Source organism: Leptotrichia sp. OH3620_COT-345, assembly GCF_003932895.1.
Taxonomy (GTDB): domain Bacteria; phylum Fusobacteriota; class Fusobacteriia; order Fusobacteriales; family Leptotrichiaceae; genus Pseudoleptotrichia.
This window is the reverse complement of record NZ_RQYW01000002.1, coordinates 173,015-230,685: the sequence shown is the minus strand read 5'-3', so window position 1 is coordinate 230,685 and position 57,671 is coordinate 173,015. Positions and strand designations below refer to the sequence as shown.

General features: G+C 25.8%; 54 protein-coding genes (2 of these 54 running past the window's edge). 8 read left to right on the top strand and 46 right to left on the bottom strand.

All coding sequences use genetic code 11. The features are described from left to right. The 8 genes from EII29_RS02265 to EII29_RS02230 all read right to left on the bottom strand — a co-directional run. Nucleotides 1-1,313, bottom strand: the 5' portion of a protein-coding gene (locus tag EII29_RS02265) for an ABC transporter ATP-binding protein (RefSeq protein ID WP_125235917.1). The gene continues 442 nt to the left of window position 1, outside the view; 1,313 of the gene's 1,755 nt are visible here — the first part of the coding sequence; it begins with the start codon at nt 1,311-1,313; its stop codon lies beyond the left edge, outside the window. 60 nt (nt 1,314-1,373) lie between these two features. Further along, nucleotides 1,374-2,333, bottom strand: a complete 960-nt coding sequence (locus EII29_RS02260) for a polysaccharide deacetylase family protein (protein ID WP_233573226.1) — start codon at nt 2,331-2,333, stop codon at nt 1,374-1,376. 201 nt (nt 2,334-2,534) lie between these two features. Further along, on the bottom strand, nt 2,535-3,278 hold the full coding sequence (locus EII29_RS02255; protein WP_125235915.1) for a glycosyltransferase: 744 nt from the start codon (nt 3,276-3,278) through the stop codon (nt 2,535-2,537). Nucleotides 3,279-3,330: 52 nt separating this feature from the next. Continuing rightward, complete coding sequence (locus EII29_RS02250; RefSeq protein WP_125235914.1) at nt 3,331-4,062, bottom strand: glycosyltransferase; 732 nt, start codon at nt 4,060-4,062, stop codon at nt 3,331-3,333. Then, nucleotides 4,049-5,611: a glycosyltransferase gene (locus EII29_RS02245; protein WP_125235913.1), complete on the bottom strand. Its 1,563-nt coding sequence runs from the start codon at nt 5,609-5,611 to the stop codon at nt 4,049-4,051. The genes EII29_RS02250 and EII29_RS02245 overlap by 14 nt, the downstream gene beginning before the upstream one ends. An 11-nt stretch (nt 5,612-5,622) precedes the next feature. Further along, nucleotides 5,623-6,402 carry a glycosyltransferase gene (locus EII29_RS02240; RefSeq protein WP_125235912.1) on the bottom strand — a complete coding sequence of 260 codons (780 nt, stop codon included), beginning with the start codon at nt 6,400-6,402 and terminating at the stop codon, nt 5,623-5,625. A gap of 16 nt (nt 6,403-6,418) precedes the next feature. Next, entirely contained in the window at nt 6,419-7,426 is a 1,008-nt protein-coding gene (locus EII29_RS02235; protein WP_125235911.1) for a glycosyltransferase, read from the bottom strand. A 22-nt stretch (nt 7,427-7,448) separates the two neighbouring features. Then, the gene (locus EII29_RS02230) at nt 7,449-8,408 is read right to left on the bottom strand and encodes a glycosyltransferase (protein ID WP_125235910.1); all 960 of its coding nucleotides are present in this window, start codon (nt 8,406-8,408) and stop codon (nt 7,449-7,451) included. Nucleotides 8,409-8,543: 135 nt separating this feature from the next. Between EII29_RS02230 and EII29_RS02225 the strand changes: the two genes are divergently transcribed. Further along, nucleotides 8,544-9,797 carry an O-antigen ligase gene (locus EII29_RS02225; RefSeq protein WP_125235909.1) on the top strand — a complete coding sequence of 418 codons (1,254 nt, stop codon included), beginning with the start codon at nt 8,544-8,546 and terminating at the stop codon, nt 9,795-9,797. A gap of 75 nt (nt 9,798-9,872) precedes the next feature. On the opposite strand, the gene EII29_RS02220 is transcribed toward EII29_RS02225, so the two are convergent. Genes EII29_RS02220 through EII29_RS02205 form a run of 4 tightly spaced genes read right to left on the bottom strand, consistent with a single transcriptional unit; the run spans nt 9,873 to nt 13,705 of the window. Then, nucleotides 9,873-10,724, bottom strand: a complete 852-nt coding sequence (locus EII29_RS02220; RefSeq protein WP_125235908.1) for a WlaTC/HtrL family glycosyltransferase — start codon at nt 10,722-10,724, stop codon at nt 9,873-9,875. 26 nt (nt 10,725-10,750) lie between these two features. Beyond that, nucleotides 10,751-11,758, bottom strand: coding sequence for a capsular polysaccharide synthesis protein (locus EII29_RS02215; protein WP_125235907.1), 1,008 nt, complete (start codon nt 11,756-11,758; stop codon nt 10,751-10,753). Nucleotides 11,759-11,788: 30 nt separating this feature from the next. Next, nucleotides 11,789-12,793, bottom strand: coding sequence for a glycosyltransferase family 9 protein (locus tag EII29_RS02210; RefSeq protein ID WP_125235906.1), 1,005 nt, complete (start codon nt 12,791-12,793; stop codon nt 11,789-11,791). Nucleotides 12,794-12,826: 33 nt separating this feature from the next. Beyond that, nucleotides 12,827-13,705, bottom strand: coding sequence for a glycosyltransferase family 2 protein (locus EII29_RS02205; protein WP_125235905.1), 879 nt, complete (start codon nt 13,703-13,705; stop codon nt 12,827-12,829). A 220-nt stretch (nt 13,706-13,925) separates the two neighbouring features. Between EII29_RS02205 and EII29_RS02200 the strand changes: the two genes are divergently transcribed. Continuing rightward, a complete protein-coding gene (locus tag EII29_RS02200) occupies nt 13,926-15,410 on the top strand; it encodes a YfcC family protein (RefSeq protein ID WP_125235904.1) in 1,485 nt (494 codons plus the stop codon). Nucleotides 15,411-15,881: 471 nt separating this feature from the next. On the opposite strand, the gene EII29_RS02195 is transcribed toward EII29_RS02200, so the two are convergent. The 25 genes from EII29_RS02195 to EII29_RS02075 form a co-directional block, all read right to left on the bottom strand. Further along, nucleotides 15,882-16,097 carry a hypothetical protein gene (locus EII29_RS02195; RefSeq protein WP_125235903.1) on the bottom strand — a complete coding sequence of 72 codons (216 nt, stop codon included), beginning with the start codon at nt 16,095-16,097 and terminating at the stop codon, nt 15,882-15,884. Between the two features lie 144 nt (nt 16,098-16,241). After that, on the bottom strand, nt 16,242-16,814 hold the full coding sequence (rfbC, locus tag EII29_RS02190) for a dTDP-4-dehydrorhamnose 3,5-epimerase (protein ID WP_125235902.1): 573 nt from the start codon (nt 16,812-16,814) through the stop codon (nt 16,242-16,244). A gap of 112 nt (nt 16,815-16,926) precedes the next feature. Further along, on the bottom strand, nt 16,927-18,126 hold the full coding sequence (locus tag EII29_RS02185) for a dTDP-glucose 4,6-dehydratase (protein WP_125235901.1): 1,200 nt from the start codon (nt 18,124-18,126) through the stop codon (nt 16,927-16,929). A gap of 95 nt (nt 18,127-18,221) precedes the next feature. Continuing rightward, nucleotides 18,222-19,235 (bottom strand): family 16 glycosylhydrolase, encoded by a 1,014-nt coding sequence (locus EII29_RS02180; RefSeq protein ID WP_233573225.1) that lies wholly within the window; start codon nt 19,233-19,235, stop codon nt 18,222-18,224. 297 nt (nt 19,236-19,532) lie between these two features. Next, the gene (rfbD, locus tag EII29_RS02175; protein ID WP_125235900.1) at nt 19,533-20,384 is read right to left on the bottom strand and encodes a dTDP-4-dehydrorhamnose reductase; all 852 of its coding nucleotides are present in this window, start codon (nt 20,382-20,384) and stop codon (nt 19,533-19,535) included. Nucleotides 20,385-20,432: 48 nt separating this feature from the next. Continuing rightward, entirely contained in the window at nt 20,433-21,032 is a 600-nt protein-coding gene (locus tag EII29_RS02170) for a hypothetical protein (RefSeq protein WP_125235899.1), read from the bottom strand. Further along, nucleotides 21,032-21,736, bottom strand: a complete 705-nt coding sequence (locus EII29_RS02165) for a glycosyltransferase family 2 protein (RefSeq protein ID WP_125235898.1) — start codon at nt 21,734-21,736, stop codon at nt 21,032-21,034. The genes EII29_RS02170 and EII29_RS02165 overlap by 1 nt, the downstream gene beginning before the upstream one ends. After that, nucleotides 21,733-22,143, bottom strand: coding sequence for a GtrA family protein (locus tag EII29_RS02160; protein WP_125235897.1), 411 nt, complete (start codon nt 22,141-22,143; stop codon nt 21,733-21,735). Before EII29_RS02160 ends, EII29_RS02165 begins: the two co-directional genes overlap by 4 nt. Continuing rightward, entirely contained in the window at nt 22,121-22,816 is a 696-nt protein-coding gene (locus EII29_RS02155; protein ID WP_125235896.1) for an HAD family hydrolase, read from the bottom strand. The genes EII29_RS02160 and EII29_RS02155 overlap by 23 nt, the downstream gene beginning before the upstream one ends. Further along, entirely contained in the window at nt 22,813-24,882 is a 2,070-nt protein-coding gene (locus tag EII29_RS02150; protein WP_233573224.1) for a uridine kinase, read from the bottom strand. Before EII29_RS02150 ends, EII29_RS02155 begins: the two co-directional genes overlap by 4 nt. A gap of 12 nt (nt 24,883-24,894) precedes the next feature. Then, nucleotides 24,895-25,941 carry a class II aldolase/adducin family protein gene (locus tag EII29_RS02145; protein WP_125235894.1) on the bottom strand — a complete coding sequence of 349 codons (1,047 nt, stop codon included), beginning with the start codon at nt 25,939-25,941 and terminating at the stop codon, nt 24,895-24,897. A 12-nt stretch (nt 25,942-25,953) separates the two neighbouring features. Next, on the bottom strand, nt 25,954-28,260 hold the full coding sequence (locus EII29_RS02140; RefSeq protein ID WP_125235893.1) for a hypothetical protein: 2,307 nt from the start codon (nt 28,258-28,260) through the stop codon (nt 25,954-25,956). Beyond that, on the bottom strand, nt 28,257-30,590 hold the full coding sequence (locus EII29_RS02135) for a hypothetical protein (RefSeq protein WP_125235892.1): 2,334 nt from the start codon (nt 30,588-30,590) through the stop codon (nt 28,257-28,259). Before EII29_RS02135 ends, EII29_RS02140 begins: the two co-directional genes overlap by 4 nt. Before the next feature lie 6 nt (nt 30,591-30,596). Next, nucleotides 30,597-31,400, bottom strand: a complete 804-nt coding sequence (locus EII29_RS02130) for a nucleotidyltransferase (protein WP_125235891.1) — start codon at nt 31,398-31,400, stop codon at nt 30,597-30,599. After that, nucleotides 31,400-32,179 carry a capsular biosynthesis protein gene (locus EII29_RS02125; RefSeq protein WP_125235890.1) on the bottom strand — a complete coding sequence of 260 codons (780 nt, stop codon included), beginning with the start codon at nt 32,177-32,179 and terminating at the stop codon, nt 31,400-31,402. The genes EII29_RS02130 and EII29_RS02125 overlap by 1 nt, the downstream gene beginning before the upstream one ends. Nucleotides 32,180-32,206: 27 nt before the next feature. Continuing rightward, nucleotides 32,207-34,201: a hypothetical protein gene (locus tag EII29_RS02120; protein ID WP_125235889.1), complete on the bottom strand. Its 1,995-nt coding sequence runs from the start codon at nt 34,199-34,201 to the stop codon at nt 32,207-32,209. Nucleotides 34,202-34,220: 19 nt separating this feature from the next. Beyond that, nucleotides 34,221-35,357 carry a DegT/DnrJ/EryC1/StrS aminotransferase family protein gene (locus EII29_RS02115; protein ID WP_125235888.1) on the bottom strand — a complete coding sequence of 379 codons (1,137 nt, stop codon included), beginning with the start codon at nt 35,355-35,357 and terminating at the stop codon, nt 34,221-34,223. A gap of 39 nt (nt 35,358-35,396) precedes the next feature. Then, a complete protein-coding gene (locus tag EII29_RS02110; RefSeq protein ID WP_125235887.1) occupies nt 35,397-35,909 on the bottom strand; it encodes a GNAT family N-acetyltransferase in 513 nt (170 codons plus the stop codon). Between the two features lie 19 nt (nt 35,910-35,928). Further along, nucleotides 35,929-38,418 carry a glycosyltransferase gene (locus tag EII29_RS02105; protein ID WP_125235886.1) on the bottom strand — a complete coding sequence of 830 codons (2,490 nt, stop codon included), beginning with the start codon at nt 38,416-38,418 and terminating at the stop codon, nt 35,929-35,931. A 7-nt stretch (nt 38,419-38,425) separates the two neighbouring features. Then, nucleotides 38,426-39,163 carry an ABC transporter ATP-binding protein gene (locus EII29_RS02100; RefSeq protein ID WP_125235885.1) on the bottom strand — a complete coding sequence of 246 codons (738 nt, stop codon included), beginning with the start codon at nt 39,161-39,163 and terminating at the stop codon, nt 38,426-38,428. Nucleotides 39,164-39,183: 20 nt separating this feature from the next. Further along, nucleotides 39,184-39,966: an ABC transporter permease gene (locus tag EII29_RS02095; RefSeq protein WP_199726006.1), complete on the bottom strand. Its 783-nt coding sequence runs from the start codon at nt 39,964-39,966 to the stop codon at nt 39,184-39,186. A 6-nt stretch (nt 39,967-39,972) separates the two neighbouring features. Continuing rightward, nucleotides 39,973-41,115: a glycosyltransferase gene (locus EII29_RS02090; protein WP_125235883.1), complete on the bottom strand. Its 1,143-nt coding sequence runs from the start codon at nt 41,113-41,115 to the stop codon at nt 39,973-39,975. Nucleotides 41,116-41,144: 29 nt separating this feature from the next. Further along, nucleotides 41,145-42,068, bottom strand: coding sequence for a glycosyltransferase (locus EII29_RS02085; protein ID WP_125235882.1), 924 nt, complete (start codon nt 42,066-42,068; stop codon nt 41,145-41,147). A 29-nt stretch (nt 42,069-42,097) separates the two neighbouring features. Further along, a complete protein-coding gene (gene rfbA / locus EII29_RS02080) occupies nt 42,098-42,955 on the bottom strand; it encodes a glucose-1-phosphate thymidylyltransferase RfbA (protein WP_125235881.1) in 858 nt (285 codons plus the stop codon). A 28-nt stretch (nt 42,956-42,983) separates the two neighbouring features. After that, nucleotides 42,984-44,279 (bottom strand): exopolysaccharide biosynthesis polyprenyl glycosylphosphotransferase, encoded by a 1,296-nt coding sequence (locus tag EII29_RS02075; RefSeq protein ID WP_125235880.1) that lies wholly within the window; start codon nt 44,277-44,279, stop codon nt 42,984-42,986. Nucleotides 44,280-44,854: 575 nt separating this feature from the next. Here EII29_RS02075 and EII29_RS02070 point away from each other — a divergent pair. Together EII29_RS02070 and EII29_RS02065 are read left to right on the top strand one after the other, a co-directional pair. Continuing rightward, a complete protein-coding gene (locus tag EII29_RS02070; protein ID WP_125235879.1) occupies nt 44,855-45,544 on the top strand; it encodes an outer membrane beta-barrel protein in 690 nt (229 codons plus the stop codon). Nucleotides 45,545-45,681: 137 nt separating this feature from the next. Beyond that, entirely contained in the window at nt 45,682-46,380 is a 699-nt protein-coding gene (locus EII29_RS02065; protein WP_125235878.1) for a TIGR02206 family membrane protein, read from the top strand. A 237-nt stretch (nt 46,381-46,617) separates the two neighbouring features. On the opposite strand, the gene mnmG is transcribed toward EII29_RS02065, so the two are convergent. The 9 genes from mnmG to rpmH all read right to left on the bottom strand — a co-directional run bounded on the left by mnmG (nt 46,618) and on the right by rpmH (nt 54,030). Continuing rightward, nucleotides 46,618-48,507: a tRNA uridine-5-carboxymethylaminomethyl(34) synthesis enzyme MnmG gene (gene mnmG, locus EII29_RS02060; RefSeq protein WP_125235934.1), complete on the bottom strand. Its 1,890-nt coding sequence runs from the start codon at nt 48,505-48,507 to the stop codon at nt 46,618-46,620. Between the two features lie 139 nt (nt 48,508-48,646). Beyond that, complete coding sequence (locus EII29_RS02055) at nt 48,647-49,561, bottom strand: ParB/RepB/Spo0J family partition protein (protein WP_125235877.1); 915 nt, start codon at nt 49,559-49,561, stop codon at nt 48,647-48,649. Further along, nucleotides 49,555-50,325: a ParA family protein gene (locus EII29_RS02050; RefSeq protein ID WP_125235876.1), complete on the bottom strand. Its 771-nt coding sequence runs from the start codon at nt 50,323-50,325 to the stop codon at nt 49,555-49,557. Before EII29_RS02050 ends, EII29_RS02055 begins: the two co-directional genes overlap by 7 nt. A gap of 14 nt (nt 50,326-50,339) precedes the next feature. Continuing rightward, nucleotides 50,340-51,707: a tRNA uridine-5-carboxymethylaminomethyl(34) synthesis GTPase MnmE gene (gene mnmE, locus EII29_RS02045; RefSeq protein ID WP_125235875.1), complete on the bottom strand. Its 1,368-nt coding sequence runs from the start codon at nt 51,705-51,707 to the stop codon at nt 50,340-50,342. A gap of 15 nt (nt 51,708-51,722) precedes the next feature. Then, the gene (locus EII29_RS02040; RefSeq protein WP_125235874.1) at nt 51,723-52,592 is read right to left on the bottom strand and encodes a R3H domain-containing nucleic acid-binding protein; all 870 of its coding nucleotides are present in this window, start codon (nt 52,590-52,592) and stop codon (nt 51,723-51,725) included. A 5-nt stretch (nt 52,593-52,597) separates the two neighbouring features. Next, a complete protein-coding gene (locus EII29_RS02035; protein ID WP_125235873.1) occupies nt 52,598-53,272 on the bottom strand; it encodes a YidC/Oxa1 family membrane protein insertase in 675 nt (224 codons plus the stop codon). Between the two features lie 24 nt (nt 53,273-53,296). Continuing rightward, nucleotides 53,297-53,506, bottom strand: a complete 210-nt coding sequence (yidD, locus tag EII29_RS02030; RefSeq protein WP_125235872.1) for a membrane protein insertion efficiency factor YidD — start codon at nt 53,504-53,506, stop codon at nt 53,297-53,299. After that, nucleotides 53,503-53,832: a ribonuclease P protein component gene (rnpA, locus tag EII29_RS02025; RefSeq protein WP_125235871.1), complete on the bottom strand. Its 330-nt coding sequence runs from the start codon at nt 53,830-53,832 to the stop codon at nt 53,503-53,505. Before rnpA ends, yidD begins: the two co-directional genes overlap by 4 nt. A 60-nt stretch (nt 53,833-53,892) precedes the next feature. Further along, nucleotides 53,893-54,030 carry a 50S ribosomal protein L34 gene (rpmH, locus tag EII29_RS02020; protein ID WP_125235870.1) on the bottom strand — a complete coding sequence of 46 codons (138 nt, stop codon included), beginning with the start codon at nt 54,028-54,030 and terminating at the stop codon, nt 53,893-53,895. Between the two features lie 555 nt (nt 54,031-54,585). On the opposite strand from rpmH, the gene dnaA reads away from it, so the two are divergent. The 4 genes in view from dnaA to EII29_RS02000 are tightly spaced (at most 54 nt apart) and all read left to right on the top strand, a layout consistent with a single transcriptional unit that may run on beyond the window. Further along, entirely contained in the window at nt 54,586-55,944 is a 1,359-nt protein-coding gene (dnaA, locus tag EII29_RS02015; RefSeq protein ID WP_125235869.1) for a chromosomal replication initiator protein DnaA, read from the top strand. A gap of 54 nt (nt 55,945-55,998) precedes the next feature. Further along, nucleotides 55,999-56,229 carry a S4 domain-containing protein YaaA gene (gene yaaA / locus EII29_RS02010; RefSeq protein WP_125235868.1) on the top strand — a complete coding sequence of 77 codons (231 nt, stop codon included), beginning with the start codon at nt 55,999-56,001 and terminating at the stop codon, nt 56,227-56,229. A gap of 23 nt (nt 56,230-56,252) precedes the next feature. Further along, a complete protein-coding gene (locus EII29_RS02005; protein ID WP_125235867.1) occupies nt 56,253-57,344 on the top strand; it encodes a DNA replication/repair protein RecF in 1,092 nt (363 codons plus the stop codon). Next, nucleotides 57,337-57,671 carry the beginning of a DciA family protein gene (locus EII29_RS02000; RefSeq protein WP_125235866.1) on the top strand. The gene runs 655 nt beyond the window's last position, so only the first 335 of its 990 coding nucleotides appear in the window; its start codon is at nt 57,337-57,339; its stop codon lies beyond the right edge, outside the window. The genes EII29_RS02005 and EII29_RS02000 overlap by 8 nt, the downstream gene beginning before the upstream one ends.

The window sequence follows — 57,671 nt, the reverse complement described above, 5'->3', positions numbered from 1 at the left end:
TCAAAAATTGTTCCTCCAAATAAAAATGTCTCCTGTGGAACTATTCCTATTTTTTTTCTTAAACTTTTTATTTGATAATCTTTCAAATTTATACCGTCTATTTCTATTAATCCACCGGTAACATCAAAAAATCTGGGTATCAAGTTTACTAACGTGGATTTTCCTCCTCCCGAATTTCCCACAAGAGCTACAGTTTCGCCTTTTAAAGCTTTTAAGTTTATATTTTTAAGTATTTGTTCGTCACTATCTTTATAATGGAAATTTACATTTTCAAAAGTTATTTTATCTTTAAATTGTTGAAACTCAATACAGTTTTCTTTATCCGTAATTTCAGGGACTTCATCTAAAACTCCAAAAATTCTTCCTATGGAAGCTATATGAGAATTTATTTCATTATATCTGCTGATTGCTCTTTTTACGGGTGTATACATTGATCCTATTGATCCCACTATCGTAATAAAATCTCCCGGTGTAAAATTTGAATTTCTTATAACTCTATACCCTCCAAATAGAAGAAGTACTGCAACCATAATAAAGTTTACAGCTTCTGAAATTGCACTTGATTTTGAAGAATATCCGGCACTTTTAAGGACTACTCTCTTCAATTCAAAGCTTTTTTTCTTAAAATCTTTTATTTCGCTTTTTTCAGTTGCAAAGGCCCTTATAACTCTTATTCCCGATAAACTTTCCTGAACTTTGGAGTTTAATGTGCCTGTGGCCTCTTGTCTTGCTTTTCCTGCTATCTTCAGTTTTTTGGAATATTTCTTTACACTAACCATTAAAATAGGGGCAATCAAAAGAACCCCCAGTGTTAATTTCCAGTCTTTATAAAAAGCAAATATTAATAATATCGTCGCTTTAAAAACCTCTGAAAAAAGATGAAAAAATTCTAATATAATAAGATTTATGTTACTCGTATCTATTAAAATTTTGGTCATCAACTCACCGACTTTTGTTCTTGAAAAATATTCCATATCAAGGGTCTGAACTTTTATATACATTTCATCAATTATATTTTTATAAATAGAAGATGATATAATAGCCGAAACTATTCCATTCCAGTAAACCAACAATGCTCCTACAAGAGCAAGAGCTATCATTCCTGCTGCTGCATAAAGTATATCTTTTTCATTTTTTTGTGTAATCCCCTGATCAAAAAGTCTTTTTACAAGAAGTAACGGTGATGCCGAAATTGCAGAGGACACCATTGAAAGCAACATATTCAGTATAATCAGGACATAATACTTTTTTATATATTTTTTCAGTTTTTTTATCATTTCTATATTTTCAAATTTAGTATTCAGTATTTTCATTTTTACCCTTTCTTAAAATTAAAAACTGCATTTCAATTAATCTGTCATATTTATTTTAAATTAAAATTTTTCTTTCATTTTTTTTAAAAATAAGTCATAATCTCTTATTTTATCACCATTTATACGTAATATTTTTTTATAATTTATCTTCTGACCGTTTTTTCCCCCTGATGTCATAATAAAACCCTTTACTCCCAATTTTTCTAAATCTGCAACATTCCCTCCATATTTATGTCCCCATGGATATGCGAGATATTCAACTTTTTTTCTTAAATTTTTTTCTATCTGTCTTTTATTTTCTTTTATTTCAAATTCTGTATTTTCACTAAACTCTTTATTTGTAACTTTTTTAAAAAATTTACTTTTATGAGATTTAAACAATCTGTTTAAAAACTTTTTTCTTTGACTTAAAGACATATTTTTAAATTTTTCCGCATCCGTTATTTCCCGATATTTTTCAATAAAATCTTTTTGTAATTCTAATCCCCTCATTGCAATTCGACTTCTTATTTTAAACACAGGTAATCCCTCAAAATCAAAATCTCTGAAATCTTTTATTTTCTCTTTTTCCATCTCTGAAAAGCCTTTTTTAAAAATTGAAAAGTATTCCCTTTTTACAAAATTATTTTCATTTTTTCCAAAAAAACCTTTTATTTCAGTTTTTCTAATGATTGGATAATGAGAATGAGTATGCATCTGAAAGTCTACAAGACCACTATTGTACATCTCTTTTATTTGTTCCCAGTTTAAGTAATCTTTGTCTTTTCCTATATACTTTGTATTTAGAAATATTGTCGCCTTTAAATTATATTTTTTTAAAACAGGAAATGCTTCGGTATAATTATTTTCATATCCGTCATCAAAAGTTAAAAGTATACTGTTTTTATCAAGAGTATAATTTATTTTTTCCAACTCTTCCATCTTGTATGTTTTCATATTTTTTACATAATCCATATGCTTTTCAAACTGTTCTCTTGATATTATTCCTTCAGATTCTTCGGGAAAAACATTATGATACATAAGACATATACAAGATTTTCTTTTTCTGAAAAAATAATATACAATTATTATTAATATAAAAAGTAAAAATAAAAAATACATTTTTTCTCCTTTTTGGAATATTTCATTTTTCATTTTTTAATTAAAACCGAGTTAAAATATATATTATTTTATTAATTCTATATTTTCATAACGGTTATACAAATTCAATATAATGTCCTCTTATTTTATTTTTCCGAACAGTTTCAGTATCGTATATCTTATTTTCTTTATCATTCTGTCTATTTTAAAATCCAGAATACTATTTTTCCCTCTTTTACTGAAATGAACGTGTCTTTTATCTCCGGTATGTTCGATATATTTTTCTTTAAAGTATATCGTTCTGTACCCCTTTTTTTTATAAAATTCAGACAATGCCATTTCATAAAGCTCATCTTTTAATTTTTCGTGAGCTCCAAATAAGTCGTTGTCCTTTTTTCTCTTCAGACTGGGATTATAAGTAAAAATTTCTTCTTTTACTTCATAATAAGATGTACCGTTTTGGGAAATATAATCTTTTTCCTTGAAAAAGTTTTCTTTAAAATCTTCTTTTCCTCTAAGTCCTATAAGAAGCAGCTTAGGATCTTCTTCAAGAAGAGAAATTGATTTTTCTATAAATCCTTCTTTTAAAAATATCCAGTCATCTTCACAGTGAAAAATATATTCGGTATTTACTTCCTTATATGCTTTATCTATTGATTTTAACTGACCTTCCCTTACTTGGTTTATTATTAAATGAAATTTTGGTCCGCATTTTTCATTTTCATATCTTGAAATCAATCTCTTCAGTTTTTTCCCTTCGGTACTATCCTCGGTTATTATTATTTTTTTTATTGGGTAAGTATTTTTTTCAAAAAAACTGTTCAATGTTTTTTCAAGTAAATCAAATCTTCCACAACTTGTTATTACCAGAGTAACATCCTTCATAACTTTTAATCCTTTCTTAGTAACTTTTAATTACTAAAAATATTATTAAGTTTTATTTTATCCTGCCAAATAATTTTAATATCATATATCTTATTTTTTTTATCATTCTGTCTATTTTAAAATCGAAAACACTGTTTCTTCCTCTTTTACTGAAATGTACATGTCTTTTGTAGCCTATATGATTTACATAGCGTTCTTCAAAAGAAACCATTCGATATCCTTTATCCTTATAAAATTTACAAAGCTCATCTTCCCATAATTTCCCCGCCAATTTTTCATGGTTTCCAAATAAATCACACACATCTTTTCTTCTAAGACCAGGATTATATGTAAATACATGATCTTTTATTTCAAAAAATTTCTCTCCACTTGGCGAAAAATAAGGTTCATCCAGAAGAGGTATCTGCGTACAGTCTTCCCTCGGTCTAAGCCCTACAATAGCAATTTTAGGATTGTCTTCTATTACTTCCATGGATTTTTCTACAAATCCTTCTCTTAAAAATTCCCAGTCATCTTCACAATGAAACACATATTCGGTATCTACTTCCTTGTAAGCTTTGTCTATACATTTAAGCTGACCTTCTCTTTTTTCATTCACTATTAGATGAAAGTTCCGATTTCTATATTTGGAAATCAATTTTCTCAATTTATTGCCTTCAGTACTATCTTCCGTTATTATTACTTTTTTTATGGGATAAGTATTATATTTAAAAAAACTGTCCAATGTTTTTTCAAGTAAATCAAATCTTCCACAGCTTGTTATAACTAAACTAACTTCTTTCATGACTATCCAGTCCTTTCTCTGCCGTTTTTTTCCCCTCTTTAATTACTTTTTCCAAGAATTTATCATTTTCTTTTAAATTACTTCTGTCATTCTCTTTATGGTATATATGATAACTGAGAGCTTTAAATTTCAGCTTTTTCTTATTTTTTCCCATATTAAAAAGTCTTACGGCTATTTCGCTGTCTTCTCTTCCCCAACCTTGAATTTTTTCTTCAAAACCGTTTACTTTTACCAAATCTTCTTTAAAAAATGACATATTACACCCTCTTATTCCTGAAAGCTTCTTATCCTTTTTTGAAAATATTAATGAAAGTAAATTATTTCGTATTATATTCGCTTTATTTTTAAAGCCGTTCTGAAACAGCACTGATGGAAATTGTGGTAAATTACCTTTCAGTATTTCTTTTGATTTTTCCTGAGAAATTATTACCCTTGAACCTTGAATAAAACTTTCTTTTTCTTTATTTTCAATATGATCCTGGATAAAATGTCTTTCAAGGAATAAATCTCCATCTATTATTATTATATATTCTCCCGTTGCTTTATTTATAGCTTTATTTCTTGACATTGATAATCTGAATCCGTCATCTTCCTGCCATGAATGTATAATTTCTATATTCGGATTACTAGTTTTTATTTTTTCGATTAACTCTTTCGTTTCTTTTCCGGAACCGTCATCAGCTATTATTATTTCCTTCGGTATAACCGTTTGTTTTAAAACGCTGTTTATACAGACTTCCAAAGCCTCAGGCCAATTATATGTAGTTATAATAAGGGATATATTTCTTCCCAGATTTTTAAAATACTTCTCTCTTAACTTTGTATATTTTGTCATTGTATATATTGAGCTGTACTTTGCAAGTAAATATCCTTCATAGCCATCTAAAAAACCTAACTGTAATATATACATTCTTATAAATCTGAATAACATTTTAAAATATATTTTTAAAATTCCCGCTTTTTTTTCTTCTTTTGTGTATTGTGTAGCACTCTGTGTCGTGTATCTGTTTAATTTTTCAAGAAACTGCTCAATGGTATCATATGTATAATGTACTATAATTTCATTGATTTTTTCTACTTTACTTCCTTTTTCAATTTCATATTTTTCATGAACTTCCCTGCTGTCTATTTTAACTTTTCCCGTTTTCCAGAGCCTTATTACATAATCATCCCAGCCTCCGTACTTTATTTCTTTTCCAAAACATATATTACGTAATTTTATCTTATATACATCCGCTTCCGTCTTACTATTTTTTTGAATTACTTCACTGATTTTTTCTTTTAATGCAGGAGATATAACTTCATCTGCATCTATTAGTAGAATCCATTCTCCTTTACATTTTTCCAACACTGAGTTCTTTTGAGATCCATAGCCTTTCCACTTTTCCACAAAAACTTTTGCTCCTTTAGCTTTAGCTATTTCAACGGTTCTGTCACTACTTTCACTATCCACTATTATTATCTCATCTGCAATTTCTTTTATGGAATCGAGCGTCTTACCTATTCTGTTTTCTTCATTAAAAGTAATTATTCCTACTGACAGTTTCATCAGATTTCCCCTTAATTTAAATTTATTTTGTTTTTATTTCTGAAATTATCTCTAAATATTTGAAAATATATTCCTATTTTTTTTATATACTTTTTTATCCCTCTTAAATGTTTTGTTTTTAAAAAGAGAAAAGGTCTGCTTCCTTTCCATGAATGATACCACCAATGTATTGCATAAGTTTTCTCAGTGAGCATTTCTTTCTTAAATATTTCACCGGGAAGAAAAGGATAAAAACTTTCTTTCGGATACACATATATTCCATTCTCCTGATCCCTTACTTCATCTTTTGATAAATTACACAAAAATTTATTTTTAAGTATATATTTTGTAATTTGAGGCATTGTAAATAAAGGGCTTTTCCATATTTCGTCTTCATAGAAGTCTATTAATTCTTCTAAAAATCTACTTTCTGCCGAAACTCCGAAAAGACCCATACCTATTCCGTCATCACTTTCAAATCCTGCAAAAAAATCCATATCTTCAATTTCTATTATTTCTGAAAAATTCTTTACAATTTCCATATCAATATCAAGATATATTCCCCCTCTTTTATATAAATAATGTGCTCTCATATAATCTGCAACATATGCCCATAACTCCTTTTCATAACATTCTTTGAAAAATCTGTTTTTTTTCAAATGATACTCCATATCAAAATTATTTTCATTAATCTCTATTATTTCATATTCGGGTAGTTTCTCCTGCCATGACTTAAAGCATTTATGGAAAATTTCTGGTTTAGGTTTATTTCCTACCCATACATAGTAAAGTTTCTTTGGCAATTTATCCATTATACTTTCCTCTCTATCATTTTCTTCCTTTTCTATATTTTTTTAAATTTTCCTTTATTGAAAAAATCATATCTTTCGTATAGTAAATTATATAAAGTTCTATATTTTCATAACTTTTTTCTTTTATCCTAAATAAATATTTCTTGCAATCTTTTTTGAATTCCTTGTAAATTTTTTCAAAAATGTCTTTTCTTCCACATTGAATGGATTTTTTCATAGAACTTTTATAATATCTTTTTATCATATAAAATATTATTTTTTTCATTTCATAGTCTTCTTCATTCTTATATTTTTCAAGAAGTTCTTTGGCATTTCTGAAAATATCTTCAGCATGTCTTATATTTAAAACGGACATTATACTTCCTTCCCTCGCCCTGTAATAGCCGAATATTTCATCAACTATTTTCAACTTTTTCCCATATCGGAATATATCTATGGAGAATACTTCATCTTCATTTGATCTTCTTCCTTCAGGGAAGAGTATACCGTTATCCGTTATAAGTTTTCTCCTATACAAATATATAGGCAACCTTACATTCCAGAACTTATCATTTATAGACCTTATCATATATTCTTTTCCCGATATTACTTTTCCTTTTAATTCCCGGGGTATTCTTTCATCAAGACTTCCTGTTTTTGTAAATTCACTGTAAGCTCTCTCTTTTCCTACTACAATATCTATTTCCTGATTATTTTCATATTCTTTTTCAATATCTTTAACTACTTTTTCAAAAGATTCGCTTTCTATCCAGTCATCACTATCTAAAAAATATATATAGTCTCCTCCAGATGCCTTTATTCCTTCATTTCTGGCAGCACTTGCTCCTTGATTCTCCTGTAATATTACTCTTATTTCTTTATATTCCTTTTCGTATTTTTCCAATATACATAAAGATTTATCGGTTGAACCGTCATTTATCACTATTATTTCCTTTTCTATTCCTTTTAATGCTAATACACTTTTAATGCACTGTTCTATATATTTTTCAGTATTGTACACAGGTATAATAATACTTAATTTCATTTTGGAAACTCCTTTTTGAAATTTACTGTTTAAATTTTTTCTTTATACTTTTTTTTAATCTGATAATTAGTTTTCTTATTTTATCTTCTCTGTAAACAGAGCTAAACTTAGTATAATTTTCTTTAAATCTCAAACATTCTTTTTTATATTTATGTTCAGTATGTTTTATTATAATTTTGTATAATCTGTGAATTTCTGCTTCTAATACCTTTTTTATTTTTTCATCTTTTTCACTTAACATTAAATTATAAATTTCATTTATATTTTTCTCCATATCTTCATAGTTTTTTGAAGATTTTGTGGACATTATGCTTTTCTCCCTTTGTAAGTAATTGTAGTAATAAATTCCGTAAAACTTCACCTTTGAAGCTTTTATAAGACTTTCAACTGTAAATATCTCATCTTCATGCATTCTTCCTTTTTTAAAAAATATATTATTTTCTATAAGAAATTCCCTTTTAAATAAGTCATCCCATACTTCAGGTCCATGCATGTCATTTTCATACATTATACGGAGATATTCTTTTCCCGTCCTTATTTTTCCTCTTTTATAGTTTCTTATTTCTGTGACACATTGAAAGTTTTCATTTCCTGTTTCTCTTTTTTCCAAAATTTTTTTATATCTTCCTATTCCTATATCCACATCATCTTTTATAACTTCACTAACAAACCTACTATAAGCTTCTGTATCGACAAAATCATCACTGTCTATAAAAGAAATATATTTCCCCACGGCTGCTTTTAATCCGGTATTCCTTGCCTCACTTAATCCTCTGTTTATCTGCGATATAATTTTTATATTTTCTTCTTTATGATTTTCTTTAAATTTTTGAGCTATTTGAAGGGAACTGTCCTGTGTCCCGTCATTTACTATTATTATTTCATTGGAAATTTCCATTCCACATAAAGAACTTAAACATTTTTCCAGATATTTTTCAACATTATATACAGGTATGACAATACTTAATTCTAAAGTCGACATTTTGTAAACTTCCTTTTTTCTTTTTCATATTTTTCTGTTTCCTTTTTTGATATTATATCATAAAAATAAATTATTCCAAAAATATCTGTTCTATGATAAAATTAAATAATCATTTTTATAAAGAAAGGAAGAAATATGAAAAAATTAAATAATTTCGGATATATTCTGTCAGTTTTATTTCCTATGACTTTATTTCTATCCTACAAAGGAGAGCAGACTCTCGGTTATATTATTTCGGCTCTTTTTTTAATAACAATGTTTTCTGAAAAAAACAGAAATTCTTTAAAAGCATTGACTGATAATAAATTATCTTTGGGAGTATCAATTTTTGTAATTGTTCCGTTTGTAATATCTCTTTTTAGCGGAGGGCTGTTTTCAAGAGTAGATACTGTACATTATTTTTATTGGTTAATATTTTTTCCTTTAGTTTATTTCATAGATAATGAAAAAAAATTATGGTATTTTTTAATTTCTTTTCTTGTCGGAGGAATAATATCTTTAATCATAACCCTTATTATTTTTATAAAAAACTATAATGAATGGGCAAATCCTTCCGGATTTGAATATCCGAGAGTTTATTTTGCTATCCAGACACAAGACTTTGCAAATATTATGTGTATTCTGTTTTTATTTTTACTTTCATTTATATTTTTTTATAAAAATAAGGATAGAAGAAAAAATTTTATAATAAAAAGTTTTTTAATATGCATTTCTTTACTGAATTTATTTATTATTATAGTCAACAGATCAAAGATGGTTTATATTTGCCTTATTCCCACTGTTGTTTATATTTTATACAAAAAAAATAAAAGGTATATTTTAGGATTTTTCTTTTTATGTCTCGGAGGATATTTTCTTTTGCCTCAATCTATAAGTCAAAGACTTCAATATATAATAAAATACAGACAAGATCCTTCCAGTAATTTACGTATCCTGTTCTGGGAAGCGGCAATTGCATCTTCCAAAAAAAGTCCTTTTTTCGGAATGAGTACAGAAAAAAGAATAAAATTTAACATAAATCATTTTAAATCAGAAGGTGTTATCGATTATATAGCTAAAAATTACGGTTTGGATGAAGTAGGAATTACAAATACCCATAGTATGTATTTGCATTATCTTGCTAATTATGGAATGGGAATATTGTCTCTTATTTATTTCTTATTTTGGATAGTTCCAAGTCGTCTTTTTAAATTTAATTATTATAAAATACAGGACATTTCCCTAAGTCATTACACTGCACTTGAAATAGGATTAAAAGCTTCTTATTTTGCTTATTTAATTCAGGGAATAACAGAATTTAATCTCAATAAAAAGCCTATGATTTTTGTTTTTGTAATTATTCTGGTTGTTATTAACTTTATATCTAAAGATTTTTCAGATAAAAAATAAATTAAATAAAATATAAATATTACTTTTTAAAAATCTCGGATAAATGAGTAGTTTTACTTATTTTCCGAGAATCTTTTATTTTATTATATCTCTCAATCTTTCAATTATTCCTATTTTCGATGTTACATCATATTTTCTGAAAAGGAAAAACCATCTGTCTTTCCCTAAATAATGAAGTTTTATAAACTTTTTGTATTTAAAAAGACACATCATATATATTCCCTGATCGTCATCAATTATATCAGACTTTAAAAGTTCATTCTGTTCTTTTCTTAAAAGTTTGTAGAAATTTTTCCAATTTTCCTTTCCGCTTACAGCGGCACCTCCAATTATAAATACTTTATTATTAAATATAACATCATATACATCTTCTATTTTTTCCAATGAAAATTTTTTCCTTAATGTAAAAAAATGAACTTTATCAGTTTCAAACGGATATTCCCACTTTTTTATATTTCCGAGAGTTTCTTCATTTCTTACATAACCAAAATCTATCCAAGATACAATTTTACTGTTTACTAAATTTTTCCGTATAGCATAATTTACAAAAAATATTTTTAAATTAGTCACAACAGTATATTCCGGAGACCAGTATTCTATGTTTTTAATCATATCTTTATTTATTCCGCTTTTAAATTTTTGACTTTCCTGAATACTTTTTACAAGTTTTATCTGTTTTCTAAATTTTTTATAAAAATCAAGAACAACTACTTTTGTCGGTTTTCCTTTTCTTATTTCTAAAACTTTTTCTTTATATTCTTTAGAAGTAAAAATTATCATTTCATTGTCAAGTTTTGCCAAATTGAAAAAATATTCAAAGTAGGTTTCAGTTGTCCTTTTTAGATAATCAGGATAATTATCACCTATTTCTCCTCTTCCTATATTGAAAAATGCTGTCACTATACTTATCGAGGTCCCCTTTTCCATTATTTATCTCCTTTTTTTGAACTTTTTTATAATTCAAATTTTTTTCTGAAATAATCATAAAAAGTTCCCGTTTTACAATTTTTTTCCGAAACGGATTTATATGTCAGTTTATGGATATTTATTTTATCAGTAATTTTTACAAGCTTTTCATCAGAAAATGTTTCAAACCAGTTTCTGAAAAGTTCATGAGGCAAAGTATCGGATACTATTTTACATTTATATTTCTTCAAATATCTTTCTGTCAATTCATTATACAATATTTGAAAAAAGAAATAGTGAGGTATCCTTTCTTCTTCTTTCCAAAAAACAATCATTAAATCAAATAATGTCCGTATTACAGTATTATTTTTCTCTGAAAAAATAACACTGCTCAAAACTTTGACTTTTTCCTTTTTATTCCATGAAAAATAACTGTTGTTAAATTTTTCCCAGTCTTTTTTATTTTCCACATTATCTGAACGCTGAAACATAAAATATCCGTTTTTTTCATATTCGACGGAAATGAAATCTGTCAGTAATATAGTCGCATCCAGCCAGATTCCTCCATAAAGAGTCAACAGTCCGAGCCTTAAAATATCTGAAAAATGGGTATAATTCATTTTATTTTCTTTCAGCTTTTTCCATATAACTTCAGGAAAATCTATATATTCTCTTAAATTTTCATCATCCAGTCGGATAACTGTATAATTTCCCTTATACCTTTCAACAGATTTATAACATAATTTTACTATATCAGGAAGTTTTTCATATTCCCAACCCTGTCCCCATAATTGCCATATTATTTTTTCATTTTTCAAATTCTTTTTCTGTATAATCAAGTTAGATTCAAGGTTGTTTTCAAAATATTCCTTTATTATATTTGTCCATGCGCCTGCAACTTGTTCCTGCTGGAAAAAATCCACTTCTTTCTGTATTTTCTCATATAAAACTTTAGGTATAAGCTCCTTATAAATATATTTCCAAGGCTTACTGTTCAATTTATGATTGATTTTAAACAGTAGCGAATCGGAAAATTCCGTATTTTTTCTATTCATATTTTCAAATCCTGCAATCCAATAAATTTATTATTCCAATCTTTCCATTATTTCCTCATAAACCCTTTCTACAGTTATTTCGGGTATTCCTTTAAAATAATCTTTGGAATATGAGTAAGTTCCTTTATATTCAGTTAATATATTATTTTCAAAAAATGTATTATCTTCTATCACATTGCTTTTTTCTGTCCATGGAAAAAAGCCCAATGATTTTTTCCCGGGTCCAAAAATCCCTATTATAAAAGGCTTTTCAAATGCGCTTCCTATATGTACCGGAGCACTGTCATTACTTACTATAATATCCGATAAGGAGAGTAAAGCTGAAAATTCAAGTAAACTTAACTCTCCCCTCAAGTCAACTATATTTTCAAAATTTTCAAGTTTTAAAGGTAATTTTTTTTCAGTTTTTCCTCCTGTTGTTACTACAAGATTTTTTTTGTTTTCAGCAATTTTTTTTATTAATTCACCATATTTTTCTAATGGCCATATTTTTTCAGGACGTTGACTTCCGGGAGCTACTGTTATTAATTTATCGTATTTTTTACTGTCCAATATATTTCTTATTTTTAAATAATCCTTTTCTGACGGATATATTTTTAAAGGAACTTTCTCTCCCTCATAATCCAACAATGTAAGCAGTCTTTCCACTTCATGTTTACTCATATCATAATGTTTTTTTTCTGTCAGTAAAAATGAACCTGTCGCTACATCAAATCCTATAATCTTTTTTATTCCTGCAAATCTTGCCAGTGCTATGGATCTTATAAATCTATGAGGAATTATCGCCATATCATATTTATTTTCTTTTATGATTTTCAATATTTTTAAAAATCCTTTTATTCCTTTATCTTCCCCTTTTTTATCGTATGTCAATATATTTCTTAAATTAGGATTATTATTTATAATACTTTTATTTGCCGGTAATGTAAGGTAATCTATTTCTGAATTCGGATAAATGTCTTTTGTTTTCTGAATCAAAGGAGTAGATAACACTATATCTCCTATAAATGCCGTATGAATTATTAATATTTTCATTTTTATTCCTTTATTATTTAATTTCAAGTTATATTATCTTGTTTTTTCCGATTTTATAAAATTTTCTTTTATTTTTTTATTTGTTTCTCGCCTTTTTTTGTCAAAAACCCAGCCCCATTTATTAAAATATTTTATCGCCGATTTTATATGAATTTTTGTCATTTTCGGACTCTTGTATGATTCTTTTGCATGATTATGAACTATTTCTGCATAAGGATAATATACAGTTTCACTTATTTCATTCATTCTTCTGCTTAAATCATAATCTTCAAGATACATAAAAAACCTTTCGTCAAATCCTTTCAAACTAACTAATTTTTCAGTCCTGAAAAACATAAAACATCCTGACAAAATAGGTACTTCCATTATTTTATCATAACCGCTCCATTTCATTTCATAATCATAGTCCATTTTTTCTTTTATCTTTTTTAACGGAAAAAATCTTCTGAATATTAAATTTAAAGGAGTCGGTATAAGTTTGCACAAATACTGTATTTCTCCATTAGGATACTTCACTTTAGGCATAATCTGGCCGATTTTCGGGTGTTCTTCCATATATTTAAAAAGTTTTTCCAATGTTCCTATTTCAAAATAAATATCCGGATTTAATATTAAATGATATTTTGACATTTCATTTCCGAATTTTTCAATTACACTGTTATGTCCCGCTCCGTACCCTCTATTACTGTTATTGAATATATACTCTATTTTATCATTTATATTTTTTATATTATATTCTTCTTCTATTTCTTGAATAAGTTCTTTTATCTCATTTTTTATTTTTTCAGAAGGAGAATTGTCTGAAATCCAAAGCTTTATATTCAAATCAGTATTTAAAAATGAACCGATAACTTTTTTCAGATCTTCCCTTTCAGTATTGTAAGTTACAATACTACCTGTCATATCGTACATACTTTCTCCTATTTATTATTTTTTATTATTATAACATATATAACATAAATTTTCTTTCCAAAATATAAAAATATTTTTCATAATTGACAAAAGTAAAAATCATATTATAATAAGTTTGAAGAGTTTATTAATTCAATTTATTCCATTAAATCAAGTATCATTTCTTTAAATCATAATTATGTACATTAATTTATAATCTTTATTTAGGAGGTTTTTCAATATGGAAAAGAAAAAAGGATTTAAAATACCTTCATCTTATACGGTATTGTATATCCTTATAGTATCAGTAACTATTTTAACATGGCTTATTCCTGCAGGTGAATATGAAAAAAATAAAGCAGGACAACTTATTGCGGGAACGTACAAAATGGTAGAATCAAATCCTCAAGGATTTTATGACATTCTCATGGCTCCGGTAACGGGTATGCTAGGTAATGATAAAACATCCGGAGCAATGGGTGTTGCCTTATTTATTCTTGTTGTTGGAGGATTTTTAGGCGTAGTAACCGAAACAAAAGCTCTGGATGTAAGTATCGCTTCTGTCATCAAAAATAACAAAGGAAAAGAAAAAAATCTGATTCCGTTACTCATGATTCTTTTTGCCATAGGTGGAACTACATATGGAATGGCTGAAGAAACTATAGCATTTTATCCTCTTCTCATTCCCATAATGATAGGAGTAGGATTTGATACTATTACTGCCGTTGCAGTTATACTCATAGGATCCCAGATAGGATGTCTTGCTTCCACTGTCAATCCTTTTGCTACAGGAGTTGCCTCGGATACTGCCGGTATCAGTATAGGAGACGGTATTTTCTGGCGTCTTGTTTTCCTCGTTATAATGACTCTCATATCAATCATTTATGTTTACAGATATGCAAGCAGAATTGAAAAAAATCCTGAAAAATCTTATGTTTTTTCCCACTATAAAAGTGATGCTGAACATTTTAAACTCGACAATACTAAAAATACACCGACTAAAAAACAAAAATATGTACTATTTGTATTTTCAGCTACATTTTTTATAATGATACTTAGTTTAATTCCTTGGTCTGATTTCGGAATCACTATTTTTAACCAATTAAATAACTTTTTACTTAATCTTCCTATAATAGGAGGCTTTTTTAGACATTCTGCTCCTTTAGGAACATGGTATTTTCCTGAAATTACCATGCTATTTATTATAATGTCCATTTTGACGGCTTTTGTCTACGGTATGCCTGAAAAAGTGTTTATCGATTCATTTATAAAGGGATGCGGTGAATTTGTGAGTGTTGCTATGGTTGCAGGAGTTTCAAGAGGAATACAGGTGATTATGAATGACGGTTTAATTACCGCTACTGTTTTGAATTGGGGAGAGACCGGACTCAGAGGATTATCTTCTCAAGCTTTTATTGTATTAACATATTTATTTTATCTGCCTATGTCATTTTTAATTCCGGGAACTTCAAGTCTTGCAGGAGCAACAATGGGACTTTTAGGTCCTCTCGGAGAATTTGTAAATGTTCGTTCACATCTTGTCATTACAGCATTCCAAGCCGCATCAGGAGTTTTAAATCTTATTACACCTACATCAGGCGTTGTTATGGGAGCATTAGCAATAGGGCGCATTGATATTACTACATGGTGGAAATTTACAGCTAAACTTGTTGCAATAGTTATTGCTGTGAGTATTGTTATTTTAGTAACGGCTACTTTCTTTTAAAATATTTTGAAATATTACAAAGTATAATATCAAAAAACTGTATTTCTATGTAATGATACTTTAACTTATAATAAACTTTTAAATTTTATAAAAATATGTTAGTGTTATATTTGACTATAATTTACTCTATATTTTATCTGAAAATAAAAGAATTTTGCTATATATAAAAAGAATATAAGCGGTATTTTATAAATCTTTAGTAATTCCAATTAAAATAGAAATATACTTTATTTATAAATCCATATTCTTTTAAATATCTCATTTTAAGATAGTTAACTGTATAATTCGAAATTATATGACTTTAATATTTTTCAGTTTTTTATCTAATTTCAAAATCCAAAAAATCTTATAAAACTGAAAGTTTTTTAGTTGAAATTATATTATTGGATTTTATTACTTAAAAATCATATAAATAAGGTCTGTTTAAATAAAAGAAACCTTTTATAAACAGACCTTCTATTTTTATTTTAATTAAACTATTTCCCATTCTTTAGCAAACAGTTCAACATAGTTAGGAATCCAAGGTACCCTTCCAAATCTACTTTCCACATATAAATAAGGATGTGTATTACATAAAGTTCCGTCGAGATTTTGAACCTTTACTCTGACATCATTGTTCCATTTAGGTAATCTCATTGCTTTACCACCATCTTCTCTTATAACTGTAAATGCTTCTGAAAAAGTCATAAATACCAGCTCCTTTAAATTTTATTAATTAAATAATTTAAAAATTAATATATTTGAAAAATTGTGCTGCTATCAGTAGAAATGAAAATTTTCCTTTACATTATAATTATAATATGAAAAACTTAAAAAGCAAGATATAAATTACTATTCAAAATAATTTTTTTCAGGATTGAATTTCTGTTGTTTTTGATCTTTTTCAGAAATTGTAAGAGTTTCAGGATTTATTCCAAATTCTTCAAATTTCCAGTTTATTCTGAGAGTTTCATCATTCCATAAAATTCCGCTGTCATATTCAGGAGAATATAAATCAGTACATCTATACACAAATTCCGTATCGTCTTCAAGAGTCAGAAATCCATGAGCAAATCCTTCAGGTACATAAAACATCAGTTTATTTTCTTCAGAAAGTTCTACTCCATACCATTGCCCGTAGGTCTCACTTTTTTTTCTTAAATCTACTGCAACATCAAAAACACGCCCTTTTATAACTCTTACAAGCTTCCCCTGAGTATTCCTAGTTTGAAAATGAAGTCCTCTTAAAACTCCTTTTTTGGATTTTGAGTGGTTATCCTGAACAAATTTCATTGTAAGACCCAATTCTTCAAAAGACTTCTGATTGTACGTTTCCATAAAAAATCCTCTTGAATCTCCAAATACTTTTGTCTCTATTATTACCAAATCCTTTATAGGAGTATTTCTAACTGTAAAATTATTCATTTTTATTTACCTTTCTTTAATAGTCTTTCTTTTTCTAAAAAATCTTTTATGTATATACTGTTATTTTAAATAAGAAAAAATTTTATTAAAATATGTCATTTTAAAATTCTTTTTATCTGTTTTTATACATTTCATTATAATATTTTTGATAGTCTCCTGAAACAACTTCATTTACCCATTCCTGATTTTCAAGATACCATTTTACTGTTTTTCTTATTCCTGTTTCAAAATCGGTTTCAGGATACCAACCCAATTCTCTTGATATTTTTGAAGGATCTATGGCATATCTCATATCATGTCCCAACCTATCCTGCACATAAGAAATAAGATCATAATTTATATTATTTATATCTGTCTTCAATACTTCTTTATATTTGTTATTTCCTGAAAGTTCATCTTTTAATATGTCTATTATAAGTTTTACAATATTTATATTCTGTTCTTCATTAAATCCCCCTATATTATAAACTTCTCCTATTCTTCCTTTTCTAAGAACAATGTCTATTCCCTTACAATGATCCTCCACATAAAGCCAGTCTCTTACATTATCTCCTTTTCCATATACAGGAAGTTTTTTTCCTTCCAGTACATTTTTTATCATTAAAGGAATCAATTTTTCAGGAAAATGATAAGGACCGTAATTATTTGAACACCTTGTTATATTTATCGGCATTTTATATGTCTCTCCATATGCCATAACGATATGGTCAGCTCCCGCTTTGGAAGATGAATAAGGACTTCTCGGATCCAAAGAAGTTTTCTCTGTAAAAAATTTGTCTCCATAAGTTTTTAGATTTTTTCTATTTTTTACAACTTTTTTTACTTCCTCATCTTCTATTTTTAAATCAACTGCAATTTCATAGTCTTTTGAAAGGCTTCCATATACTTCATCAGTAGAAACTTGAAGATATTTCACTCCTTCCCTGTAAACAGGATAACCGTTTTTATCTTTTCCCATAGACCATGCTTCTTTTGCATTTTCAAGTAAATTTTGTGTTCCTAAAATATTTGTTTCAAGAAATACCTGAGGATTTTCAATAGATCTGTCCACATGAGATTCTGCAGCAAAATTTACAACATAATCTATGCTGTTTCCTGAGAATATTCTTTTTATTTCTTTCCTATCTCTTATATCGACTTTTTCAAATGTCACTCTTTTGTTTTTCAATTCTTCTCTTATTGTTCCTAAATTTCCTGCATAAGTCAATGCATCTACAACTATAACCTTGATGTCTTCATGTTTTTTTAAAATATACTTTAAATAATTTGCACCTATAAAACCGGCTGCTCCCGTTACTAAATATGTTTTCATATAAATTCTCCTTTAACTTTCTCTTGAATATAAATTATGTTACCATTTTAAATATAATTTTTCAATTATATTTGGCTTATTCATAAAATTACTATTTATTTTTGATAAACTCTAACATAATCTACTTTCATTTCAGTAGGAAAATGAACATCTTCATCTTCTCCTGTCTTATTTTGAAGAGCTACATTAATCATTAAATAATAAGGCTGATTAAATGGATTTTCTGTTTTTCTTGAAACTTTTTTCATAGATACTTTTTTAAAAACTTTACCATTAAAAAGCCATTTTATTTCCTTTTCATCCCACTCAAGTGCATAAACATTAAACTCTGTTAAATCAGGTTTCTTTCTGGAAATTTTTAAATCCTTTCCTATAAATGATTCATAAGTATTATCAGATTTTAATGCATGTAAAGTTCCTGTTACTTTTCTCAAATCTTCTCCATATATTTCAAATATATCTATTTCTCCCTGTGCCGGTTTGGGAAAAGATTGAGAATATCCTTCAGGCCACATCCAGAACGCAGGCCATACTCCGATTCCTTTAGGCATTGCCGCTCTCATTTCTATTTTTCCTGTTTTTACATTATAAATATCTTTTGTATGTATAGCTCCTGAACTATATAAAATTTTTCTTTCTTTTTTATCTATTTTTACTGTTTTATTATCTTCTTTTTTTAGTTCTATTATTAATTTTCCATTCTTAACTTTTACATTATCTTTTAAATAATAATGTTTCACATTAAAACCATACTGATCAATCAAGACTCCATTTTCGTCGACATAATTTCCATTTTTCCAAGGATTATCGTTTTCCCAATAATCCCACTTTGTTTTGTCAAGATCGTCTCCATCAAACTCATCATTCCACACAAGCTTCCATTGAATCTCGGAATCTTTTATTTTCTTTTTGAACAGTATCTTTGTTTTAATTTTTTCTTTTTCTTCTATTTCGGAATTTTCCGTTTCCTCTATGTCTGTACTTATAGTCGAAGTTTTCCCCGCTTTAGGTATACTTATCTTGTCCGATTTTTCTTTCACTGATTCTGCTGAAAAACTTCTATTTCCGATTAATAACGACATTAATATTAATAATTTAATTTTATTCACTTTTCCTCCTTTATTTCAAATTTTATCTAAATTTATTTAACTTTTTGAAAAATCGACCCTTTTTTCAATATTATTGGAATTATACTACACTTCTTATTATTTTCCAATAAAAAATATTTTTTTGAAACTTTAATTTATTTGATAAAAAATATTGAAAATTTATAAAATTAGAACATTTAAACTTTTAAAATTTTTTAATAACGTTAATAATAATTTCAGACAGTTTATAAATTACCAAAATAAAGAAATATAAAATATCTTCAACAGCTCTTTATAAGCTCTATTGAAGATATAATACTATTTATTTTCAATTTCAATTAAAAATCTGTCTATTGCATCTTTCCATTCAGGTATTTTTTCATTTAAAAGTTTTTCTATTTTTATTGAAGATAATTTTGAATATTCAGGTCTTTTTGCAGAAAGATTAAATTCTTCAGTTTTTGCTCTCTTCAATTTTCCATTCCATTTCAGCTTGTTCAATAAATATTCAGCCTGTTCATATTTACTTGCCTCACCGTTATTTGTAATATGATACAAACCATATTTTTCTGTTTGTATAAGTTTCCATGAAAAATATGCCAAATCTTTTGCATAAGTCGGTGCAGATATCTGGTCATCAACTATTTTAAGTATATTATTATCTTTACTCCAGTTCATAACTTGTGTATTAAAATTTTCTCCCCCTTCTCCAAACAACCATGAAGTTCTTATAACAAATGATTTTTTATATTTTTTTAAAACTTCTGTTTCCATTTCAGATTTTGATTTTCCATATATTGATAACGGATTGACATTATCTTCCTCTATATAAGGATCTTTTTTTTCTCCATCAAAAACAAAATCAGTGGAATATGCCACAAATACAGCTCCCATTTTTTTAGCATATTCTGCAATAATTATTGGAGCATTTTTATTTACTTTAAAACATTCTTCATTTTCTATTTCTGCTCTATCCACATTATTATATGCAGCACAATTTATTATATGAGTGAAGTTATTTTTAGCACTAAAAAAATCTTTCATTGATTTTTTATCTGAAATATCTAAAACTTCAATGTCTGTTGAAAAATAAAAAAATCCTAATTTTTTAAATAATTTTTCAAATTCTTTTCCTAATTTACTTTTTTTACCGATAATTAGTATGTTCATTTTTTCCTCTACATTCTATAATATTCAGATTATAATATTTAAAATTTTTTAAAGATTTTTCTTCCATTTTTTTATATTGTACTCTTTCGTACAAATAGCGTCAAATATTATTTTTTCTTTTTTTATATATTTTGCATATTCTTCTATCTTCCCTAAATTATTTTGAAGCTCAGGTGAAACTAAACATAATTTATATCCCATTTTTTTCATTTTATTATATATCCTATTATCCATTGGCATTTCAGTAAAGCAATCAACCCAAACCCACTTTACTTTTCCTTTCATTTTCTCTAATGTATCTATTCCTTCATATTCAGAATATCTTAAAGCAATATTTTTTTCACCTATATCAGATAAAAATTTTATCATAGGAAATGAAGAATCAAGAAAAAAATATTTTTTTATATTATATTTTTTTAGTAATTTCAATATTTCTAATTCTATCCTTTCACTTTTTATATTTAAAATTATTGTTCCATGATTGTATTTTTTTAAATATTCTTCAAAATCCTCACCTAACACAAAAGGATCATGATTTATATAAATTTTTCCATTTATATTATCTCTTAAATCCAATTCTACACCATACTCCAAAGAAATACTTTCTAATTCTTTTATGTTGTTTATTCTATGTGCTATAAATTCCATTATTTTATACCTCTTCTTTTTAATTCTATACTAAATGTTAAAGTTCTTTTTATAAATTTCCATTTTGCTCCCAATCCAGTATTCCAAGTAGATTTTCCATGAATTCTTTCAGGAAATAAAACGTCAAATCTTATTACCTTTAAATTTTTCTTTTTGGCCATATACAATGCATATAAATCAAAAGAAAAATCCTTTGGAGGGTTTTCCCATATTAGAAAAAATTCTTTAGAAAATATATTAGGTTGTGCATTTATATCATATAAAACTTTCCTCATAAATATTGTTTCAAATAAAGACATCCCAAAGGTAAAAATTTGATCTAAAAATGGTCTTTTTTTTCTATTTCCCTTAATGTATAAATTTTTATCCCAATTATTTTCTTCTAAAATCTTATATGCTTTTATGACATCTTTTGGATCCGTCTGCATATCTGCATGTGTCCACCCAATAAATTTTCCTTTAGCTTCTTTCAACCCTTGTAAAATCCCATAACCATATCCTTGATTTACTGGTACAAATACAGTTTTAGCAAAAAAGTATTTTGGAAGTAAATTTTCTAAAATCCTTTCTGAATTATCCGTAGAACCATTGTTTACTAAAATAACTTCTATTTTTTCATTAGTAATAACTTTTTTAAATTTTTCAAGTATTAGTCTAATATTTTTTTCTTCATTATAACAAGGTACTATTATTGATAAATTCATATTATTTTTTCTCCTTTTTTATTATGTTTAAAAATTAAAAATTTTTGTCCTAAAAAATTTAAAATTGTACTTATTCCTGTTGCACATAAAAATGCAAATAACTCGTATTTAAAATTCATTATAACATACTTATTCACTTGTGAATTTGCAAATGCCGTTATAGTATATAAAATTATATATTTCATAATTTCCAAAACTGAAAATTCAGAACTTTTAAAAGTCCAATACTTATTAATTATAAATCCTATTATGGAACCACATATGAATGAAACTGTTTTAGAAAAAGTTCTTTCTATCCCTAGATTCATCAATAATTTGTAAACTATAAAATCTATAAGAACTGCACTTCCTCCTCCAATAAGAAATTTTAAAATTTCAAATTTATCAACTTTTTTTATTTTTTTCATCCTTTAATTTCTCCAATACTTCATTAAAATTCTTTATAGATTCATATTTTTCATTTATTTCTGAAGAAAACAATAGTGTTTTCATACCGTATTTTGAAGGTCCCTCAACATCTTTTTTCAAATTATCTCCTATAAATAAAGCTTCTTGTGGACTTATTTTTAATTTTTTTAAAATTAAATCATACATTTTAAAAGAGGGTTTCTCCTCTCCTGCTTCCTCACTTGTAACAAGTGCATTAATATATTTATCTATTTTTAATTTCTTAATTTTTTTATGTTGTATATTTACTGTCAAATCTGTACATATACCTACTTTTATTTTTTCTTTTTTACAAAATTTCAATAACTCTAAAACATTTTTATTTAATTTCATATTTTTTAAAATATAGTTCCAATAAATGTTATACATCTTTAAAGATAAAGACAATGGATTTTCTCCTAAATTTTCAAGTGTTTTCTGACAGTAAAGCATTCTATTATGTGATGATGCAACTTTTTCTGTTAACTGTTTTTTTACATTCTTTTTAGCTGCTTCAAACGCTTTGATAAATTTTTCTTCAGATATTTTAAGATTTTTACATGTAAATTTACAAATTTCTTCTATTGCAAGATCGTTTAATTTTTTATAATTATATAGTGTATCATCCAAATCCAATATAATCCCCTTTATCATTCCTTCACCTCTTCTCTCATTTTATAACTTATCATAATCAATATTAATGTTTCTATTATTCCATCAATATTATTTGAGTATGTTAAATCTTGTTCCAAAATTTCATCTAAATTAGGAATTAATTTTTCAATAATATTTTCAAACTTTATATTTTTTTGATTTAACTCTTGACCATAAAAAGTAACTACTTGAGTTATAAGATCTGCATCATAATCATATTTTATATTAATTCCTTTTCTTTCGAGTTCTATTCTAAATTCCTCAAGATTAATATCTGCACTTAAAGTTACTTCTAAATTCAAATTTACATTATGTTCTTTACTTATATAGTCTTTTAATGTGTTATCATAATATTTTATTATCAAATCTGCATATTTTTTTTGAGGATAAATATATTTTACTGCATCTTTCATTCTTTTTTCTATAGCTTCTAAAACTTTTTCTTTCTTATATCCTCTTTTATTAACATCTCTTTGTATCTTCCAATATCGTCTTAAATTTTCATCTATATCCATATATATTTTTAAATCTAAATTTTTTCTCATTTGAGGTAAATAAAGTGAATGTAAACCACAAAGAACTATATACGGTTTTGACTTTACTTTATATTCTTCAGTAAATTTTCCTGTATCATGGTCATATTCTACTCTAAATACATATTGACTTTTTCTCAACTTTTCTAAATCTTCTGCCTGTTTATATATATAATTTGCTTTAGGATTTAAGGCTGTTACATGATTCCACATTTCATTTCCCCTTTCCCACTTATGATCTCCATCTCCTTCAAGAAAAAGTATATTTTTTTCTCCAAATATATTTTTTATTTTTTCTATTAAAGTACTTTTACCACTACCACTATCGCCTGATATTCCAATGGAAAAAGAATTATTTTTTCTTTTATAAAGTAAATTATTTGTAATTCCTAGTTGATACATCATGTAACTTATATATGACAATGAAGCTGTCAATATTGTAAATATTGTGTTTATAACTGTGGGATTTTTTATTTTAAAAAATTCAAAATTATAATTTAAAAAATACAAACTCGTAAACTCTGTTTTGTGTATTAAAATAAAATATATTAAATAAAGAATATTTAACAACACATAAATATTTATATTAATATATTTATCAGTTTTTATATTTATAAAAAACATTGCTGTAAATGGAACAATCCAAACATACCATCCTGGCATAGGTAATACAAGAATTAAAAAAATTGAAAATAGAATTCCACAAAGACTATATAATAAATTTTTGTTTATTTTCTTTATACTAAACGCTTTAAGATATATACACATTATAGCTAAAATTGAAAGATAAACTTTTGTATTTTTATATTGTATAAAAATATTAGTTATACCATTTTGTTCTTTATTCATTATAACCATTCTCAAAAAATTTCCATTTTTATCAAAGAATGGGAATATAATCATAAAAGAAATAACAAAAGTTAATCCTAATAACTTTATTGCTTTAAGCCATCCTCTCTTTTTTTGTATGTACAAAGCGAATAAAGGAACTACTGCCAATATATGAAACTTTGTCATCAATGACAGTGCTAACATAACGGAAAACATTAATTCATTTCTTTTCGTTATAAGAAAATAAATTGAACCTATTAAAAATACTGTGGGTATTATATCTAATTGACCATGCATATATATAGAATAAAATATGATTGGAGAAGCAAAATATAAAATTCCTATGTATTTTCTTCTATTAGGAAACATTTTCATTAAAAAATATAATCCCAATATATCAAAAATAAGAGAAGGAATTTTAAATAGTATATTTCTAATAATTATATTTTTTATATTTTTTGATAATAATCCTCCTATCAGTTCAATAATAAACATAATTGGTGGATAAGGAAACAAATTTAATTCATTTTGAAATATACTATAAGGATTTGTTAAAATTCCATTTTTTAGTTTATCTATGAATCCGTATATAAATCTCATGAACATAATATTTTGATAATCTGATGAAAATACTCCCATTGCTATTATTTTTAAAATTATTACAATACAAATGAAAGTTTCAAATTTTTTTATTTTTTTCATTATTCTCCTCTTTTACATATTTTTTCTATACTTTTCAGAATCCCAATTTAAAAGAAAATTTTGTTCTCTTTCAGATAAAAGTTCTATCTTTTCATTTTTATTTTCATCTAAAATTTGTAAATTAAATGCTAAAACGCTTTCAATCTCTTTTGCTTTTTTTACATTAGAAGCAACTATATAAAAATTTTCTTCATAATATATTATATTAAATTTCCCATATTTATTAATATGAGTTTTGGCTCTTTTCAGCAAATCTTCTTCGTTATTTAATTTCAATAACCTTTTTCCACAATAAATCAAACTGTCCGGAGAAAACCAATATTTTAATTCTTGAAATTTATTTTTTTTTAAATAACTTTTTATTCTCTGATTTTCACATAAATATACTATATTATTATCTAAAATTTCATTCAATTTTAGATATATGTGTGTTGAAGTTTTATATGCTTTCATATCTACTTCTAATTTTTTTTCTAAAATATTTAATACTTTTTCATTTTTTTCAATTACTTTTTCTACATTTTCTCCACTTATTATTAAACCATGATTTTTTAAAAAAATTATTTCTCTTTTTTTATCTTTATATTTTATGATTTCATTAAAAAGTTCTTTTGCTAAAAATATTCCAGGAGTTTTATAAGTTATTACTATACTATTAGGAAAGATTTCTTTTAATATTTTCATTCCATTTTTTCTGGATGTAAAAATATTAACTAAAACAGGATGAGTATGTAATGTATATTTATCAGTTATAGAATGTAAAAATGTTTCTATAGATGGACGATTTCCTTCTATCAATATTTCTTCTAATATTTTTTTTTCTTTTTCTTGTGTGATTTCATCTTCATTATAATTTTTAAAAAATTCAACAATTTTTTTATAATTTACTTTTGAATATCCCGTTTTTCTTTCTACTTCTGAGAGATGGTATCCTGAAGATTTTATATACATTATTTTATCATTTATTTTTACAGATGTATTTCCTCCTCCCGCTTGTACTAAATCTTCTCTCATTCCAGCATATTTTGACATTTTCACTAATTCATCTATTTCTAACATTTTTTCTCCTTTTTACAATTTTTCGATTATTCCTATATAAATTCCAGATTTTACATAAGCTTGCTTATTATTTAAAGTGAAAAATTTTATTTTTTTTACTTTTAAAAACTTTGGGTTTTTAAAACCTATAAAAAGTCTTTCTTTTTTATTTAATTGCTCCAACTCAAAAACAATTTCATCCTTTTTATTATATCCTATTATTTTTAATCTTTCATTATTATTTGCTCTCAATCTCTCTGCATATAAATATTTTATATACAATTCTTTTTCAAAAATAACTTCATGTAACAATTCTGTTTGTTCACTACTTTTCTCTATCCAATTTATTTTTCGTCCAAATTCATCATTTACTAATAAATTTACTTGTTTTATTTCAAAACTTGTTCCTCTATAAATGTTTATATTTCCTCCAGATAACATAAAAAATGGTTCATATGGAATTAAATAGTTTTCTTCATCTAAAAATTTATAATATTTACTCCAATCTGAAACAGCTTCTTCATTTTTTACTGAATTAGGATATTGATTTCTTGCTTGATTATTATCAAAAGAATTGAATCTTATTATTAAAATAAAAGATAATAATATATAAAATTTTTTATATATTTCTTTTTTATACTTTCTATCTTTTTGATTCTTTATCTTTTGTAAATAATAAAATTTACTATTATACAATAATAAAATTATTAAATTAATATATGAAATTATTATAAATAAAGAATGTCTCATATTTATGATATTTGTAGTTTCCATCCATTTATATTCTACATTCCATCTAAAAAAATTACCTGTAGTACTAATATTTAAAAAAATTACTTCTATTATCATAAAAATTAAAGATAATGATATCAAACTTTCTTTATTTTTTAATTTTATACAAAAAAATATACAAAGACCAAACAAGAAAAACCATACAAATAAAAACAATATATTTATATATCCAATATTGTATGCTTGAGTTATATTGGGAAAAAACATAAATATAAATTGCTGACTAATATTATACAATAAATTATTTATATTTGGATATTTTATCTCAGATCCCAAAAAACCTTTTCCATTAGTGTGAAATTTTATAAATAATAACTGTATAATGTTTGAGATAATAAGAATGTACATATATATTTTTTCTCTTTTTATCAACTTCTTATGGCATATTAATAAAATTAAAAATAATATAGGAACTAAAACTATGAAATAAGATTTTGATAAATTTATTAAAAAGCCAAAAATTATCAGAAAAATATAATTTTTTCTTTTTAAATTTTTAAAATTTAATAATGATGTATATATTAAAACTACAATTCCATAATAAAAAAAATTAAAAAAATAATATATTTCTACTGATGAAGTCAATGTTATTGATCCACTTAAAATTAAAGCTATGCATAACCTAAAAAGCACTTCTCCATATTTTTTAAAATTATTTAAAACAAACAAAGAACCCATAAAAGATACTATTAAAATTCCAATGTTTTGCATCAAATATACTGTAAGTTTTAAATTAAAACGAAATACTTTTATTATAATTAAGCCTATTATTCTTTGAAATAAAGGTAAATATCCGATATCTGGAATAAATAAATTTTCCCAAAAACTTTTTTTTATCCCAAAAAATAAAAAGTTAGTTAATGTTTCAACATAAGGTTCTGGATTAAAAGATATTATAGGTGCTTTTATATTAATAATAAAAAATATCATGATAGATGTTAATAAATAAATTTTTTTATCATTTCCATTTATTTTTTTAGATAGTTTATAAATATATAAATAGCATATTACAACCAAAAACATAAATATTATTTGAATTAATGACGTTCTATTTATAGATAGATATTCCATTTCAAATATCAATCCTTTATTTTCTTTTTGGTTATTAAATTCTATTACTCCTAATGATATATCTGAAGATTTATATATTGAAACCGAACTTCCTTTTTCACCTTCTATTCCTTCAATTATTAGTGTTGCATATCCTTTTTTTATTGAAAAAATATTTACCTTAATTTCATTTATTACATCACTTTTTATTTTAGAAATATCTATTATTTTTTCCTTCTTTATTTTTCCTTGTGTTAAAGAAATTTTTATTTTCCCTTTATTATTTTCTGAAATTTTCTTAAACATTATTCCTATTTTTTTTATTTTACCAGGAATATAAATTTCTTGTTTTATTTTAATATCTTTAGTTACTTCTGAGGTAGTATCTAATTCATATAACTTCGTTATTATTCTTTTTTCTAAACCTTCATAAATATATGTAAAACAAGGAATTAAAATCCCTACTACAAAAAATAAAAGCCATATTTTTTTTCTCACTCTTCATTCTCCTTAGTATTTTTATCTATTCCTATATAAAAACCTGATTTTATATAAGCTTTTTTATTTTCTAAAGTGAAAAATTTTATTTTTTTTACTTTTATATTTCCGCTATTTTTAAATCCTATAAATTGTTTTTCTTTTTTATTTAGTTGTTCTAATTCCAACACTATTTCATCTTTTTCATTATATCCTATTACTTTTAGTTTTTCATTGTTATTTGCTCTTAACCTTTCAGTATATAAATATTCTATATTTAGTTTTTTCTCAAAAGTCATTTCGTGTAACTGTTCAGTTTGTTCATTATTTTTTTCTATCCAAAAAAAATCTGTATTTGGATTTAATGAAAATATTTTTGGATAGTTTTTTATTGAATCTTTTTTAACAGAATAAACTAAAATATTTTTTGAAATCATAAGAAAAGGTTCATAAGGAATTAAATATTTCTCCTCATTAAAAAATTTATAGTATTTATTCCAATCTGAAACAGCTTCTTTATTCTTTACTGAATTAGGATACTGATTCCTTACTTGATTATTATCAAAAGAATTGAATCTTATTATTAAAATAAAAGATAACACCATATAGAATATCTTATATATATATATATATATATGTCTATATATTTTGCTTATCTTTATTTTTTTTAAATAATATAATTTACTATTGTACAATAATAAAATTGATAAACTTATATAAGAAATTATTATAAATACTGAATGTCTCATATTTGTAATATCTGTTGTTTTCATCCATTGAAAATCCGAATTCCAACCAAAAAAATTATTTATTGAAAGAATATTCAATAATATTGTCCCCAATATTACAAATATTAAAATTATTGATATTAAACTTTCTTTATTTCTCAACTTTTTAAACAAAAATAATATTATAAATATTAAAATTATCCATAATAGAAAAAACAATATATTTATAAAGCCTACATTATAATCTAAAGTAATTTCAGGTATAAACATAAAAATTAAATATTGAACTGATTTAAATATTATTTTTTCTAAATTAATACTCAAATAATCAATATTTGTTGTAAAAAGACCTTTTCCATTGCTATGAAATTTCGTAAATATTATTTGAACAAAATTTGAAATTAATATTATTAACAAGTATATTCTTTCTTTTAATAATATTTTTTTCCAAAATACTATTAAAACTATTAACACTAATGGAAACAATACTACAAAATACAATTTTGAAATATTAATAAAAAATACAAATATCATAAGTAATATATAACTATTTTTTTTTAATTTTTCAAAATTCAATAATGAAATAAAAAATAATGCAACTATTCCATAATATGTAATATTAAAAAAATAATATAATTCAATTGATGAAGTTAAGGTTACTCCTCCACCTAAAATTACTGCTATACAAAATCTAAAAAGTAGATCACCATACTTTCTATAATTTCTTAATACAAAAATTGAACTCATTAAACAAATAGAATAAACCCCTATATTTTGCATTATAAATATTGTTAATTTCAAATTCGATTTAAATAATTTTATTATAATTAATGCTATTATTCTTTGAAATAATGGAAAATAACCTGCATCAGGAATAAATATATTATCTAAAAAATTTTTAGATAATCCATAAAACAAAAAATTAGTTATTACTTCTCCATATGGTTCTGCTTTAAAAGTAACAATTGGAACTTTTATATTTATTAAAAAATATATTATTATACTTGTTAAAAAATATATTTTAGAGGTATTTTTTTGTTCTTTTTCTAATAACTTTATTAATAAAATAAAAGATACAGTAAGCAAAAAAGTAAATATTATTTGAACTATTACAATTTTATCTATGGAATAATAATTCAATTGATATACGAGACTCTTATTTTGTTCTAAATTATTTTCAGAAATAATTCCTAAAGATATATCAGAACTTTTATATAAAGACACAGAAGTATTTAATTCTCCTTCTATTCCTTCTATTTCTATTATAGCTTCTCCTTTTTTTAATTTTGAAAAATCCATTTCTATGTTATTTATTTGATCATGCTTTATTTCAGAAATATCTATTATTTTTTCTATTTTTTTATTATTCTGTTTCAGAGAAATCTTTATCTTTCCTTTGTTTTCTCTTAAATAAGTAGAGAACATTAAACCAAATTTTGTTACATAACCAGGAAGATATATTTTTTCTTTTATTTTAGTTCCCTTTATTATTTCATTTGTTAACTCTAATTCATAAAAATTTGTTTTTACTTCTTTATATACATTACCATAAATATAGGTAAAACAAGGAAGTAAAATTCCAATCATAAAAAATAATAACCATAACACAGATTTTTTCTTCATTTATTTTTAATCTCCTGTAATACTATTTTTTAAAAATTCTTTCCAGTACAAAATTGTATTTTGATAATTCTCATAGTCTTCCGGTGTTCCCCATCCTATATATCTTTCTATTTCAAATACTCTTGTATCATAACCCAATTTCATTACATGTGAAATCACACTATCCACATAAAATTCATTATTAACTCTATCATTTTCTGCTATCATCTTTTCAGCCGCTTCAATAAATATTCTTCCTTCCTTAAACCAAAAAGTTGCAACTATTGCATGATCATTGATAGGATTATTTGAAATTGCTTTTTTTATTGATATTCCTGTTATAATACCTTTTTCATTTATTTTAACCCAACCATATGCATTAGGATTTTTCAATACAGATTCATTATTTCTATATGTAAATACAATTACATCACATTTTTTTTTTAATTTTTCAAACTTATCTTTATTTATTATCATTCCATTGTCACATCCGGCTATTAATAATTCTTCTGTATTATTTATTTTTTCTTTTGCAAGTAAACATGTACATGCTTGTCCTTCTGTCAATTCTTTTACAGTTATAAAATTAGCTTTAGGATAAAATTGTTTTATTTTATCTTCTATACCATCTTTTTTATGAAACTCTCTATCTACATAAATTAAATTACTTCCATCATTTTTTATATTTGGTAAATCCATAGTTGCACAAACTACCATTGGATATTCTTTACCTGTTCGTCTATCTATTGTAGGAATAGCAGGTTTACTTAATTTATATCCTTTATCTGAAAATCTTTTTCCTGCCCCTGCCATAGGAATTAATATATTCATTATTCTATCATTCCTTTCACTATTTTAATCCAAAAAAGATATTCTTCTAAATCTTCTGGTGTTCCCCATTGACAAAATTTTTTTACATTTAATGGAACCCATACTTTTAAACCATCATCTACCATAAAATTATACAATAAACTGGCATAATACTCTCCATTTATTTCTTGATTACTTTCAATTAAAATTTTAGAATATTTTTTAAGAATTTTTCCTGTTTTAAAATAATAAACTCCTGGGGAATGTTTTGCCTTTGTTTTATTTTTTTCAAAAGAATATTTTTCTCTAATTTCTATTAAATTATTTTTTTCATCTGTAAAACATGAAGCATACACATTTTTTTCAGGTAATAAATTAGGATGAAATCCTGTATAACATGGAATAGCTCCTTCACAATTTTTCTTTATAACATCTTTCATAAATTTTTGATAATCCCACAACATATAAAAATCACAATAATTTATTATGCAAGGATCATTATCATTTATCATATCAGCTGCTCTTAAAACATCATAAACCGGTCCTTTTTTTATCCAATTGTCTACTTCAAAAATTTTAGCTTTAGGAGCAATTTTTATTAATTTTTTTTTCATATTAACATCTCTATCTAAATGTTCTTTTCTACATATAAATAAAAAATTTTCTTCATTAGGGTACATTCCTTTAACTATCCATTCAATAATAGGTTTCTCTTGAACATTTATAAAAGGTTTTAGTTCTTTATAACCTGCAGCTACAAACCTTGAACCATAGCCTGTCATAGGTATTATTATATTCATACTTCCTTCCTTTATTATATAATTTACTTAAAAATAATACGATGATACTACAAAAAATATCGTTATATAAATACATAAATATTTCAAATATTTTTTTTGTTTCAAAGTCGCTATCATTTCTTCTTCTTCTATAATATATGCAAATTTAAATGAAAATATATAATATATTATCAAATATAAGAATAAATAATATCTCCATTCAACATGTAAAATAATTTGAGGGAACATATAAAGAAAATATAATAAAATTCCCATTTTTTTTTCTTTCTTTGAAAAAAATCTTTTTCTAAACACTTTAGTTTGAATAAAAAATATTACTGTTGAAAGCACAAAATAATTAAAAAAACTAAATATATAAGATCCGCTGTCAGGCTTATATGGTTGAGGGGGATATATTTCGCTTGTTTTTAAATCAATAGATAAAAAGATTTTTTTCATTGTAATGATAAAAAAATCCATAGGTCTTTGAATATAAGCTGTTAACCCTTGCTTAAAAGTTATTCTATGTTCTCCTAAATCAGAAAATTCTTTTAAAATTCTCTGTGCAGTTTTATCCTGAGAAATATATGGCCATCCTGTAAAGGAATATCTTGTCACACCATTTAAATGACTTTCTTTTAAAGTTTCTCCTTTAACAAAACTTCCTTTTTTATCATAAGAAAAAAGACCTATATGCCCTGTTTCATAATTTATCTTGATTTGTGGTATGCAAACTATTATTACTCCTAAGAAAAAAAATAAGAAAAAAGACTTTTTTATTCTTATTTTTTTTATAAAAAAACTTAAAAAAAACGTAATTAATATCACATATATTCCAAGAGTAAAATTACTTCTACTCAAACTTGCAACAGCTAAACAAATCCCAGATAAAAAAGCTTTTTTCTTTTCTTTTAAATCAATTACAAGTAAAATAGACCAAAATGCACAAGTCATCGCTATCATATCTGCTAAAACGGAATAAAACATTCCTTTCCAAAAAATGATAAATAATAATAATAAAATAAAAATTTGATAATTTTTAGATTTTTTTAAAGAAATTTTATTATTTAATTCTGGCATAACATAACCTAGCAAAATAGATGTAAAAAAGTTATTTATCATATAAAATAACCATAAAGAATTTATTTTCAACTTTTCTCCAATTAATTGTGCAATCATTGGCAATACTGATACAAAATAACCTCTAAATGAATGAATATACTCTTTCAACCCTGTCAAATTAAAATTCTTCATTAACGTTCCTTTATGCCAATAATACTCCTGATCCCCAAAAAGACTTCCTGTTTTGGTAAACAAATCTTTTGGTAACGTATTTGTAAAAAATTTTATAGTTACATACATACTAATTATTAAATATATTATTAAAACCATTGTTTTAGGGTTATAATTATTTAAAAAATTTGCTATTTTTATTTTTTTTATTATTTTAATTAATATTTTTATTAATCCAAATAATAATAATCCTAAAATAAAATAAATACTTACCGCATATAAAAGAAATAGCTTACTTTCACTAAAGGGAAAATAATCTATTATTTCTCCTATTTTATTTTCGGATAAATCGAGGATTTCTGTGTATTTTGATGATTCTATCAAAATTTTTTCACTTATTCCTACATTGTAAAATCGTATTTTAGCATTTGGAATTTTTTTTATAAATAAAGTTATCTTATTTTTAGAATTATTTAAATGAATAGCATTTGAAGAATATCCAAAATCTCCTTTTTTTACATAATTAAATCCCTCTAAATTATATTCAAATTTCTTATTTTTTAAAAATATTTCTTTTATATTATAATTTTTTTTTGTTTCTTCTGTTTCAAGTATAGTTATATGATTTATATTTTTTCCGGTTTCTTTTTCAAATGAAGATATCGTAATTTCTGTTTCCGGTAATATCTTATATATGAATTCATTTACATAGGTAAACATACAAAAAGATAATAAATAAGAAAGAAAAAGTAAATATAAATTCTCTTTCTTATTTAATCTTTTTAAAAAAAGGGCGACAATTCTCTCCATTTTTACTCCTTTATTTTTTTTATTTATTAACAAACTCAATCACCTTATCAGCAATATGTTTTATATCTTCCTTTGTTAATTCCAAATGTAAAGGCAAAGTTATAATTCTTTCTGATATTCTGTGAGCATTAGGACATTTACCGTGATCATAGGAATACATTTCATATTCAGTGTTATCTCTATAATGAACTCCCGGATAAATATCATTTTTCTGTAAATGTTCCAATAATCCGTCTCTGTCATCCACTTCAATTTCATAAATATGGAAAGAGCATTCATCTTCGTTAGGTGCTTTTATAATATTAATTTTACTGTTTCCCTCAAACATTTCATTATAACATTTTACTAATTCACGTCTATAGGCATTTCCTTCATCTAAATATTTTAATTCAACTAAGCCTATAGCTGCCATTATGGAATTTCCATGATCTTTATATCCTAAATATTCTACATCATATTTCCACTTGTATGTTCCTTTATCTCCGCTTCTAGCATATGTATCCTTATTTATTCCAAGCCATGTTAATTTTCTACATATTTCATCATATTTTCCATTGGCGAAACATATCATTCCGCTATCAGCTGTTGGGAGATTTTTTACAGCCTGATATGAATAAACTGTTACATCTACACCATCCCATGTTCCGGGAACAATTCCATCAACTTTTGTTCCTGACATATGAGCTGCATCCAATATTAATTTTAAATTATTTTCTTTACATATTTTTATTATTTCTTTCAGCTTTCCTACTCTTCCTCCATAACCTACAAACATTACTGCTTTTGTCTTGTTATTTATTTTTCTTTTTACATCTTCAGGATCTAAGCAAAGAAATTCATCCACATCAGCAAATCTGGGAACCAATTTTTCGTATAATATTGCATGATTTGTTGATACAAATGTTATCGGAGTTGTTATTATTTCATCTCCTTCTTTCCATCCGTTCTCTTTTTTCAGTATTTCAACTGCTAAATGTAAACCTACTGTCGCTGAATTTAAAAAATGTGCATGATCATGTCCTGTATATTCTTTCCATTTTTCCTCAAATGCAACCGTTTTAAATCCTAGCCCTGTCCAGCCTTTTTCCAGACATTCTCTTATTTCTTCCAAACATTCTTCTACATGATATTTTGGTTTTAATACTTGTATTGCCATTTCTTTTTCTCCTTCTGAATTTTTATTTATTTTTAGTAATTACATTATATATTCCATATAAATTATTTCCTTATTATCTTTTATGTATCTTTTCTTTTCTTCAAATCCGACTTTTAAATATGTTTTTAATGCCGGTATATTGTCGGAAAAAACTTCCAAATATATTTTTTCAACATCCATATTCTCAAAGCCTATATTACATAAACAAGCCGTTATTTGATAACCTAATCCCTTTTTTCCTGTTTTACTTTTATCTATTACTATTCTTCCAAATTCACAACACTTTTTTTCTTTATCTATGTTATAAAGTGCAGCAAATCCTATTGGAACTCTATCGCTTTCTTTTAAATAAGCTGTAAACATTACATCATCTTCTTTTTTTATATATTTTTCATACCAATTTTCCTGTTCTTCTTTTGATATTTCTTTTTGATAAATAAAACATTTTCTGTTTTCCTCTTTATTTCTTAAATTTCTTAGAATTTCTATATCTTTTTTTTCCAATGATTTTAAAATTATATCATTAAATTCTTTTTTTAGACTTTTTTTCATTTTTCACCTACTTAAAAAATTATTTACAATCTACATAAAGAACATCAAGCCCTTTTATAGGATAACCAAGCTTATTAAATAATTTATATTTAAATGTTCTTTTTTCTGTATCTTCAAAAACTCCCATTAATACTGAACCTTTTTCATAAAAAAACTCTATTTGTATTTCAAAAATTTTATTTAAGCTATTTTTTATTGGATCAAAATTTAAATATGTCCAGTTATCTCTTATAAAATCTTCCATATTTAATGATATTTCTCGTAATATATTATTTTTTTCTATAATTCTAACTATTACATTTCCTTTAGGCTCATCATATGAAGCAAATAATAATCCTAATGTTTTAAAAATTTTTATATCACATTTTATATTATAACTTCTTTTATTTTTTATAAGTCCAGAAAAGTTTAATACCCTATCTGTTAATGAACGAGGTTTTTCAAATTTTGTTTTAAATATTTCTTCATTTATAACTAAAAATTTTCTATATCTTTTTATAAAATCTATATTTCTCAGGTCTTTAAACTCAGATAATGCATTTTTTAATATCTTCTCTTCTTTTTCTCCTGAATATTTTTCTTTACAATAAAAATAAGCCTTGTTATAAATATTTTCTCTTATTTCACTATTTTGTGCCAAACTTTTTAAGGCAATATACCAATCATTTATTTCATTTGTAACCCTTACATATTCATTTTTACTTTTAAATTTTGATTTATACGGTTCTATATTGCTTGTAACAAGTACTGCTCCTAATTGAACTGCATTTAGTAATGAATTTTCTGTTTTATAAATTCCGTTATTTATTTCTTCTCCGCAATGAATCAAAATATCTATTTCGTTCTTAGCAAATCTTCTTAATGCTTTTTGTAATGAAAATGTTCTTTCTATACTATAAAAATTTAAATTTTCTTCATCGTTATATATCTTTAAAAAATCTTTCTTTCCATTCTCAGGATAATAAAATTTTACTTTTATATCCTTTGATAATCTTATAATTGCAGGTAATATTATTTCTTTTAATATTCCATTTCTAAAATTCCCTCCCATAAATGCAATAGAAATACTTTCTTTTTTCATTTCATGTCTAAAAATATTTTTAAAATCAATAATTGGATTCAATACTTCTATATCATGATGCAAATTATTTTCCAAAAAATATTTTTTTAATTCTTCTGTGCTACAAAATACTTTTTTAAAACCGTATATAGATAATTTTTTAGTATTAGAAGCAAATTTTTCTATTTGTCTTCTTCCTTCTGACTTCATAATTATTTTTTTATTTTTTATGTCATCTGTCAAAATTATAAAATTATCATCAATATAATAATAATATGGTATTTTGAGAGAATCACAGAGTTTTTTTATTTTTTGAAAAAAATCTAAATCTCTCATAAATATAATAGCATCTACAAAAATTAAATTATCTTTTTTTAAAGTTCTTTCGCTTTCAAAATAAAAAACTATATCTTTAAAAATTTCATTATATCTTATAAAAGAAACATTTGATGTAGCATCTAATAAGGGAGAAATAACTAAAATTCTTTTTTTTGTATTTCTTTTTTCCATATTTTTTATTTCTAAAATTTCTTTTTTTGACTTTTCATCATTAAACCAATGTTTTCCCCTATAATTTTGTATTTCTTCTTCTATTGTATCAAGAAAAAATAAAGTGTTATTTCGATTAACTGAAAAAATATCATATTCTAAAAAACTTTTAGGCTTTAACAGTTCATTTCTATCTTCAGACATTTGTTCCAATCCAACCCACAAATCCAAATTTTCAGTATTTCCTAGAGAATCTTTTAATGTTACACCATATTCTGAACTTGCATTAACTCCTGTAAATTCAAAATCATATTTTTGAAAAATTCTTCTCCATAAATCCCAGTCACAAATTCTTTTTAGAGAAATATGTGGATCATAAAGACCTATATCTTCTATTACATCTTTATGGAGAACAACTCCGGCATTTCCGATAAAATTTGTTATAAAAATTTCATTCATTTCTGAAGGATATACTTTCGGATTTCCTAAAATTACACATTCTTTCTTTTTTTCTCCAAAATATGATTTAACAACACCAAAAGAAGCTTTTACTTTTTCTCTAATCATAAATACTATTGTTTTTTCTATATACTCTTTATCCCATTCATTATCATCAAATATAAAAGATATATATTCTCCTCTTGATTTCATATAGCCTTCGTATTCACTGATTGCAGGTAATCCTATATTTTGTCTATGTCTTATACAATGTACTCTTTCATCTGTTTCCATAAAATATTTTATCAAATCTTTTGTTCCATCTGTTGAAGCATCATCTATTATAATCAATTCCAAATTTTTAAAGGTTTGATTTAAAACTGACATCACAGCTCTTTCAAAGAAACCGTCTTTTGCTCTTCTAAAAGTAGGTAACAGAACTGAAACTTTAGGATTATATTTATCATAGTTTTTATTTGGTATCCATTCAGAATTATTTTGTAATATTTCTTTTACTTTCATTCTTTTACTATCCTTTCATATTTTTTAAGTACTCTCTTACAACTTCCTCCGGATTTCCATCCATTACGATTTCTCCTTTTTCCAACCATATACATCTAGTTGTAAGTTCTTTCGCGGTCTCCATTGAATGTGTTACCAAAATCATTATTTTAGCTACGTCTATCATTTCATTCATTCTTTTTTCGGCTTTTTTCAAAAAAGCGGCATCCCCCGCAGCAACAACTTCGTCAAGTAACAATATATCAGGTTTTATAGCTGTAGAAACAGAAAAAGCAAGTCTTACAAACATTCCTGAAGAATAATATTTTACAGGCATTTCCAAAAAATCACCCAATTCAGAAAATTCGGCTATTTCTTTCATTTTTTCTTTTATACTTTTTGGTGTTTCACCCAACATCAAACCTCTTAAATAAATATTATCCCAACCGCTTGATTCCATTTCAAATCCTGTTGCAAGTTCAAACATACTTGATATTTTTCCTGATACATCCAATACTCCTTTTGAAGGGGGATATATACCACAAACCATTTTTAAAAATGTACTTTTTCCTGCACCGTTATGTCCAATTATTGAAACCCGTTCTCCTTCTTTTATTTCCAAATTCATTTTTTTTATTGCGTGAACAATACCATTTTCTGAAAATTTATTAAATTTTTTACTTCCGGTAATTAAAATATCTTTTATTCTTTTTTCTCTTTTTGTTTTGAAATACAAATCTACATTTTTTAAAATTATATGACTCATTTTAAATAACCTCTCTTATTTTATAATTTAAATGCTATTTTCTTTTTTTCTCTCATAACCATAAGTATACTTAAAAAAAGAGAAATTAACGATATTATTATTGCTGTCATATATATATTTAAAGAGGGTATCTCTTCTCCCAATAAAGGCGTTTTTATAATTTCTATCATATAATAAAACGGATTTATTTTATATAGATAATCAAACCCCTTTTCTTTGAGTATTCTTGCAGGAAATATAATCGGGGTTGCATAAAATAATCCCTGAAATATTAAAGACTGAAGAGGCTGAAAATCTCTTATATTTAAGTTGACTACTGCACCTATATTGGAAATTGCAATTGCAAATATAAGGAGTATAATCAATCCCGGAATAACTGCCAACATGTTTAAACTGAAAGCTCCCGGCTTCAGAAAAAAATATATTATAAAAAAAGCTATTATACTGTACAGTAAATTTGTAAAATTTACTAACACTCCTCTGACAGGGAATATTTGAGCATTGACATTTGTCTGTTTCAAATATCCTTCTGCACCGATAAATGAAAGTGTTCCTCCATCTGCTGAACTACTTAAAAAAATCCATGGATTTAATCCTGCAAATAATCCCGGTATAAAATCTTCCGGTTTCATTCCGAATATAATTGAATAAACTGTTCCTATTATAACAACTAAACCTAAAGGAGTCAAAACAGACCATGCAACTCCTAAAATAGATTTTTTATACTTTAAATTTAAATCCGTTTTTACAAGACTTTGTAAAATATACCTATCTCTCCATATTCCACTAAAATAACTTAACATTATAATTTATCTCCCGATTATCTTTTTTATTATTTTATACGGAATTATCAAAAAAGATTTTATTCCATATATTCTAATTATAAGTTTTATTCTTTCCCCATAAAAAATCCATTTTAAATTTTTCAAACGAATATCGTTTAATGTCACTTCAGGTGCCTTATACTCTGACAATTCAGGTATTAATTTTAATATTTCCCTGCTTACAACTTCGTTATTAAAATCGTCTGATATTTTCTTTTGTGCATTCTTTATCATTCTATTTATTTCTGTAGGATTTTCAAGTAAATATTTTATTTTTTTATACCAAACTTCCGGTTTATTTTCACATAAAATACCGTTTTCTTTATTTTTAACTATTAAATTATAAGGTTCCGAATTTGTATAAATGCCTAAAACACCAATTGACGTATATTCTAAAAATTTATTATAATATTTAGATTTATAAAATTCTGTTGTTTCTATAGGAGCTAGCCCTATATTAAAATTTCCGTTTTTGACAAACCGCTTATACTCATCATAATCATGAAAGTATTCATAATGCTCCGTGTTTTTTATTCCAGGATTGGCTCCTATAAAAGTAAATGCTATTTTTTTTTCATTTATTTCTTCAGAAAACATCTCAATCATTGGTTTTATAATTTTTTGAATGGTCTTTTTATGATCTGTGGAGCCTGCATATAAAACTTTTAAAGAGCTTTCATTATTTGTTTTTTTTATTTCTATTTTCATCGGAACTTTTGTGAGAATTCCTTTTTTATTTATAGTATAACTTGCATATTTCTCTATTATTTTAGGATTTACTGCCCATAAAACATGGCTTTTTGTCAAAATTTCCAAAATATACTTTTTTAATTTTTTATCGTTAAAATATTTAGTAGATTCTAAACCTAAAGGAATGTTTATTAAATCATCATCTAAAAACATAATTGTATATCTTTTTGCATATAATGCCGCTTTCATTATTTCTAATGAAGCTCTTTCACTCCCTCTTACAGATATTAAAATATCCGACCATAAAATATCATTTTTATTTATATCAGAAGTTCTTTTAAATTTCACATTACATTTTTTACTATATTCTAAAGGATTCAAAACTCCAATTTTTACTGAAGATATTAACTCAGGACATTCTATAAGTACATTTGTCATTAATTTTTCCTTTCAATTAATATAATAAGTTATTTATACTTGCCTAGAATATACAATATTTTAAAAATTAAATTTTCAATTTTTCCATATCTGAATACTTTTGCTTTTGATATATACTGTACTCTTTTAAAGATATTTTTTTGGCTTTTCAAAAATTTTTCTGTTTCTTTTTTATAATCTTCTTTCATCTTTTCTGCATACAGATACAGAAAGCTCTCCAACTGTAAAGAAACGGGGCTCTTTTTATATTTATTTAAAAATTTCATTCTTTTTTTTGTTTTTTTCAGAAAATTTAATTCGTATCCTGCTGTATTTATTCCATGTTGTCTGTGCTTCACCGTGCATTCTCTTTCAAATATGACCTTCCCGGTTCCTGAAACAAGTAAATATATCCACCAATCTATAACAAATATATTTTCACTATAATTTTCTCTTAATTCCTTTACAACTTCTTTGTTGAATACTTGTGTATGTCCGGGGCATATATTTTGAACCGTAGCATTGTAATATAATTCTTTTTTTTCTGAATCTTGAGTTTTTCCTATGATATTTAATTTTTCATCTGTTACAAATGATCTTGAAGCGAACATTTTTAAACCTTCAAATTTTTCTTTTTGTAATCTGTTTAAAGCTGTCTGAATCTTTGTATCTAACCATACATCATCCTGATCACTCAGAGCAAAGTAATCATAGTATTCTATATCACATTTTAAAAATAATTCTTTTAAACTGGCATTTACTCCTATATTATTCCCTTTTAAAATTTCTATTTTAAGTACAGATTTTTCTGAATACTCTTTTAATATTTTTATTGTTTCATCATTAGATCCGTCATCTCTCACTAATATTCCCAATTCAAAGTTTCCTTTTTGATTTAAAATACTATCCAACTGTTCTTTTAAAAATTTTTCTCCATTATAAGTAGACATTAGTATCTGTACTCTCGGTTTCATTTTCTCTCCTAACTGACAATTTGTCAATTTTATAAAGACTGTAAATACTTTCCATACTCAGTCTTCATCATAGGTTGTGCCAATTTTTCCAATTGTTCTTTATTTATCCAACCTTTTTTATAAGCTATTTCTTCTATACATGCTATATAAAAACCTTGTCTTTTTTGTATTGCTTCTACATAATTGGCAGCTTCGAGAAGAGCATCATGAGTTCCCGTATCAAGCCATGCAGTACCTCTTCCGAGATTTTTTACTTTCAGTGTTCCTTCATTCAGATACATTTCATTGACCGTTGTTATTTCTATTTCTCCACGTGCTGAAGGTTTTACATTTTTAGCTTTTTCTATAACGGTATTATCATAAAAATAAAGTCCCGGTATTGCAAAATTTGATTTTGGATTTTCAGGCTTTTCCTCCAGCGATATCGCTTTCCCGTTTTCATCAAATTCCACAACTCCATAAGCTCTCGGATCTCTCACAGGATAACCGAATATAACCGCCCCTTTTTCCAATTTTGCAGCTTCTTCTACCATACCTGTAAATCCACTGCTGTAAAAAATATTATCTCCCAATATTAATGAAACATTATCTTTACCTATAAATTCCTCTCCTATTAAAAAAGCCTCCGCAAGACCGTTAGGATGTTCCTGTATTTTATATTCCAATTTTATTCCCAATTGATTTCCGTCTCCCAACAGTTCTTCAAAAATCGGCAAATCTCTTGGCGTTGATATTATAAGAATTTCTCTTATTCCTGCCAACATTAAAACTGATAAAGGATAATAAATCATAGGTTTATCGTATATAGGCATAATTTGTTTTGATATTGATTTTGTTAAAGGATAAAGTCTTGTACCGCTTCCTCCTGCAAGAATAATTCCTTTCATGATTCCTCCTGTTTTTTCTTTTTTCAAATTATTTTCCTTTTCCAAATATTACTGTTTTTGCTGTTTTCATTATTGTAAGAACATCCATTATTAAATCCTGATGTTTTAAATAATACAGATCATACTCCAGTTTTCTTTTTGCATCTTCCGTACTTTCTCCATAAGGATACATTACTTGAGCCCAACCTGTTATTCCAGGTTTTATCATATGTCGTAAATTATAGTAAGGTATTTTTTTCTTATACTCTTCTACAAGTAAATCCCATTCAGGTCTAGGTCCTACAAAACTCATCGTACCCTTAATTATACAATATAATTGAGGCAGTTCATCTATTCTTGTCTTTCTCATAAAACTGCCGAATTTCGTCACTCTGTTGTCATTATCTAAAGTATATTTAGGATATTTCGTTCCATCATGAAGTTTCATACTTCTAAATTTATATATTTTAAATTTTTTCCCGTTTTCACCTATACGTGTCTGCTTAAATATTACAGGACCGGGTGATTCAAGTTTTATTATGAATGCTGTAATTAATGCCACAGGACTTAACAGTATTATCAAAATAAAAGCTATTATTAAATCCAATCCTCTTTTTACATTTTTCTGACTTTCATTATTTAATATATCAAACCCATTAGATTCCAAAAGCCATTCTTCATCTATCTGATTTATATCTATCTTTTTCTGTATACTTTCATTGAATTCTTCATAACTTAACACTTTCAATCCATTTATTTTTAAATCAAACAGCCTTTTCAGATAAATTTTAAAGTCGTCATTTTTTATGTTTTTAACTATTACTAAAGTATCTATTTCTTTATCTTGTATAATTTTTTCCATTTCGTCGTATTTACCCTGTAAATACTTGGTTGCACGACTTTTATTGTTGGAAATGTAGCCTACATACTTGTAATCCGGACTATTCATTAAAACATCCTGAACATTATTTTCGATATGATTTGATCCGAAAATAAGGACTCTTTCTTTTTTTACATATTTCAGACATACAATTCTCCTGAATACTGTCTGAAATATAAATATTATACCGAATATACCGAATATACTTATCCTTTTTAAAAATATAAAAATAAATATTGAAAACAAGAAATTTATTCCAAAATTTACAAATATATCTTTTAATCTGAATCTTTCAGCATAAAAATCAAGTTGTCCGAATATAAATTTGATGAATATAAAAAGTAAAAATAAAAAATTCGTCAAATATTTTGTGGGATAATTAAATTTCTGTAATAAAAAATTATAGAGTATGTATGAAATTAATATATATATAACCCATATTATGTTATTTTTATTTGTTTTCATCAATTTCCTCTTTATAAGAAATTTTTGTAACTCTTTATTATTTATTTGGATTATAACACTTTTTTTTAACTTTTACAACTTTAGTTGACAGTTATATACTATTTAAACTTAAAATTTGAATTATGAACCTCCTTCCGATTTTAAATCTTCGTTTCATTATGACTTTGCAGACATTCTAATAATGTAAGTTGGATAAATTTTAAAAATGGACAATTTATTATACATTACATTATTAAGGTATTGTTTTATAATTATAATATACTTTTCTTAGGTATTAATATGAAAATTTAAAAATTGTATTTTTTTTACTTTTAAAATCTGCTTAACAATTGTTTAGTAATTTTTTCAAATAAAATAAGTATACCAAGTTATTATAATAAAATAATTATATTTTTTTTATTTTTTATATATTTTCACAATACTGAAAATATTTCTAAAATAAAATATATATTTAAACTTTTTCCAAAAAATTATAATTGATATAATTTTTTTATTTTTCGACTTGATTTTTTTTTTGAATGAGGTTATAATAATTTTAATAGGAAAATTAAAAATTAATTATAGGAGGAAATATAATGAAAAAACTATTATTATTAGGAGCATTAATCAGTTCAATTGCTATGGCTACAAACACTGTAGAAGTTAGAGCCGGAATTGATTTATCAAGCGGAGGTGAATTTAAAGGCGGAAGATACGATTCAAATGTTTTCAAGTATAATTTAGAAAAAAATACTTTAAAAAGAGGATTTGAACTTACTGCCGAATATAGAAAAGGTATTACTGAAAACTTTGAAATAGGTGGAGGAATTTCATATAAATACAATAAATTAAATGAAAAAAGAACAACTGGTGCCGGATTAATTTCTTCAAGTGTAGAAAACAAAGGATTAAGTTCCGTTCCTCTTTTCTTTACGGCAAGATATAATTTTAAAAATTCTTCTGAAATAACTCCTTATGTTAAAGCTAACTTAGGATATGCATTTAATTCAGGAAGCGTTAAGTGGAATGATAAATTTTCTAACGGTTTTGTAGAAGGGGAAGCTAAATTTAAAGGTGGATTATATTCAGGAATAGGTGCAGGAATTAATTATAAAAACTTTATAGTTGACTTGTCTTATAATGTTAACGGGACAAGAATTACAAGAACTAATAAATTAGTTTATTCTCCGGCTGCAGGTGGATTAGTAACTAGAAATCAAAGTGAAAAATTCAATCTTAATCATGGAGTTGTTACTTTAGGATTTGGATATTCATTCGGATTCTAAATACTAGAATTTAGATTCTAAAATTTTTAAATTTCATAACAATTCACTACCTTTACAATTTAAGTAAAGGTAGTTTTTTATTTGGTAAAATGTTATAATATCAATGTTTTAATAAAATATTTAATGGAGGTAGTGATTTGAGACCTGAATCTTTATATTTTTCATACTTCAGTCCAATTCATCTGTATAGTTTCATATTTTCAATCGGATTAAGTGTTATTTTTCTAATTATTCCTAAATTATATAAAAAAATTAACATAGAAAAATATGCAACTTTTCTCGGCATATTTATTTTATTTTTTAAACTCCTTGATTCCGTATACAGAATAATATACCAATATGAGCCTGTCTATAATGTAATTCCCATACATCTCTGTAATTTTGCAGCTGTAGCGGCAGGTATATATTTAATATCCAGAAATCATTTTTTCTTTAATTTATTATATTTTTTAAGTTTCGGTGCAGCTTTTGCTTTAATTTTACCGGGAGTAACTTATTATTACAATCCTGTATACGTTTATATTTTTATGATTATGCATGCATTGGAATTTGTAGGTGTTATTTACGGTTTTGTATACTTGAAAGAAAAAATAACATTTAAAAATTTTATAGGCTCATGTGTTGTTTTATTGGGATTATTTTTATTTTCACATTTTTACAATTTAAAATACAATACAAATGCAATGTTTTTAAATGACTATATTGCTCCTATGGCAAGTTTTATAAAACCTTTTATTCTTTATAAGTTTATTTTAATTATAAGTATGCTGCTTATTATGTTTTTAATGTACTTACCTTTTTCAAAAAGATTTCAGAAAAAAAATAATTATAGTTGATAAAATTGTGAAATTGTTTTTTGTTTCACGTGGAAAATATGTTGAAAAAAAGTTTGAATTGTTCCAAAAATAATAAAGATTTTTGAATTAATAATTTTTTTAGCTTTAATAGGAATGTGAGGGCTTATAACTGCCCTCACAAAAAGAAAATTAAATTGAGAGTTTTTACTGAATTTTTTGTAAAATTTTTTTAAAAACAAATATCAGACTTTAATAATAGTTCTTAATATTTTATTTTCAATTTCTTATAACAGCTATAAGAAGTGCTATATCATTATAAGTAACTCCGCTTATTCTACTTGCCTGTCCTATTGTTTCAGGCTTTCCATAAGTTAATCCTGATATAGCAATATTACTCAACCCTTGTATTTCTTCATAATTTATATTTTCAGGTATTTTCATCTCTTCAAGTTTTTTGAACTTTTCTATTTGAAGCTTCTCTCTTTGGATAAATACATTATATTTTGCATTTATTTCTACCTGTTCCTTTACAAGGGGAGATAATTTTTCAGTTTTGATAAACTCCGATAAGTTATCATAATTCATTTCTTTTCTTGCCAGAAATTCAAATGCTGAAACAGGGCTGTTTGCACTGTTAGTCTGAAAAACCTGACTTTCATTCTCCAATGCAAATTTTTCCCCTATTCTTTTCAGTTTTTCATTTGTTTCCTTAGTTGGATATATTTTTATTTCTTTAAGTCTGTTTATTTCATTTTCTATATTTTTTTTCGCTTTTTCAAGCTCTGCAAGTTTTTCAGAACTTACAAGTCCTATTTTCTTGGATTTTTCAAATAGTCTTACAAATATATTGTCCTGTCTGAGTGTAAGTCTGTATTCAGCTCTTGAAGGAAGAACTCTATAAGGTTCCGGTGTTTTTTTATTTATTATATCATCTATTAAAATACCTATATATCCTTCACTTCTATCTATTATTATTTCTTTTTTTCCAAGTATTTTCCTTGAAGCATTTACTCCCGCTATAAATCCCTGACATGCAGCTTCTTCATATCCGCTTGTTCCATTTATTGTCCCGGCAGTATAAAGTCCTTTTATTACTTTTGTTTCCAATGTAAGATTTAACTGATATGCAGAAATAAAATTATATTCCACTGCATAGCCGTATCTTACTATTTTAGCATTTTCAAGTCCCGCTATTGTTTTCAGCATTGCTTCCTGTGCAAAAGGAGGCATTGCAGTCGTAAATCCGTTTACATAAATTTCATTTGATTCTATGGATTCCTGTTCTAAAAAAATCTGATGGTCTGTTTTTTCAGGAAAGTTGAGTATTTTTCTGTCAAGAGAAGGACAGTGTCTTGGCCCTTTAGTGCTTACTATACCTGTCACAATAGGAGAATATTTCAGCATTTCCTTTCCTACTTCCACTGTTTTCTCAGTAGTAAATGTAAGCCATGTAGGTAAAGTGGAATTATATTCTTTTTCAGTTTCATAAGAAAAATATCTCGGTTTTTCTTCCCCTTTCAGTTCCTCAGTTTTGGAAAAATCTATTGTTCTTTTATCTATTCTGGGTGGTGTTGCCGTCTGGTATCTATCCAGTTCAAATCCATATTCTAAAAGTTTATCAGGTAATTCATCACTTGCAGGTTCTCCTTGACGTCCTGCCGAATATTTTACATCTCCCATTATAAACTGTCCTTTTAAAAACGTCCCTGTACATAAAATTACACATTTTGCTCCGTATTTTACTCCTAATTTATCTTCAACACCTTTTATTTCTTTATTTTCTACTATTAAATCTATAACCGTTCCCTGTATTATATGAAGATTTTCCTGCTTTTCAATAATTTCTCTCATTTTTATCCTATACCAATACTTATCAGCCTGAGCTCTTGTTATTCTTGAAGCCGGACCTTTTGTATGATTCAGATTTTTCAGTTGTAAATTCCAATTATCAATATGCCTTGCCATTTCTCCTCCGAGCATTCCCAATTCTGAAACAAGATGGCTTTTTCCCGGTCCTCCCACAGAAGGATTACATGACATCATAGCTATATTATCAAGATAGATTGTAAAAAGAGCGGTTTTAAGTCCGTGTCTTGCCGATGCAAGAGCTGCTTCGACTCCTGCATGCCCTGCTCCAACCACTATTACATCATAGTTTTTATTCATTTTCTCATATCCTTTTTCTTTATTTTCAGTTAATTGTAACATAGTAATCTTGTATTTTCCCAATTATTTTTCTGCGAAAGCTTATCATCACCCTCAAAATCAATCTATCGGCTACAAAATTTTACAGAGTGAATATTCTTTAAAAAAATTTTTTCAAAATAAATTCTTTTATTTTCTCTATCTCTTCATCAGTAAGTCGACCCTGTATTTCAAATGAAGTTGATTTTTTACCTTTTTTTACTGATAATTTTCCGTCATCGGATTTTATTTTCAGTTTTCTTATTTCTCTTTCTATCTCTGAAATTTCCATTCCTGACAGTTTTTCAATATTTTCTTCCATATTTTTAAAATCCGTCTGATTTAAATAATTAAAAATAGTATCGGATTTTCTTATATTTTTTATTTCATCGAGTTTTTCAAGAAGTTTTTCAGGATACTTTTCCACTCTCAAATATCTTGCTACAGTTCTTCTGGAGATTCCGTATTCTTGTGCTATTTTTTCAGAGCTTTTCTTTTTATTTCTACTTTCTCTCCATATTTTCATTGATATTTCCAGTGTCGTCAAATCCTCCCTTAAAGTATTTTCATGAAGGGAAATTTTATCCAATATTTCATAACTCGCATTTGCAGGAATTATTATAAAATTATTTGTTCCTGCAGGAGAAAATTCTTTTATATTTTTATATCCGTAATATACAGCTGAAAGCCTTCTAAAACCTGATAAAATTTTATACTTTCCTTCTTCTTTTTCTATAACATAAACAGGGTTTATTATCCCTATTTCATTTATAGATTCTGCCAAATTTTTTATAGACTCGGTTTCAATTATTTTCTCAAAGCTTATTTCTCTGTTTATGAATTCTCTGTCATAAAAATCCACTTTTTCAAGTATTTTTTCATTTACTGATATTATTTTTGCACCGTCTATTTTAAGAATTTCAATTCTTATACTTTCATCTTCTTCAAGCTGTTTTACAAAATTTTTTGTTTTTTCATTATTTAAATTGGAAAAAGGATTTCTTTTTTCAAATATATTTTTTGTTTTTTTTACCATTTTATTCCCTCTCTTTCAAGTATTTCAAGTGCTAAATCTTCATAATCCCTTGCACCGTTTGAAAGAGGAGCATAGCTGAAAATATCCTGAGCATTCGCAGGAGCTTTTGCCAAGTCCACATTTTGTCTTATCACAGTATTCATTATTGCACTTTTAAAATACTCTTCAAGCTGCTCCTTTGAGTCTGTTGATAAACTTGTTCTTATATCATACTGGGTCAAAATCAATCCTTTCACTTCAAGTCTGTCATTCAGGTCTTCCTTTATTTCATTAATTGTAGATATCAAAAGCCCTGCTCCTCTAAGTTCAAAGTACCCCGCTCTCAATGTTAAGTATATGCTGTCGGCTGCAACAATGGCATTAAGAGTAAGTATTGATAATGAAGGAGAAGTATCCATTATACACATATCAAATTCATCTTCCACTTCTTTCAATATCTTTTTCAATACACTTTCTCTGTTCAGCTGTGATGATAAAGTTATATTTACTCTTTCACTTTCAAGGTTACTCGGAACCAAATAAAAATTTTCAGCTTGAGGAAGTTTTATTATCGCTTCTTTTATATTTCTTTTTGTAAGTGCATCAAAAATAGTACAGTCCACTTCATTCGGATCTATTCCTAAAGCATCTGTAAGATTTCCCTGAGGATCACAATCTATGACTAATATTTTTTTTCCTTTTTTTGCATAATATGAGGCTATATTATATGCTGTAGTTGTTTTGGCAACTCCTCCTTTATTATTTGCTATTACTATTTTTTTCATATGTTTTTTCCTCCTTATTTTCCTACACAGAAATTTCCGAAAACATGATCAAGTACATCTTCCGAGGATATTTCTCCTGTTATTTCAGATAAAGAATCAAGCGCTTCTCTTAAATCTACAGATATTAAATCCATAGGCATACCCATATCTATTGTCTCAAAAATATTTTTTATGGATTCTTTTGTTTTTTCAAGGGCTGTTTTATGTCTTATATTTGTTATTATTAGTTTTTCCGATGTATTTTCAATGTCTTTTTCTATAATGTAGGAATATATTTTATTTTCCATTTCTTCCATTCCTATATTATCTTTAGCTGAAATTTCTACAACATTTTCAAAAAGATAATCTTTTAAATCTATTTTTCTTTTCAAATCAGTTTTATTAAGTAAAATTATCATTTTTTTATTAGATTCTTTTATTTTGTCTATTACTTCAATATCTTCTTTTTCAAGTTCTTTTGAAGCATCAAGAACAAGAAGTACAAGATCCGCCGTTTCTATAAATCGCTTTGACTTTTCGACTCCTATATTTTCAACTATATCATCAGTTTTTCTTATTCCTGCTGTATCTACTAAAACAAGAGGGATCCCTTTTATATTAACTATTTCTTCTATTATGTCCCTTGTCGTTCCCGGAACGTGTGTAACTATTGCTCTTTCTTCTTTTAATAAAGAATTTAGTAAAGTTGACTTTCCTACATTAGGCTTACCTGCTATGACAGTTTTTATTCCCTCTTTTATTTTTTTTCCCTTGTCATATGATTCTATAAGTGAATCAGCTTCTTCATATACTTTTTCAAGATTCAGTCTTAAATTTTGAGGAAGCGGATCTTCTATTCCTTCTTCAGGATAATCAAGAACTACATTTACATGGGCAGTAACATCAAGTAATGCCTTTTTAAAATCTTTTATTTTTTCCTTTAAATCTCCTCTTAACTGTTCCATTGATAATGATATACTTTTTTCAGTTTTTCCCTGTATTAAGTCCATTACCGCTTCAGCTTGGGATAAATCTATCCTGCCGTTCATAAATGCCCTTTTTGTAAATTCCCCTTTTTCTGCATGTCTTGCACCATTTTTCAATATAAGTTCGAGAATTTTTTCAGTTATAAGGTATCCTCCGTGACAATTTATTTCTACTACATCTTCACATGTATAAGTTTTAGGAGCCTTCATTCTAACCGTCATAACTTCATCTATTATTTTTCCTTTATCATGAACAAATCCGTAATTAAATTTATAAAAACCCAAATCTTTATTTGGGTTTTTTGTATTAAATATTTTGCTTAAAATTTCAAATGACTTATCTCCCGATATTCTTATTATTCCTATTCCTCCTTCTCCTTTCGGAGTGGAAATGGCAGCTATCGTATCAAATAACATTATTATACCTCATTATTAGTCTTTTGTTCTTTTTATTACTAAGTATCTTTTAGGCTCTTCTCCCATGCTTTCCGTTTTCAGACCCTTTATGAAAGATATTTCTTCATGAATTATTTTTCTTTCTCTTGCAGACATAGGATTAAGTTTTATATTTCTTCCTGTTTCAAGTACTTTTTTTCCTTTTTTTCTTGCCAAATCTCTTAAAGATTCTTCCCTTTTCTGTTTATAATTATTAGAATCTATTACTACTTTAATATTTTTGAAGCTTTTTACCGAACTTAATAAATATTCGACACTATTAAGTGTACTTCCTTTTTCTCCTATAAGATATCTTATATCTTTTCCATCTACATTTACAATATATCTTTCTCCGTCTCTTGATATTTGTACTATTCTTATATCTAATTTTGAATTTACTATAAATTCTTTTATAAAGCTTCTTATCCTGTCATAATTCACATCATCTGATTTTACTTCTTTTATAGATTCCTTATTTTTATTTAGGAACACATTGTCTATTTCTATATTGTTATTGTTGTTTGAAAAACTGCTGTTTATTTTATTGTCCGTCGGTCTTCTATTTTCAGATTTGTTTTTTTCCTTTTTAAAGTTTTCTTTTATAGATTTTCTATCTTTTTTTATTTCTTTTTTGAAATCTTTTATTTCATTCTTTTTTTCTTGTTTATTACTTTTTTTATTTTTTTCTATTTCATGTTTTTTAACTATTTCTATTTCATATACACCTTTAATATTAAAAAATAATATTTTTTTAGGTTCTTTAACTACATTTATTTTAAAAGTTTCATCATTTTCCAAAGTAAGAGATCTTTTTATCATACTGTCAAGTTCTTCTCTATTTTGGGCTTTCAATATTATTTTATCCATTTGAATCAATCTCTTCCTTTCATTATAAAATATTGCTGGACAAGTGAAAGTGCTCCTGAAACAAGATAGTATAAAGTTACTCCCGACGGCATTTTGTAAAATAGCAGAAGCATCATTAAAGGCATAGTATACATCATAGTCTGCATCTGACTGTTTACTTCCTGTCCTTTTGAACTTCCTGACATTATTTTCTGCTGAAAAAAAGTAATTGCCGTATTTAAAATAGGAAGTAAATTTACTGTAAATGTTCCTATTTTAAATAACTCATCAGGTTTTTTCAAGTTAAACCATAAAAATGTGGCATCATTAGGTATGGCGTCTCCACTGAACGCATAAAATAATGCTATGAATATAGGCATCTGAATTAAAATAGGAAGACATCCTGATAAAGGATTTACATTATTTTCTTTATATATTTCAGCAGTTTTTTGCTGAAGTTCTTGGGGTTTATCCTTATATTTTTCTTTCAATTTATCAAGTTGAGGTTGCAATTCTCTCATTTTTTTCATTGATTTTTCCTGTTTCAACGTTAAAGGAAACATAAGAGCTCTTACTATTATAGTTACTATTATTATTGCCACTCCATAATTTCCAACTATTCCATTTATTCCTTTTAATACTGCAACAACTGCTGCTTCAAGTGCAGGTATTCTAAGAAAGCCTCCTTTTGCTTTCGCCATATTTTATTTCCTCCATTAATTTTGTTATTTCAAAGGATCATATCCCCCTTTATTAAAAGGATGACATTTTAATATCCTTTTTATACTTAAATATACTCCTTTTATAGCTCCATATTTTTTTATCGCCTGTTTTGAATATTCCGAACAGGTTGGATAAAACCTACATTTTCTGCCAAATGCTCCTGAAAAGAATTTCTGATAAAGATTTATTAAAAATAAAAATATATATTTCATTTTTTCATCACCTTTAATATATCTTTTTCAATATCTTTATATTTTAATTTTTTTATATTTTCTTTTAGTATTGATTTTCCTACAAATATATAATCCGTATTTCTTTTAAATATTTGGTTGTTTAGTCTTACAAATTCTTTGAATAGTCTTTTTATTCTATTTCTCTGTATAGCTTTTCCTGTTTTCTTACTTGCAACAAAACCGAATCTTTGTTCATTTCTTTTATTTTCTTTTATAAAAATAATAGCATACTTTGTGTATACTTTTTTTGAATTATTATATATTGAAAAGAAGTCTTTGTTTTTTTTTATTTTTTTTATTTGCATAATTTTAACTCTTTAATTTAATATTTTTTAAAAACCCGGTGTTGTTTTTTAATCACCGGGTTATGCTGATAATTTTGTTCTTCCTTTTTCTCTTCTTCTTTTTAAAACTTTTCTTCCACTTTTAGTTTTCATTCTGGATCTGAATCCGTGATCTTTTTTTCTTTTTCTTTTATTTGGTTGGTATGTTCTCTTTGTCATTTTTTTCCTTTCTGGTAATTATATTAATTTATAACCCTCTTAATTTTTTAGTTGTTTACACAATATAATAAACAAAATTCTTAAAAAAGTCAAGGAATATTTCTAAAAATCATAATTTTATTTAAAAAGTATATTATTTTTTTCCGTTTGTAGTTTTTTCAACATTAAATAATAAATAATATATTAAATTACATTATTTATTAGTAACAGTATTATAGAGTGTTATTTTGTTGAAAGTCTTTAAATGCTTTTTTTGTGGAAAGAAAAAACTGTTGTTATTTATAGGGAAAAGTGTGGAAAATTATTTATACACTTTTTTTAAACAGGAAATTAAGAAAAAATTTTTAAATGTGGATAAAAAAAGTTTTGTTCAAAAAATATGAAATTGTATTAATGTGGAAAACTAAGTTAAAATGTGGAAAAGTCGGAAGAGTTTTAAAAAAAGCATATAATTTTGTGGAAAAGTATGTTGAAAAGTTTAAAAGGTACTTTCTTGATTATTTAATTTTTTTATGATATATTCATACTACAAAATACATTTAAGGAGTTTTAAGAATGGAAATAAATGCCTCGGAATTATGGGAAAAGACATTAAAATTTTTAAAATACAGAATAAAAGAAATGGATATTACAGAAATGGATTATAATACTTTTTTTAAAAATGTTGAGGCAGGTGATTTCTCAAATAACATATTGTCACTAAATTGCAATTCATCTCTTATTAAAGATAAAATGGAAAAATATAAGAAAGATATAGAAGAAACGGTAAATGATATTTTTATAGTATCGGATGAGAAAATAAAGATATCGTTTAGTGTAAGATCGAAAGAGTTATCTCCTGACAACATATATAGAATAAAGGAACATAGAAACAAAATGAAAACAGGGCTTAATGTTAAAAACAGGCTTGATAATTTTATAGTGGGAGATAACAGTAAACTTGCATTTAATGCTTGTCTTGCTGTTGTAGAAAGTGATGTTTCAGTTTATAATCCTTTATTTATATATGGAGGGTCAGGATTAGGGAAAACGCATCTTATGCAGGCTGTAGGAAATGCAATTTTAGAAAAGAGTCCTGAAAAAAGAGTTTTTTACTGTACAACTGAAGAATTTATAAATGATTATATTACGGCTATAAGAGAAGGAAGGATGAAAAATTTCAGAGATGTATTTAGAACTCTTGACGTACTTCTTTTAGATGATATACAGTTTTTTGAAAAAATATTTGCAAGGGGCGGAGGAGATACTGAAGAGGAATTTTTCCATACTTTTAACAAATTGCAAGAATCGGGAAAACAGATAATAATGATAAGCGACAGATATCCGAAAGACATTAAAAATTTATCAAAAAGACTGGAATCGAGATTTGTCGCAGGTCTTTCGGTGGAAATACAATATCCGAGTTATGAAACGAGAAAAGCTATACTTGAAAACATAGTGGAAACGAAAAAAATAAAAATAGATAATAATATCCTTGAGTATATAGCAGAGTCGGTATCCTCCAATGTAAGAGAATTGGAAGGTATATTAAACGGAATAACGGCAAGAGCAAATTTGCTGAAAGAAAGGATAACTTTACAGCAGGTACAGGACGAGATTACCAGCAGAATGAGAAGTCAGCAATCAAAAATAAATGCTGAAAAAATAATAGAAGTAATTTCTGAAGAATATTCTATTCCTATTTCCGATATGAAAGCCAGAAAAAAACAGCAGGAAATAGTAAATGCAAGACAAATAGCCATGTTTTTATTGAAAGATATACTTGATCTTAATCTTACTACAATAGGAGGGCTGTTTGGAGGAAAAGATCACAGCACGGTTATAAGCAGTATAAGAAAAATAGAAGGGAAAATAGAGGAAAGTACAGTATTCAAAAAAGAATTGGACAGAGTAAGACAAAAAATAGTACAATAGTATAGATAATATACATATGGATAAAAATTAAACTGAAAGGATATGAATTTCAGGATGGAAAATGAAAAAACAGAAAAAATAGAGATAATGACTGAATTTATAAAACTGGATCAGTTATTAAAATGGGCTAATTTTACTTCCTCAGGAGCGGAAGCGAAAATATTTATATTGACAGGAAAAGTAAAAGTCAATGGAGAAATCGAAACAAGACGAGGGAAAAAAATATATTCCGGAGATATAGTGGAGTTTAAGGGAAGAAAAGTTACAGTGAAATATCTGTCTTAAAAGCTCTGAAAAGAGGATAATATATGTATTTGAAACAAATAAGTTACAGTAATTTCAGGTGTCTTGAAGATACGAAAACGGAACTTGACAGGAATTTTAATTTAATATACGGAAAAAATGGACAGGGAAAAACATCGTTTATTGAAGCTGTTCATTTTTTAGCAACCGGAAAAAGTTTCAGAACAAAAAAGACAAAAGAACTTTTCAGGTATAACAGAAACAGAGTTACCGTTTTCGGAAAATATGTAAATAAAAATAATGAAGAAAATATTTTAGCAGTAGATGTAAATGAAGAAAGAAAAGATTTTTATATTAACAAAAATAAAAACAGATATATAGACTATGTAGGATTACTTAATATAATTTCCTTTATTCCTGAAGATATAGAAATTATAACAGGAAATCCCGGTATAAGAAGAAATTTTTTTAATTATGAAATATCTCAAGCGAAAAAAGAGTATTTAAAATCAATAGTAGATTTTGAAAAAATACTGAAAACGAGGAATAAACTGATAAAAGAAAAGAAAACTCACGAAGATATATATAAAATATATAATGATAAATTTATAGAAGAAGGAACCGAGATAATAGTTTACAGAAGAGAATTTATAAAAAAGATATCTATATTGCTTAACTTGAACTATAGGAAGCTGTTTGATCAAAAATCGGAACTGAAGTTAAAATATGTTTGTTTTTTAGGGGATATTGAAAGAAAATCAAAAGATGAAATAAAAGAAAAATTTAAAGAAAATGTGAAAAGAAAAAATGAAAGGGAAAAATTTATCGGATACAGTCTTACAGGTCCTCAGAAAGATGATTTTATATTTGAATTAAATGGAAGAAATGCTAAATCTTTTTCATCTCAAGGAGAAAAAAAATCCATTATATTTTCCCTTAAAATATCTGAAATAGATATGCTTGTAAAAGAAAAAAATGAATATCCCGTTTTTATAATGGATGATATAGCTTCTTATTTTGATGAAATAAGGAAAAAAAGTATTCTTGATTACTTTGTAAATAAAAAAATACAGTGTTTTATTACATCTACTGAAGACCTTAATATAAAAGGAAAAAGATTTATTATTGAAAAAGGGAAAGTGACTGAAGATGAGTAACAGTGTGAAAAGTACAGGAAAAATAATAGAAAATATTACTGAAACGCGAATTTCAGCATTTAAGAGCGGAAAATATGTTTTATGGAAAATAAGTAAAAACTGGAAAGAAATTACAGGAAAAGAAATAGGTACTAAATCTTTTCCTAAAAAATTTTATGAAGGAAAATTAACTGTAAATGTAAGTGATCCTGTCATTTACCATAGCATTGTCATACATTCAAATATAATTGTTCGGAAAATAAACGAATTTTTCCGGAAAGAAATTGTAAATGAGCTGGAAATAAAAAAAATAAACGAAAGAATAAGAAGAAACCTTATAGAAGAAAT

What these genes read in the sequence shown, in the direction of transcription:
- EII29_RS02210 (WP_125235906.1), bottom strand. Translation starts at nt 12,793, where the DNA reads ATGAAAATATTAATAATTCATACGGCATTTATAGGAGATATAGTGTTA.
- EII29_RS02115 (WP_125235888.1), bottom strand. Translation starts at nt 35,357, where the DNA reads ATGGCAATACAAGTATTAAAACCAAAATATCATGTAGAAGAATGTTTG.
- rfbC (WP_125235902.1), bottom strand. Translation starts at nt 16,814, where the DNA reads ATGAATAATTTTACAGTTAGAAATACTCCTATAAAGGATTTGGTAATA.
- mnmG (WP_125235934.1), bottom strand. Translation starts at nt 48,507, where the DNA reads ATGAATAAAAACTATGATGTAATAGTGGTTGGAGCAGGGCATGCAGGA.
- EII29_RS02085 (WP_125235882.1), bottom strand. Translation starts at nt 42,068, where the DNA reads ATGAAACCGAGAGTACAGATACTAATGTCTACTTATAATGGAGAAAAA.
- EII29_RS02145 (WP_125235894.1), bottom strand. Translation starts at nt 25,941, where the DNA reads ATGTTAGAAATAGATGAATTAGTGAAAATGTCAAAATATGCTGGAATG.
- EII29_RS02185 (WP_125235901.1), bottom strand. Translation starts at nt 18,126, where the DNA reads ATGAAAACATATTTAGTAACGGGAGCAGCCGGTTTTATAGGTGCAAAT.
- EII29_RS02130 (WP_125235891.1), bottom strand. Translation starts at nt 31,400, where the DNA reads ATGAATATATTAATTCCTATGGCAGGGGCAGGAAAAAGATTTTCAGAT.
- EII29_RS02220 (WP_125235908.1), bottom strand. Translation starts at nt 10,724, where the DNA reads ATGGAAAAGGGGACCTCGATAAGTATAGTGACAGCATTTTTCAATATA.
- rfbD (WP_125235900.1), bottom strand. Translation starts at nt 20,384, where the DNA reads ATGAACATACTAATTATCGGTAAAAAAAGTAAATTAGGAAAAGAATTT.
- EII29_RS02120 (WP_125235889.1), bottom strand. Translation starts at nt 34,201, where the DNA reads ATGGAGAGAATTGTCGCCCTTTTTTTAAAAAGATTAAATAAGAAAGAG.
- EII29_RS02050 (WP_125235876.1), bottom strand. Translation starts at nt 50,325, where the DNA reads ATGAAAAAAATAGTAATAGCAAATAATAAAGGAGGAGTTGCCAAAACA.
- EII29_RS02155 (WP_125235896.1), bottom strand. Translation starts at nt 22,816, where the DNA reads ATGATAAAGGGGATTATATTGGATTTGGATGATACACTATATAATTAT.
- EII29_RS02205 (WP_125235905.1), bottom strand. Translation starts at nt 13,705, where the DNA reads ATGTACGATATGACAGGTAGTATTGTAACTTACAATACTGAAAGGGAA.
- EII29_RS02095 (WP_199726006.1), bottom strand. Translation starts at nt 39,966, where the DNA reads ATGTTAAGTTATTTTAGTGGAATATGGAGAGATAGGTATATTTTACAA.
- yidD (WP_125235872.1), bottom strand. Translation starts at nt 53,506, where the DNA reads ATGAAATATATATTTTTATTTTTAATAAATCTTTATCAGAAATTCTTT.
- EII29_RS02090 (WP_125235883.1), bottom strand. Translation starts at nt 41,115, where the DNA reads ATGACAAATGTACTTATAGAATGTCCTGAGTTAATATCTTCAGTAAAA.
- EII29_RS02195 (WP_125235903.1), bottom strand. Translation starts at nt 16,097, where the DNA reads ATGACTTTTTCAGAAGCATTTACAGTTATAAGAGAAGATGGTGGTAAA.
- EII29_RS02235 (WP_125235911.1), bottom strand. Translation starts at nt 7,426, where the DNA reads ATGAAATTAAGTATTATTATACCTGTGTACAATACTGAAAAATATATA.
- EII29_RS02200 (WP_125235904.1), top strand. Translation starts at nt 13,926, where the DNA reads ATGGAAAAGAAAAAAGGATTTAAAATACCTTCATCTTATACGGTATTG.
- EII29_RS02225 (WP_125235909.1), top strand. Translation starts at nt 8,544, where the DNA reads ATGAAAAAATTAAATAATTTCGGATATATTCTGTCAGTTTTATTTCCT.
- EII29_RS02005 (WP_125235867.1), top strand. Translation starts at nt 56,253, where the DNA reads ATGTATTTGAAACAAATAAGTTACAGTAATTTCAGGTGTCTTGAAGAT.
- EII29_RS02035 (WP_125235873.1), bottom strand. Translation starts at nt 53,272, where the DNA reads ATGGCGAAAGCAAAAGGAGGCTTTCTTAGAATACCTGCACTTGAAGCA.
- EII29_RS02055 (WP_125235877.1), bottom strand. Translation starts at nt 49,561, where the DNA reads ATGGTAAAAAAAACAAAAAATATATTTGAAAAAAGAAATCCTTTTTCC.
- EII29_RS02100 (WP_125235885.1), bottom strand. Translation starts at nt 39,163, where the DNA reads ATGAGTCATATAATTTTAAAAAATGTAGATTTGTATTTCAAAACAAAA.
- EII29_RS02230 (WP_125235910.1), bottom strand. Translation starts at nt 8,408, where the DNA reads ATGTCGACTTTAGAATTAAGTATTGTCATACCTGTATATAATGTTGAA.
- EII29_RS02110 (WP_125235887.1), bottom strand. Translation starts at nt 35,909, where the DNA reads ATGAAAAAAAGTCTAAAAAAAGAATTTAATGATATAATTTTAAAATCA.
- EII29_RS02250 (WP_125235914.1), bottom strand. Translation starts at nt 4,062, where the DNA reads ATGAAAGAAGTTAGTTTAGTTATAACAAGCTGTGGAAGATTTGATTTA.
- EII29_RS02245 (WP_125235913.1), bottom strand. Translation starts at nt 5,611, where the DNA reads ATGAAACTGTCAGTAGGAATAATTACTTTTAATGAAGAAAACAGAATA.
- mnmE (WP_125235875.1), bottom strand. Translation starts at nt 51,707, where the DNA reads ATGTTATTTGATACGATAGCTGCCATTTCCACTCCGAAAGGAGAAGGA.
- rfbA (WP_125235881.1), bottom strand. Translation starts at nt 42,955, where the DNA reads ATGAAAGGAATTATTCTTGCAGGAGGAAGCGGTACAAGACTTTATCCT.
- EII29_RS02040 (WP_125235874.1), bottom strand. Translation starts at nt 52,592, where the DNA reads ATGGATAAAATAATATTGAAAGCCCAAAATAGAGAAGAACTTGACAGT.
- rnpA (WP_125235871.1), bottom strand. Translation starts at nt 53,832, where the DNA reads ATGCAAATAAAAAAAATAAAAAAAAACAAAGACTTCTTTTCAATATAT.
- EII29_RS02170 (WP_125235899.1), bottom strand. Translation starts at nt 21,032, where the DNA reads ATGGAATTTATAGCACATAGAATAAACAACATAAAAGAATTAGAAAGT.
- EII29_RS02105 (WP_125235886.1), bottom strand. Translation starts at nt 38,418, where the DNA reads ATGAAAGTAAAAGAAATATTACAAAATAATTCTGAATGGATACCAAAT.
- EII29_RS02240 (WP_125235912.1), bottom strand. Translation starts at nt 6,402, where the DNA reads ATGGATAAATTGCCAAAGAAACTTTACTATGTATGGGTAGGAAATAAA.
- EII29_RS02255 (WP_125235915.1), bottom strand. Translation starts at nt 3,278, where the DNA reads ATGAAGGATGTTACTCTGGTAATAACAAGTTGTGGAAGATTTGATTTA.
- EII29_RS02260 (WP_233573226.1), bottom strand. Translation starts at nt 2,333, where the DNA reads ATGTATCATAATGTTTTTCCCGAAGAATCTGAAGGAATAATATCAAGA.
- EII29_RS02150 (WP_233573224.1), bottom strand. Translation starts at nt 24,882, where the DNA reads ATGAAAAAAATAAAAAAATTTGAAACTTTCATTTGTATTGTAATAATT.
- dnaA (WP_125235869.1), top strand. Translation starts at nt 54,586, where the DNA reads ATGGAAATAAATGCCTCGGAATTATGGGAAAAGACATTAAAATTTTTA.
- EII29_RS02215 (WP_125235907.1), bottom strand. Translation starts at nt 11,758, where the DNA reads ATGAATAGAAAAAATACGGAATTTTCCGATTCGCTACTGTTTAAAATC.
- rpmH (WP_125235870.1), bottom strand. Translation starts at nt 54,030, where the DNA reads ATGACAAAGAGAACATACCAACCAAATAAAAGAAAAAGAAAAAAAGAT.
- EII29_RS02075 (WP_125235880.1), bottom strand. Translation starts at nt 44,279, where the DNA reads ATGAAAACAAATAAAAATAACATAATATGGGTTATATATATATTAATT.
- EII29_RS02160 (WP_125235897.1), bottom strand. Translation starts at nt 22,143, where the DNA reads ATGAAAAAAATAAAAAAAGTTGATAAATTTGAAATTTTAAAATTTCTT.
- yaaA (WP_125235868.1), top strand. Translation starts at nt 55,999, where the DNA reads ATGGAAAATGAAAAAACAGAAAAAATAGAGATAATGACTGAATTTATA.
- EII29_RS02165 (WP_125235898.1), bottom strand. Translation starts at nt 21,736, where the DNA reads ATGAATTTATCAATAATAGTACCTTGTTATAATGAAGAAAAAAATATT.
- EII29_RS02125 (WP_125235890.1), bottom strand. Translation starts at nt 32,179, where the DNA reads ATGAATATAATAATACCTATGACAGGCTATGGTTCAAGGTTTGTAGCT.
- EII29_RS02135 (WP_125235892.1), bottom strand. Translation starts at nt 30,590, where the DNA reads ATGAAGAAAAAATCTGTGTTATGGTTATTATTTTTTATGATTGGAATT.
- EII29_RS02070 (WP_125235879.1), top strand. Translation starts at nt 44,855, where the DNA reads ATGAAAAAACTATTATTATTAGGAGCATTAATCAGTTCAATTGCTATG.